General features: G+C 52.6%; 50 protein-coding genes and 2 pseudogenes (1 of these 52 running past the window's edge). 14 read left to right on the top strand and 38 right to left on the bottom strand.

The genetic code is table 11. The annotated features are described in order from the left end of the window. The 3 genes and pseudogenes from ACERY3_RS19880 to ACERY3_RS19870 form a co-directional block, all read left to right on the top strand. Positions 1 to 5829: pseudogene (locus ACERY3_RS19880) on the top strand (hemagglutinin repeat-containing protein); the annotation flags it as partial. A gap of 179 nt (positions 5830 to 6008) precedes the next feature. Further along, positions 6009 to 6692 (top strand): hypothetical protein, encoded by a 684-nt coding sequence (locus tag ACERY3_RS19875; protein WP_340673984.1) that lies wholly within the window; start codon positions 6009 to 6011, stop codon positions 6690 to 6692. After that, positions 6692 to 7192: a contact-dependent growth inhibition system immunity protein gene (locus ACERY3_RS19870; RefSeq protein WP_112778236.1), complete on the top strand. Its 501-nt coding sequence runs from the start codon at positions 6692 to 6694 to the stop codon at positions 7190 to 7192. Before ACERY3_RS19875 ends, ACERY3_RS19870 begins: the two co-directional genes overlap by 1 nt. A gap of 193 nt (positions 7193 to 7385) precedes the next feature. Here ACERY3_RS19870 and ACERY3_RS19865 read toward each other — a convergent pair whose 3' ends face one another. From ACERY3_RS19865 to ACERY3_RS19850, 4 genes are all read right to left on the bottom strand, one after another. Then, entirely contained in the window at positions 7386 to 8474 is a 1089-nt protein-coding gene (locus tag ACERY3_RS19865; RefSeq protein ID WP_047059659.1) for an AAA family ATPase, read from the bottom strand. Positions 8475 to 8619: 145 nt separating this feature from the next. Continuing rightward, on the bottom strand, positions 8620 to 9579 hold the full coding sequence (locus ACERY3_RS19860; protein WP_023333995.1) for a DUF523 and DUF1722 domain-containing protein: 960 nt from the start codon (positions 9577 to 9579) through the stop codon (positions 8620 to 8622). Between the two features lie 102 nt (positions 9580 to 9681). After that, entirely contained in the window at positions 9682 to 10092 is a 411-nt protein-coding gene (gene uraH, locus ACERY3_RS19855) for a hydroxyisourate hydrolase (RefSeq protein WP_033147068.1), read from the bottom strand. A gap of 99 nt (positions 10093 to 10191) precedes the next feature. Further along, positions 10192 to 10917 (bottom strand): MerR family transcriptional regulator, encoded by a 726-nt coding sequence (locus tag ACERY3_RS19850; protein WP_029740778.1) that lies wholly within the window; start codon positions 10915 to 10917, stop codon positions 10192 to 10194. 117 nt (positions 10918 to 11034) lie between these two features. On the opposite strand from ACERY3_RS19850, the gene ACERY3_RS19845 reads away from it, so the two are divergent. Beyond that, positions 11035 to 11559, top strand: a complete 525-nt coding sequence (locus tag ACERY3_RS19845) for a lipocalin family protein (protein ID WP_047059663.1) — start codon at positions 11035 to 11037, stop codon at positions 11557 to 11559. Between the two features lie 3 nt (positions 11560 to 11562). Here the strand turns inward: ACERY3_RS19845 and ACERY3_RS19840 are convergent, their stop codons facing one another. From ACERY3_RS19840 to ACERY3_RS19815, 6 genes are read right to left on the bottom strand one after another with little or no spacing between them, the layout of a single operon-like run. Beyond that, positions 11563 to 12573 (bottom strand): fimbrial protein, encoded by a 1011-nt coding sequence (locus tag ACERY3_RS19840; RefSeq protein WP_373226353.1) that lies wholly within the window; start codon positions 12571 to 12573, stop codon positions 11563 to 11565. Further along, positions 12573 to 13091 (bottom strand): fimbrial protein, encoded by a 519-nt coding sequence (locus ACERY3_RS19835; protein ID WP_373226351.1) that lies wholly within the window; start codon positions 13089 to 13091, stop codon positions 12573 to 12575. The genes ACERY3_RS19840 and ACERY3_RS19835 overlap by 1 nt, the downstream gene beginning before the upstream one ends. Next, entirely contained in the window at positions 13082 to 15607 is a 2526-nt protein-coding gene (locus ACERY3_RS19830; RefSeq protein ID WP_048975183.1) for a fimbria/pilus outer membrane usher protein, read from the bottom strand. The genes ACERY3_RS19835 and ACERY3_RS19830 overlap by 10 nt, the downstream gene beginning before the upstream one ends. Before the next feature lie 23 nt (positions 15608 to 15630). Further along, positions 15631 to 16308 carry a fimbria/pilus periplasmic chaperone gene (locus ACERY3_RS19825; protein ID WP_319877021.1) on the bottom strand — a complete coding sequence of 226 codons (678 nt, stop codon included), beginning with the start codon at positions 16306 to 16308 and terminating at the stop codon, positions 15631 to 15633. A 52-nt stretch (positions 16309 to 16360) separates the two neighbouring features. Further along, a complete protein-coding gene (locus ACERY3_RS19820; RefSeq protein ID WP_032661969.1) occupies positions 16361 to 16945 on the bottom strand; it encodes a fimbrial protein in 585 nt (194 codons plus the stop codon). Between the two features lie 53 nt (positions 16946 to 16998). Further along, positions 16999 to 17601 (bottom strand): LuxR C-terminal-related transcriptional regulator, encoded by a 603-nt coding sequence (locus ACERY3_RS19815; protein WP_182931373.1) that lies wholly within the window; start codon positions 17599 to 17601, stop codon positions 16999 to 17001. 706 nt (positions 17602 to 18307) lie between these two features. Here ACERY3_RS19815 and ACERY3_RS19810 point away from each other — a divergent pair. The 5 genes from ACERY3_RS19810 to ACERY3_RS19790 all read left to right on the top strand — a co-directional run bounded on the left by ACERY3_RS19810 (position 18308) and on the right by ACERY3_RS19790 (position 22319). Beyond that, complete coding sequence (locus tag ACERY3_RS19810; RefSeq protein ID WP_373226348.1) at positions 18308 to 19069, top strand: transcriptional regulator; 762 nt, start codon at positions 18308 to 18310, stop codon at positions 19067 to 19069. Between the two features lies 1 nt (position 19070). Next, positions 19071 to 19550, top strand: coding sequence for a hypothetical protein (locus tag ACERY3_RS19805; RefSeq protein ID WP_023309865.1), 480 nt, complete (start codon positions 19071 to 19073; stop codon positions 19548 to 19550). A gap of 189 nt (positions 19551 to 19739) precedes the next feature. Next, on the top strand, positions 19740 to 20678 hold the full coding sequence (locus ACERY3_RS19800; RefSeq protein ID WP_047059676.1) for a GlxA family transcriptional regulator: 939 nt from the start codon (positions 19740 to 19742) through the stop codon (positions 20676 to 20678). Positions 20679 to 20763: 85 nt separating this feature from the next. Then, the gene (locus tag ACERY3_RS19795) at positions 20764 to 21810 is read left to right on the top strand and encodes a class I SAM-dependent methyltransferase (protein WP_319877024.1); all 1047 of its coding nucleotides are present in this window, start codon (positions 20764 to 20766) and stop codon (positions 21808 to 21810) included. A gap of 65 nt (positions 21811 to 21875) precedes the next feature. Continuing rightward, positions 21876 to 22319, top strand: coding sequence for an acetyltransferase (locus tag ACERY3_RS19790; RefSeq protein ID WP_319877025.1), 444 nt, complete (start codon positions 21876 to 21878; stop codon positions 22317 to 22319). A gap of 32 nt (positions 22320 to 22351) precedes the next feature. Here the strand turns inward: ACERY3_RS19790 and ACERY3_RS19785 are convergent, their stop codons facing one another. The 4 genes from ACERY3_RS19785 to ACERY3_RS19770 form a co-directional block, all read right to left on the bottom strand. Beyond that, on the bottom strand, positions 22352 to 22939 hold the full coding sequence (locus ACERY3_RS19785; protein WP_319877026.1) for a hypothetical protein: 588 nt from the start codon (positions 22937 to 22939) through the stop codon (positions 22352 to 22354). Then, entirely contained in the window at positions 22936 to 23301 is a 366-nt protein-coding gene (locus tag ACERY3_RS19780; protein WP_072051083.1) for a tlde1 domain-containing protein, read from the bottom strand. The genes ACERY3_RS19785 and ACERY3_RS19780 overlap by 4 nt, the downstream gene beginning before the upstream one ends. Before the next feature lie 9 nt (positions 23302 to 23310). Then, positions 23311 to 23796, bottom strand: coding sequence for a type VI secretion system tube protein TssD (locus ACERY3_RS19775; protein ID WP_319877027.1), 486 nt, complete (start codon positions 23794 to 23796; stop codon positions 23311 to 23313). 371 nt (positions 23797 to 24167) lie between these two features. Next, positions 24168 to 24464: a SymE family type I addiction module toxin gene (locus tag ACERY3_RS19770; protein ID WP_032660962.1), complete on the bottom strand. Its 297-nt coding sequence runs from the start codon at positions 24462 to 24464 to the stop codon at positions 24168 to 24170. 128 nt (positions 24465 to 24592) lie between these two features. On the opposite strand from ACERY3_RS19770, the gene ACERY3_RS19765 reads away from it, so the two are divergent. After that, a complete protein-coding gene (locus tag ACERY3_RS19765; protein WP_319877028.1) occupies positions 24593 to 24772 on the top strand; it encodes a YlcI/YnfO family protein in 180 nt (59 codons plus the stop codon). A gap of 29 nt (positions 24773 to 24801) precedes the next feature. Here the strand turns inward: ACERY3_RS19765 and ACERY3_RS19760 are convergent, their stop codons facing one another. Together ACERY3_RS19760 and ACERY3_RS19755 are read right to left on the bottom strand one after the other, a co-directional pair. Next, positions 24802 to 26094 (bottom strand): hypothetical protein, encoded by a 1293-nt coding sequence (locus ACERY3_RS19760; protein ID WP_319877029.1) that lies wholly within the window; start codon positions 26092 to 26094, stop codon positions 24802 to 24804. A gap of 218 nt (positions 26095 to 26312) precedes the next feature. Continuing rightward, on the bottom strand, positions 26313 to 27161 hold the full coding sequence (locus tag ACERY3_RS19755; RefSeq protein ID WP_373226344.1) for a DUF4942 domain-containing protein: 849 nt from the start codon (positions 27159 to 27161) through the stop codon (positions 26313 to 26315). 464 nt (positions 27162 to 27625) lie between these two features. Between ACERY3_RS19755 and ACERY3_RS19750 the strand changes: the two genes are divergently transcribed. Further along, the gene (locus ACERY3_RS19750; protein WP_115181120.1) at positions 27626 to 28597 is read left to right on the top strand and encodes a glycosyltransferase; all 972 of its coding nucleotides are present in this window, start codon (positions 27626 to 27628) and stop codon (positions 28595 to 28597) included. 119 nt (positions 28598 to 28716) lie between these two features. Here the strand turns inward: ACERY3_RS19750 and ACERY3_RS19745 are convergent, their stop codons facing one another. From ACERY3_RS19745 to ACERY3_RS19675, 15 genes are all read right to left on the bottom strand, one after another. Next, a complete protein-coding gene (locus ACERY3_RS19745; RefSeq protein ID WP_115181121.1) occupies positions 28717 to 28863 on the bottom strand; it encodes a DUF957 domain-containing protein in 147 nt (48 codons plus the stop codon). Positions 28864 to 28892: 29 nt separating this feature from the next. Next, on the bottom strand, positions 28893 to 29384 hold the full coding sequence (locus tag ACERY3_RS19740) for a DUF5983 family protein (protein WP_115181122.1): 492 nt from the start codon (positions 29382 to 29384) through the stop codon (positions 28893 to 28895). Next, positions 29381 to 29758: a TA system toxin CbtA family protein gene (locus ACERY3_RS19735; protein ID WP_115181123.1), complete on the bottom strand. Its 378-nt coding sequence runs from the start codon at positions 29756 to 29758 to the stop codon at positions 29381 to 29383. The genes ACERY3_RS19740 and ACERY3_RS19735 overlap by 4 nt, the downstream gene beginning before the upstream one ends. 96 nt (positions 29759 to 29854) lie before the next feature. After that, on the bottom strand, positions 29855 to 30229 hold the full coding sequence (locus ACERY3_RS19730; RefSeq protein ID WP_115181124.1) for a TA system toxin CbtA family protein: 375 nt from the start codon (positions 30227 to 30229) through the stop codon (positions 29855 to 29857). 51 nt (positions 30230 to 30280) lie between these two features. Further along, positions 30281 to 30640 (bottom strand): type IV toxin-antitoxin system YeeU family antitoxin, encoded by a 360-nt coding sequence (locus ACERY3_RS19725; protein WP_373226341.1) that lies wholly within the window; start codon positions 30638 to 30640, stop codon positions 30281 to 30283. Between the two features lie 23 nt (positions 30641 to 30663). Further along, on the bottom strand, positions 30664 to 30885 hold the full coding sequence (locus tag ACERY3_RS19720) for a DUF987 domain-containing protein (RefSeq protein ID WP_109845370.1): 222 nt from the start codon (positions 30883 to 30885) through the stop codon (positions 30664 to 30666). Positions 30886 to 30898: 13 nt separating this feature from the next. Further along, a complete protein-coding gene (gene radC / locus ACERY3_RS19715; RefSeq protein ID WP_373226339.1) occupies positions 30899 to 31378 on the bottom strand; it encodes a DNA repair protein RadC in 480 nt (159 codons plus the stop codon). Positions 31379 to 31389: 11 nt separating this feature from the next. Continuing rightward, positions 31390 to 31866, bottom strand: a complete 477-nt coding sequence (locus ACERY3_RS19710; protein ID WP_373226337.1) for an antirestriction protein — start codon at positions 31864 to 31866, stop codon at positions 31390 to 31392. A gap of 65 nt (positions 31867 to 31931) precedes the next feature. Next, positions 31932 to 32753 carry a DUF932 domain-containing protein gene (locus ACERY3_RS19705; protein WP_373226336.1) on the bottom strand — a complete coding sequence of 274 codons (822 nt, stop codon included), beginning with the start codon at positions 32751 to 32753 and terminating at the stop codon, positions 31932 to 31934. Between the two features lie 110 nt (positions 32754 to 32863). Then, the gene (locus ACERY3_RS19700) at positions 32864 to 33097 is read right to left on the bottom strand and encodes a DUF905 domain-containing protein (protein ID WP_373226335.1); all 234 of its coding nucleotides are present in this window, start codon (positions 33095 to 33097) and stop codon (positions 32864 to 32866) included. Positions 33098 to 33152: 55 nt separating this feature from the next. After that, positions 33153 to 33374 carry a hypothetical protein gene (locus ACERY3_RS19695; protein WP_009652443.1) on the bottom strand — a complete coding sequence of 74 codons (222 nt, stop codon included), beginning with the start codon at positions 33372 to 33374 and terminating at the stop codon, positions 33153 to 33155. Positions 33375 to 33456: 82 nt separating this feature from the next. Continuing rightward, positions 33457 to 33969 (bottom strand): DUF4234 domain-containing protein, encoded by a 513-nt coding sequence (locus ACERY3_RS19690; RefSeq protein ID WP_373226333.1) that lies wholly within the window; start codon positions 33967 to 33969, stop codon positions 33457 to 33459. Positions 33970 to 34042: 73 nt separating this feature from the next. Then, entirely contained in the window at positions 34043 to 34510 is a 468-nt protein-coding gene (locus tag ACERY3_RS19685; RefSeq protein ID WP_373226331.1) for a hypothetical protein, read from the bottom strand. A gap of 259 nt (positions 34511 to 34769) precedes the next feature. Further along, positions 34770 to 35657, bottom strand: coding sequence for a GTPase family protein (locus ACERY3_RS19680; RefSeq protein ID WP_373226330.1), 888 nt, complete (start codon positions 35655 to 35657; stop codon positions 34770 to 34772). A gap of 114 nt (positions 35658 to 35771) precedes the next feature. Continuing rightward, positions 35772 to 36716 (bottom strand): hypothetical protein, encoded by a 945-nt coding sequence (locus ACERY3_RS19675; RefSeq protein WP_373226328.1) that lies wholly within the window; start codon positions 36714 to 36716, stop codon positions 35772 to 35774. Positions 36717 to 38005: 1289 nt separating this feature from the next. On the opposite strand from ACERY3_RS19675, the gene ACERY3_RS19670 reads away from it, so the two are divergent. Next, a complete protein-coding gene (locus ACERY3_RS19670; protein ID WP_373226327.1) occupies positions 38006 to 38623 on the top strand; it encodes an inovirus Gp2 family protein in 618 nt (205 codons plus the stop codon). Positions 38624 to 38744: 121 nt separating this feature from the next. Beyond that, positions 38745 to 38960 carry an AlpA family transcriptional regulator gene (locus tag ACERY3_RS19665; RefSeq protein ID WP_239044556.1) on the top strand — a complete coding sequence of 72 codons (216 nt, stop codon included), beginning with the start codon at positions 38745 to 38747 and terminating at the stop codon, positions 38958 to 38960. Positions 38961 to 39588: 628 nt separating this feature from the next. Here ACERY3_RS19665 and ACERY3_RS19660 read toward each other — a convergent pair. The 7 genes and pseudogenes from ACERY3_RS19660 to ACERY3_RS19630 form a co-directional block, all read right to left on the bottom strand. Continuing rightward, positions 39589 to 41178, bottom strand: coding sequence for a YfjI family protein (locus ACERY3_RS19660; RefSeq protein WP_373226326.1), 1590 nt, complete (start codon positions 41176 to 41178; stop codon positions 39589 to 39591). Positions 41179 to 41644: 466 nt separating this feature from the next. Next, entirely contained in the window at positions 41645 to 42502 is an 858-nt protein-coding gene (locus tag ACERY3_RS19655) for a hypothetical protein (protein ID WP_149330511.1), read from the bottom strand. Then, positions 42499 to 44247, bottom strand: a complete 1749-nt coding sequence (locus ACERY3_RS19650; protein WP_373226325.1) for an AAA family ATPase — start codon at positions 44245 to 44247, stop codon at positions 42499 to 42501. The genes ACERY3_RS19655 and ACERY3_RS19650 overlap by 4 nt, the downstream gene beginning before the upstream one ends. A gap of 1 nt (position 44248) precedes the next feature. Then, complete coding sequence (locus tag ACERY3_RS19645; protein ID WP_373226324.1) at positions 44249 to 46213, bottom strand: restriction endonuclease subunit S; 1965 nt, start codon at positions 46211 to 46213, stop codon at positions 44249 to 44251. Further along, on the bottom strand, positions 46213 to 47994 hold the full coding sequence (locus tag ACERY3_RS19640; RefSeq protein ID WP_373226323.1) for an N-6 DNA methylase: 1782 nt from the start codon (positions 47992 to 47994) through the stop codon (positions 46213 to 46215). The genes ACERY3_RS19645 and ACERY3_RS19640 overlap by 1 nt, the downstream gene beginning before the upstream one ends. Before the next feature lie 32 nt (positions 47995 to 48026). After that, the gene (hsdR, locus tag ACERY3_RS19635; RefSeq protein WP_373226322.1) at positions 48027 to 50432 is read right to left on the bottom strand and encodes an EcoAI/FtnUII family type I restriction enzme subunit R; all 2406 of its coding nucleotides are present in this window, start codon (positions 50430 to 50432) and stop codon (positions 48027 to 48029) included. Positions 50433 to 50757: 325 nt separating this feature from the next. Next, a pseudogene (locus ACERY3_RS19630) lies at positions 50758 to 50907 on the bottom strand (integrase); the annotation flags it as partial. 232 nt (positions 50908 to 51139) lie between these two features. Between ACERY3_RS19630 and ACERY3_RS19625 the strand changes: the two are divergent. Further along, on the top strand, positions 51140 to 51293 hold the beginning of the coding sequence (locus tag ACERY3_RS19625) for a DUF2913 family protein (RefSeq protein ID WP_373226321.1). The gene runs 476 nt beyond the window's last position; only the first 154 of its 630 coding nucleotides appear in the window; its start codon is at positions 51140 to 51142; its stop codon lies beyond the right edge, outside the window.

Genomic DNA, 51293 nt, shown 5'->3' with positions numbered 1-51293 from the left:
TGGCCGACCGGGCCACGCTGACCGGCACCACCTTTGCCAGCCAGGGCACCACCCAGGCGGGACAGCTGACGGTTAACTACGGCCAGCTGAACAACAGCGGCACGCTGCTCGGCAACGCGCAGCTGAATATTGGCGCGGACCAGGTGACCCAGAGCGCGGGCGGCAGGCTGCTGAGCGGCGGCAACCTGTGGCTGCAGAGCCGGGGGCTGGACCTGACCGGCCAGCTGGTCTCCCTGGGGGACTTAACGCTGCAGCTGACGAACGCGTTTACCAGCCGGACCGCCGTGGCGGCAGGCCGGACCCTGACCATCAGCAGCGGCGGCGACATCGATAACCGCAGCGTGCTGCAGGGGCAGGCGGTTAACCTCAGCGCGGGCGGGCAGCTCAGCAACAACGGACAAATCACCACCGGCGGCGGCACCAGCACGCTCTCCGGCAGCAGCGTGGCGCTCAATGCCGCGGGCGCGGTGCAGGGCGGGGGCGACATCACCGTAGCCAGCCGGAGCAACATTACCGTCGACGGCTTCACCGGCACGCGCGGCTCGCTGACCCTGAGCGCGCCGGGGTCCATCGTCAACACCGCGCTGCTGTACGCGGCGAATAACCTGGCGCTGTTTGCCGACAGCATCACCAACCGGCGCGGCGACATCATGGCGGGAAATAACCTGTGGATGCAGCGGGATGCGGCGGGGAATGCGAACAGCCAGGTGGTGAACACGTCGGGGAATATTGAGACGCAGAATGGGGATATTGGGATCAGAACGGGGCATTTGCTGAATACCCGTGATGGACTTTCGGTAAATAGCTGGACCGAGACTTCGCAACTGGCTGAAAACGTCGGTGATGCAACGATTGAACTTCTTGTCCTGAGTCTCCCTTCGACGTCTTACAGCATTAGTAATACGAAAAGCAAAGGGTATCGCAACTGTACATGTGCAATTGAATACGATATTTACAGTTCATCATTTGTTCCTACCGCAGAGAGCAGCCAAATGCGCTTTGCTGGCTCAGTGGTGCATCTTGATGTGAGTGCGAGCGGTGGCGCGGGACGCATCGCTTCGGGACGCGATTTGGTTATCAATGCTGGTGCTCTGGAAAATAAATCAAGTCAAATACTGAGTGAACGTAACGCATCTCTTTCAGGCTCACAGCTGAACAATGAGAGTTATCAATCAGGAACAACGGGGACTTTTTATAATTATAAATATCTCAGGTCTACAGGGGGATCATCTTCGGAAACGGGATATCCTGGACCAAAAGCTAACTCGACCTTTATTTATGAGTTACAAGGTCTGACGAATGAATCGGTGGAGGGCGAAACCTTACGCGCCGTCATCCAGGCGGGCGGTAACGTCACCGCAAACTTCACCAGCAACATCAGCAACACTAATACCACCGCTAACGCGGGCGGCGTCAGCAACGTTATCTCCACCCCGTCGCTGAACACCCTCAGCAACCAGACTGTCGGCAGCGGTGTGCAAAAACAGGGCCTGAACGCTACCGGCACCGTGGCGGTGAACTCGCCGCAGTGGAACGATCGGCTCCAGGGTGCGCTGCAGCAGCTTAACGGCGGCGGCGCGCTGGAAAACGGCGGCGTGTCCGGCACGTCTCTCAGCAACATTGCCACCACGCAGAAAGGCAACGCGAACCTCGGCCAGCTGGGCGCACTGGCGAACGCCGGGGTCACCACCGCCGATCTCCGCACCGCGCAGGGCGGTACCGTCGGGCACTATCAGGGCCAGCGCGTCGACACCAGCGCTTACCCGCTGCCGTCGGGCAACAACGGCTATTTTGTCTTCTCCGACAACCCGAAAAGCCCGTACCTGATCGGCATCAACCCGAAACTGAACGGTCTCGGACAGCTTGATCCCGCCCTGTTTGCCGATCTGAACGCGATGCTCGGGATCAAACCGTCGTCCACGGCGCCGCAGGAGACGCGGCTGGCGTTTACCGACGAGAAGCAGTTCCTCGGCTCGTCCTATATGCTTGGCCGCCTCAACCTGAACCCGGACTACGACTACCGCTTCCTCGGCGATGCGGCGTTCGATACCCGCTATGTCTCCAACGTGGTGCTCAACCAGACCGGTAACCGCTACCTGAACGGCATCGGCTCCGATCTGGATCAGATGCGCTATCTGATGGACAACGCCGCGGCGGCGCAGCAGTCGCTGGGCCTGCAGTTTGGCGTCTCGCTGACCGCCGATCAGATTGCCGCGCTCGACCACAGCCTGCTGTGGTGGGAGAAAGCCACCGTCAACGGCGAAACGGTGATGGTGCCGAAGCTTTACCTGTCGCCGAAGGACGTCACCGTCAACAACGGCAGCGTGATCGCGGGCAACAACGTCACCCTGAAGGGCGGCAGCATCACCAACGGCGGCAGCTCGCTGCTGGCGAAAAACAGCCTGACGCTCGACAGCCAGAACAGCATCAGCAACCTCAGCAACGGCCTGATGAAAGCGGGCGGCGACCTGAACCTGAGCGCCATCGGCGATATCAATAACATCAGCTCCACCATCAGCGGCAAAACGGTCGCGCTGGAGAGCCTGGACGGCAGCATCAACAACCTGACGCAGGTTGAGCAGATTGATATCAACGCCGGAGGTAAATACGGCAACATCGGCCTGAAGGACACCCTGCTGGGCAACACGGCGTCCATTACCGCGCAGGATGGCCTGTCGCTTGAGGCGGGTAAAAACATCACCGTTACCGGGGCGAACCTGGCCTCCGGCGGCGATATGCTGCTGAACGCGTGGGGCGATATTGCCGTCAACGCGAATCAGATCAACGACGCATTCAGCTCCAGCCGGGCGAAAACCAGCCGTTCGTCCGTCACGTATCAGGGCAGTAACGTCACCGCGGGCGGCAACCTGCTGGTGAACGCCGGGCACAACCTTGACGTGACCGCCAGCGACCTGAAGGCGGGCGGCAGCGCGGGGCTGAGCGCGGGCAACGATCTGAACCTGAACGCGGAGCAAACCAGTGAAAGCAGCCGGAAAGGGAAAAGCGAGTCCCACAGCACCGGGCTCGACCGCACCGCGATTTCCGCAGGCGATAACCTGGTCCTGAAGGCCGGGCAGGATATCAACGCCCGGGCCGCCGCGCTGGCAGCGGAGAAAAGCGTCGGGCTGCAGGCGGGTCGCGACGTGAATCTGGCTGCGGAAGAGACCACGCAGGGCGACAGCTATAGGTCAGGCAAGAAAACCGTTATTAACGAATCGGTACGTCAGCAGGGAACCGAGATCGCCAGCGGGGAGAATACTCAAATCCTCGCCGGACGCGATGTGACCACCGAAGCCGCGCAGGTGACGGCGAAGGGCGATATCGGCGTGGCGGCAGGCCGCGACGTCAGCCTCAATACCGCAACCGAAAGCGATTATCACTACAAAGAGCAGACCAAAACCAAAAAAGGTTTCCTCAGCAAGAAAACCACCCACACCATCGAGGAGGACAGCGCGACGCGTGAATCCGGCTCCTTGCTGAGCGGCGATAACGTGCAGGTGGTGGCGGGCAATAACCTGCGGGTGTTCGGCTCCGCCGTGGCGGGCGATGGCGACGTGCAGCTTAAGGCGGGCAACAACGTCGATATCGTGGCGGCCACCAACAGCGACACCTCCTGGCGCTTCAAGGAAGAGAAAAAATCCGGCCTGATGGGATCGGGCGGGATTGGCTTTACCATCGGCAGCAGCAAAAGCACGCACGATCTTCGTGAGAAGGGTACCACCCAGAGCCAGAGCTTCAGTACGGTGGGCTCGACGGGCGGTAACGTCGCGATTTCTGCCGGAAACCAGGCCCACGTCGGCGGGGCGGATCTTATCGCCGGAAAGGATTTAAGCCTCAGCGGCGACAGCGTCATCATCGAGCCGGGGCACGACAGGCGCACCCGGGATGAAACCTTTGAGCAGAAGAAAAGCGGGCTCACCGTGGCGCTCTCCGGCACCGTCGGTAGCGCTATTAACAATGCCGTGAGCGCGGCGCAGGAGACCAAAGAGCAAAGTGATGGCCGTCTGAAAGCCCTTCAGGCCACCAAAACGGTGCTGTCCGGCGTGCAGGCCGGGCAGGCAGCGGATATGGCGGCAACCACCGGCGACCCGAACGCAATGGGTGTGAGCCTCTCGCTGACGACCCAGAAGTCGAAATCACAGCAGCATGCTGAGAGTGATGCGGTGGCAGGCAGCACGCTGAACGCAGGCAACAATCTCTCCATCACCGCGAACGGCAAAAACAAAGGTGCAAACAGCGGCGACATCGTGATTGCGGGCAGCCAGCTGAAAGCCGGGGGCGACACCACGCTGGATGCACAGAACGATATTCTGCTGTCCGGTACGGCGAATACCCAAAAAACCAGCGGCAAGAACAGCAGCAGCGGTGGCGGTATTGGGGTAAGCATCGGTGCCGGAGGCAACGGCGCGGGTATCAGCGTGTTTGCCAACGTTAACGCCGCGCACGGCAAGGATAAAGGTAACGGTACCGACTGGACCGAAACCACAATCGACAGCGGCAAAAACGTCACCCTAAAAAGCGGGCACGACACCGTGCTTGATGGCGCCCAGGTTAACGGCAATAAAATCGTGGCAGACGTTGGTCACGACCTGCTGATGCGCAGCCAGCAGAACAACAGCGACTACGACAGCAAGCAGACCAGCGTTGCGGCCGGGGGCAGCTTCACCTTCGGCACCATGTCCGGTTCAGGCTATATCAACGCCAGCCAGGACAAGATGAAGAGCCGCTTTGATTCGGTGGCCGAACAGACCGGGCTGTATGCCGGGGACGGGGGCTTCGACATCACCGTGGGGCATCACACCCAGCTTGATGGCGCGGTTATCGCCTCCACCGCCACGCCGGACAAAAACAGTCTCGATACCGGAACGCTGGGCTTCAGCGATATCCACAACGAAGCGGACTTTAAAACCTCGCACTCCGGTATCAGCCTGAGCGGCGGCGGCAGCTTCGGGGATAAATTCCAGGGCAACCTGCCGGGCGGCATGATCTCCGCTGCGGGTAACAAAGGTCATAAGGAAGGCACCACGCAGGCCGCCGTGGCAGAGGGCTCCCTCACTATCCGCGACAAGGCAAACCAGAAGCAGGACGTGGCCGAACTGAGCCGCGACACCGAACATGCCAACGACAGCATCAGCCCGATCTTCGACAAGGAGAAAGAGCAGAACCGCCTGAACGCGGTTGGGATGATCAGCGACATTGGCAGCCAGGTGGCGGATATTGCCAGGACGCAGGGTGACCTGAACGGGCTGAAGGCGGCCCAGAAAGAAACCGGCGCAACACTCCCCGCAAACGCGACAGAGAAACAGCGCCAGGATTATCTGGCGAAACTGCGAGATACCCAGGCATACAAAAACGTGATGGTGACGTACGGAACCGGCAGCGATATGCAGCGCGGCATCCAGGCGGCCACGGCAGCGCTGCAGGGACTGGCGGGCGGCAATATCGGAGGGGCGCTGGCGGGCGCGTCGGCACCGGAGCTGGCGAACATCATCGGCCATCATGCAGGCATTGATGACAACACGGCGGCAAAAGCGATTGCCCATGCCATCCTCGGCGGCGTAACTGCAGCCCTTCAGGGAAACAGTGCCGCAGCGGGCGCTGTGGGGGCCGCATCCGGCGAACTGATTGCGACAGCAATCGCCAGACAGTTCTATCCGGACACAGACCCGTCGAAGCTGACGGAAGAGCAGAAGCAGACCGTGAGTACGCTGGCATCTGTTTCAGCGGGCATAGCCGGCGGGATTGCTGGGGGAAATACGGCTGGTGCGGCGGCCGGGGCCAGTGCCGGGAAGAATAGTGTTGAGAATAACTATCTGAGCAGTACGCAGGCAGTAGCATTCGATAAGGAACTTTCTGAGTGTCGAAAATCTGGTGGTGACTGTCAGGCGATTATCGATAAATGGAAAAAAGTCAGTGATGAGCAAAGTGCTACAGTTGATGAGCTATTGAAGGATGATCCCCTAACGGCTGTTGGATGGAATAAGGAAGTTGCTGAGGGTGGCTACGATATGACGGAGCGCCCCGGCTGGTTGGGAAATATCGGCGCTGATGTTATGACCAGTGACGAAGCCAAGACCTACGTTCAACAGTGGAATGGTCAGGATCTGGCGAAAATAGACCAAAACAGTCCGGAGTGGATGAAGTATGCGGTATTCGCGTCCGATCCGGAAAATCAGGCCATGCTTGTCAGCGGTGGGCTGCTTGTAAAAGACATAACCAAAGCGGCGCTATCGTTCATGAGCCGCAATACTGCAACGGCTACTGTCAAAGCCTCTGAACTCGGAATGCAATGGGGCCAGGGTAATATTAAACAAGGTATGCCTTGGGAGGATTATGTTGGTTCATCCTTACCCTCCAGTGCCAGATTGCCCCAGAATTTTAAAACGTTTGACTATTATGATGTATCTACTAAAACAGCTGTGAGCGCTAAATCATTGGATACACAGACAATGGCGAAGCTGGCAAACCCTAATCAGATTTACAGTTCGATCAAAGGAAATATTGATGCAGCTGCAAAATTTGATACATACACACTCTCTCGAAAGACAATTGATTCTTCTATGATTGCTAATAGAGAGGTCCAGCTTGCTGTTCCTGCTACTACAACAAAAACGCAGTGGACAGAAATAAACCGAGCCATTGAATATGGCAAGAGTCAGGGTGTGACAGTTAAAGTGACACAGGTGAAATGATGAAATTTAATAAAAGTCAGGATTACAGGGCTAGTTGTTACTATAACTCTGAATTATTGCTTGTTGAGACTCAATCAGGGCTGGGGATGGTCGCTGCTGATCCCCTCTTTCCTCCCCACTTATTGCACCCCGATGCCGATAATCAAAGTATCGGTGAAGTTGTTTTACAAGCGTTGTCAGATAGCCGGACATTGACGGTTGAAGAGTGTGATACGTTCTTTGATGTTGAGAAAGGCAAAGCACAATATGCTGCCTGGATAGCAATGTTGATGAAAAAATACGGCTATAAAACCAAACGTGCTTTATTCAAAGATATGAAGAACTGTGGTGTACATTGTATCAATGGTTTTATCACTTTTTCACCAACTCGCCATGAGAAACTAGAAGGTTGGGGAAGAACTAAAGGTGATGGCATAGAGAATGTCGTTCTCTCTGTAGATAGCACTCCAGCCGAAATTGGCGCGGGTCTGCGACTTGCCCTCAGTCGTTGCAAAGGTTGATTCAAAATCCCGCCAAATGTCGGCGGGATTTTTGGATTTGCCCTTTTTCACTTCCAGATAAGACGTATTTGGCCGTATCGTCTTCCGGTCAATTCTGATTCTCCAATAACTACTCTTGCCGTTGGAGGAATATTGCGCATTATTTCAAAAGAAAAGAAGCGCTCTGAAGATCTACCCGAATGAGGGTATAGAACTACCCCAGCCTCTCCACCCGCGTCTCCCCCTCCACCATTGACAGCTGATACAGCGAAAACGATCGCTGTTTCTCAATCAACTTCGCCAGCTCCGGCGAGTGGCTGGTGAGCCAGATTTGCGAGTAGCGGCTGGCCTCGGCGATTAAGCTCGCCAGCGCGGGCAGCATCTGTGGGTGCAGGCTGTTTTCCGGTTCGTTCAACGCGATAAACGCCGGTGGGCGCGGGCTTAACAGCGCTACCGCCAGGCACAGAAAGCGCAGGGTACCGTCGGAGAACTCCGCCGGTTCCAGCGGCCTGCTAAGACCTTCGCGCTGCATCATCATGCGAAAACGTCCGCCAGTGTTGTCGCTGTAAAACACGCAGCCGGGGAAGGCCTGGTCAAGGATGCGCATCAGCAGCAGCTCGTCGCCGATCTCGACGATAGTCTGAAACGCGGCCGCCAGGTTGGCACCGTCGCTGGCCAGCACCGGGGAGCGGAAACCGACCTGCGGAGCCCGCATCGCCGAGCCGATTGATACAGAAAACTCATGATAAAAGCGCCAGTTACGCAGGGACTCGCGCATCTGCGACACTTCCGGGTAAAGATGCGGTTCGCCGAGCTGCCCGAACACCGATTCGTTCTCGTACAGCGTGCCGCTGTGGGTCACTTTCTCGTGATGCACGTTGTTCAGAAACACTGCCTGGTTCTTACGCTTCATCAGCTGTGACGAAGGCCGACGGTGCTGGCCGCTCAGCCAGATGGACTCCTCTTTGATCACCGGGTCGAGCTGAAACTGCGAGGGATAGGGCAGCTTCTCCACAAACCCGACCTGCAGCTCGTATTCGTAGGTCTCTGTTTCCACCGCCAGATTCATCCGCCGCAGCTGGTCGCTGCGGGTTTTGCCTGCCCAGAACACCTTCAGAATGCCGCCCTCGTTCGCCAGTGCCTGGGAAAACTGCCCCTGGGCGGCGCTGTGCATCAGGTGTATCGCCTTGTAGATATTGGATTTCCCGGTGCCGTTCGGCCCGAAGACGATGTTGAGCTGCTCCAGCTCCAGCGACATGTCGCGGATGGATCGGTAGTTTTGAATGTGCAGGGTGTTGATCACAGGCAGGCCCCTTTTGCAGAATAAGCCTGTATATAATCACAGTCTTTGAGATGAAATGCAAAAAAGAGACGACAGTGAGGATGTCGTCTAAACGGGGTACTGCTTTGGGCCTCTACGGGTCAATGGGGCCTTCGCATTTTTATGATCACTTGACTGCCAGACGCAGACCCAAATCATCAGGATAGGGATCAAAGTAGTTTTGCGTCATCAGATACCGGTCGGGGTATTCGGCCAGGTAGTGCTTCAGCAGCGTGATCGGGGCGAGAATAGGCAACTGTCCGTTGCGATAGTGCAGGATCACGTCGCGCAGTTCGCCGCGCTGGCGGGTGTTCAGCTGGTTACGGAAATATCCCTGAATATGCATCAGCACGTTGGTGTGATTCTTCCGCGAGGCGGGTTTTTTCAGGATGGTCATCAGCTTTTCCCGGTACGCCACGAAGAAGGCGTCCAGGTCTTCCCACTCGTGCAGCGAGGCAACGAACGGACCGATTTCACGGTAGCCTGCCTGATGGTGCGCCAGCAGCTGCAATTTATAGCGGCTGTGGAAATCCAGCAGCCCACGTCGCGTCAGACCTTTAGCGCGCAGCGTGTTTAGCTCGTGCAGGGCAAATACCCGCTCGATAAAGTTTTCCCGCAGCACCGGGTCGTGTAGCCGACCGTCTTCCTCGACGGGCAGCCACGGGTAGGTTTCAAGAAGGGCGGCGGTGAACAGCCCGACGCCCTCCTTGCGGCCCCGGTTGCCGTTTTCATCGTACAGCCGCACGCGTTCCAGGCCGCAGCTTGGGGATTTTGCACAGACGATAAATCCCGACAGATCGCCGATTTTTGGCAGATAGTCTGCCGTAAAGTCGGCCATTTTCTGCGTGAGGTCATCATGAGGCGGCTTGCTGAAACGGAGCTGCGTTTCGCCGCTGTCCGTCAGCGTCAGGCGTATGGCCGGGCGAGGCGTCGGCAGGCCGATGGCCATTTCAGGGCAGACGGGCCTGAAATTCACCCACTGGGCCAGCTCATCCATGACGAAGCCCATACGCTTGTGTCCGCCGTCAAAGCGAACGGCGGATCCGGTCAAACATCCGCTAATACCGAGCACAGGTTTCGTTGTCATGGTGTAGTCCTCCCGTTCATATAATTAAAACTTACACAACATGACTAATTTGTCCAAGTATTAGCGGAACTATTTTTTTTATTCCTTTAGAATCAATGCGTATTAACTGCCCTTGTAGGTCGAGTAACCGTACTGGCTCAGCAGAAGCGGAATGTGCAGCTTCTCGTTGGTGCGGGTCACGGTAAACAGCACCGGGATCTCCGGGAAGAAGGAGTCCAGCTTTTTGCCGTGGAAGTACTCTGCGGTTTTGAAGGTCACTTTATACACGCCAGGCTGCATGTCCTGATCCTGCGGATAGAGCGATTTGATGCGGCCGTCGTGGTCGGTTTTACCGCTGGCAATCGGGGTCCATTTGTCCTGCTGCTGTTTCTCCAGCGTAACGGTCACGTCCGACGGCGGCATCCCGGTTTGCTGGTCGAGAATGTGGACGCTCAGCGTGCCGGCAGGGGCGCTAAAGGCAGCAGGGGCAAAGGCCATCGAGGCCAGGATCAGCAGAGGGGCAGTTTTTTTCATGGTGTTTTCCTGTTGAGTGATTCGTTACAGGAAAACGTTAGCATCTGCGGCGCGGGAAAATATTCAACTTTTCGTGAAGATTCCCGCAGGAGAAAATTATCAGAGGATAATCACTTCAAGCGATACCTGCTGCTGCCACTGCTCCACCTGTTTTTTCCGCCCGGCGGTGAGTTTGCCGCTGGTGACCAGAAGCCATTTGCGCTCGGGGAAAATTTCCGGTGCCAGCGCGTCAGGCGGAACCGGCAGGATGTCGATTCGGTGGCCCTGCCCGGTACGCGTTAAGGCTTCGAGCCAGATCTCGCACGGGTCGTTGAGGTGCCAGCCGCTGAGCAGAATATTATCGCCCGGCGCTTTTTTATCGCCTTCGAGGCAAAACGAGGTGTAGGCGATGATGATGCCGTCGAGGATCGCGCGCAGGGTCATGGCGGCGGCGACGTTGGCCGAAACCTGGCTGCGCAGCGGGCGCAGCACGTTCGCGACCAGCTCCGGCCTTGGGTATTCGCGTCCGGCGTCGTAAATCATCTGGCGCAGGGACTCGACCTTGCCGTCCTGCAGGCGTTGCAGCATGTTCTGCTGCAGGGTTTGCCAGTTGTTGGTCCGTCCCGGCGTCGGGCGTTCCAGCAGCGGTTTGACCTGGCCGATCGGGACGCCTTTTTTGACCCAGTCGAGAATTTTTAGCGCCTGCTGGACGTCCTCGTCGCTGTACTGGCGGTGGCCGCCTTCCGTGCGCTGTGGCTTGAGTAAACCATAGCGACGCTGCCACGCCCGCAGGGTGGTGGCGGTGATGCCGCTGAGTCTGGCGAATTCGCCGATGGAGTAAGCCATGTCCGTGTCCAGAGTGGAGGAATACTCTCAATATACTACGAATTTTCCCGAACGGGATGAAGCGCCGAAACGGTGCACTACACTTAACGTCCAACCGTGCAAATGAAAGGAATTCTCATGAAGCTATGGCCTGTAGTGACCGGTGTTGCCATTGCGCTGACGCTGGTCGCCTGTAAATCCCCCACGCCGCCGAAGGGCGTGCAGCCGATTTCCGGTTTTGACGCCAGCCGCTATCTTGGCAAATGGTACGAGGTCGCCCGTCTGGAAAACCGCTTTGAACGCGGGCTGGAGCAGGTAACCGCCACCTACGGCAAGCGCAGCGACGGCGGCATCAGCGTGCTCAACCGGGGCTACGATCCGGTGAAGAACAAGTGGAACGAGAGCGAAGGCAAAGCGTACTTTACCGGCGAGCCAACCACCGCCGCGCTGAAGGTGTCCTTCTTCGGCCCGTTCTACGGCGGCTATAACGTGATCAGGCTGGACGATAAGTACCAGTACGCCCTGGTCAGCGGCCCGAACCGCGACTACCTGTGGATCCTGTCGCGCACGCCAACCATTCCGGATGCGGTGAAGCAGGATTACCTGAACACCGCGCGCGGTCTGGGCTTCCGAACCGATCAGCTGGTGTGGGTGAAGCAGTAGCCCCTACTGGTAGGAAAACGTAATGCTGGCCAGCGCGTTGGCCGAGCCGGGGACCAGTTCGCCGGTTCGGATGTACTGCGCCTGGAACGGTAACGTGAGCGTCTGCGCCGCCGTGGTGCTCTGGATGAAGAACTGGCCGGTCGCACCCGCGGCCGAGCTGTCCGGCCCCATCGTCAGCGGCCCGCTGCCGTTGTAGAAAAACTGCACCCCAACGCCGGACGCCGTGGAGTCTCCGGTCAGGGTCACCACCGACGAGGTGTTCGACGGCGTGGTCTGATCGGTCATCACCGCGTGAACCGCCACGTTCGCGTCGCAGGTCAGGCCGACGGTAAACGTCCCCGATGGCGACGTGCTTCCCACCGTGGGCAGGGTGCGAATATCAATGGTGCCCAGCGCCACGCTGGCGTTTTTGCTGCCGATCGCACACCCGCTGGCGGTCACCGTGATGGTGGTCGGGCTGATAATCACCTGCGCCGTTTTCGTCTCGTTGTTATAGGCGGTGAGCACCGCGGCGTTGATGGTCGGGATGTTATAGACGCCGGATTTCAGGGCGGCACCGGTTTTAATAAAGGTGACCTTTGCTGACCAGCCCAGATCCTGGGCATACCCACTGGTGCCCTCTGCCGGGTAGCTTTGCGTGATACCGGTTTGCAGCGGAATATATTGTGTACTCTTAAAATCCTTCAGCCCGATGATATACCCCACGCCCGGTACGCCGGTCTCAAAAATGGTGTAATTCGCGCCGTCGACGGTGACCGTCGCACCGCTTGAGATGGCGCTGCTGCTGGGCTGCAGCGTCCCTTTGTTGCAGGTAAAAATAAGCCCGCACCAGAACACCTGCTGCACGCTGGCTGTCGCGCTCCAGGTCGAGCCGATAATGCTGCCCGGCACCACGGAATCCGCTGGCCCGCTGTAGGTCATCGGCTGAGGGGAGAGCGTAATGTCCGACTTCCAGTCCAGAGCCTGCACGCTGGCGCAGAAAAGTAATCCGCCGAGAAGAAACGCTAAACGCATCATAGATACTCCGTTGTCCAGGTGGCGAGGGCTGACACATCGCCGGCGCTCACCGGCGTAGCGGTGGCAACCAGCTGCGCGTAAAAAGTCATCTGTACGCTGTCATCCCCCGCCGTTCCGTACGCGGTGGTCTTTGTGTTCAGGGGAATGAGTACGCTCTCTTTATCGAGGATCTGCACCGCCACGCCGGTGGCGCCACCGTCGGCAATCTTCAGCAGCTGCGGGTTGGCATCATCCGGCGAACCGCTGAAGCGAATTTTTACGCCAGCAAAGGTTGGCCCGCACGCTTCAAGCCTGAGCGTGAAGGGCGTTTTGATATTGCTGACGGCCCCGGCACGGCTGAACTGTTTAATACCAATGGTGCCCAGCGGCACGTTTTGCTCCCCGGAGTCCTGCGCCACCACGCAGGTGTTGCCGATCAAATTGCCGGTGACGGAGACCAGCACGTCGTAGCCGCGAACGGGGAGCGTGAAAACCAGCAGCAGCGCAAGGCAGCCGATCCGAAGCGTTACTGACATACCACCTCCTGAGAATAAAGACCGGTGCGGGCGTTATAGTTCTGCTTGTTTAAGGCGTAGGTAATGGCGCAGCGCTGGCGGCTGCCGCGGCCCCACACGGCGTTCAGCGTGCCCTTCTCTGACAAACCGGAGAGATACAGGCTGCCGCCATCGCCAACGATGCCGCTGGTTTTGTCATCATCGAGCGAGACCAGCGTGCCGAAGGGGAGCACATCGTTGCCGTGACGCACGATAAACATCGCTTTTGCCCCCTGGTGCGTGGTGAAGGTGGCGCGAACCAGGGCGCCATCGGTAGGCGTTTTGTTGGCGATGGCGTTTTCCAGCTCCACGTCGTTGCCGGCGGTCGTCACGTCCAGCGCGACCTGGTTAACGCGGTACGGCGTGGCGTACGGGATCACCGCGTAGCCACGGCCGTCCGTTTTGATGCCCTTATGGTTAAGCACGGCGACATTGCTGGCCCCCGGCGCTTTCACCAGAATGTTGGTATTTCCGAGCGGCTGGCTCAGCGTCAGGCCATCTTCATGCACTACCGCGCCGCCGCTGATGCCGTAGCTGAGGTTGCGGGAGTCGCTGGCGTAGCTGTAGCCCAGGTTGTAGTCTCCCCACGCGCCTTCGTACTGCAGGGTGGCATCGCCGCCGTAGTGCTGTCGGGAGCTGTAGCGCTGGTTGACGCTATAGAACAGATTCTCCTCACCCGGCAGGTAGCCGCTCACGCCCGTGCTGGTTGTTGTGCCGGTGGAATCCGCATGGGTCGTGGTAAAGCGCGCGCGGGTCGACAGCGTCGGGTTGCCCAGCGGGACCGAAATCGACATCGACAGGATGTTATCTTTCTTGTCGTCATACAGGCTCGAGCTTCGCTGGACGCTGACGCCAAGCGACACGTTGCGAAACGTGGCGTTCCACGCAAACTGCAGGCTTTGCGTGGTATTTGACGTGTTCCAGTAGGTCTGCTGATCCCACGACAGTGACAGCGAGCCGTATTGTCCCATCGGCTGCGACAGCAGCAGCTGGTTTTTTGCCTTACGCGACATGCGCAGGTTGTACACGGTGTCGTATTGGGTGGTGACGGTGCCATCGTCTTCCACCGTCTGCTTTGGCGATCCGCCCGACATGCCTTTGTACGTGGTGTCGCTGAGGGTATAAAACCCTTTCGTGGAGTAGCGCAGCGAGAAGAAATTCACCCGCGTGCCAATGTCGTTCAGCAGCTTGCTGTAGCGCAGGCGCACCGAATCACCGGTATAGTGCCGATCGTCCGCCAGCTGGCTGCGGGCGTGGGTCAGATCGATGGAGTAGGCGCCAAAGCGGCCGAGGTTTTGCCCAAACCCTAGGGCCAGGCCGTTATAGCGATCGGCAAACTGCGCCCCGCCGTAAAACGTCAGGCCGTATCGCCAGCCGTAGAACAGCTCGCCCTGCGCGAAAGAGGGCGCGTCCTGATTGCCCGTCGGACGGTATTTCCCGGCGCCGAGGGCATATTTCACCTGTCCGTTACGCACCAGGTTCGGCACGCTGGCAAAGGGGAGCGTGTATTGCGTTTTGCTGCCGTCGTTCTCCTGAATGGTGACCGCCAGATCGCCTCCCGAGGAGGTCGGGTAGAGATCTTTCAGCACAAACGCCCCCGGCGGGACGGAGGTTTGATAGATGATGTTGCCGTTCTGGCGAACCGTTACGGTCGCGTTGCTGCGCGCGATGCCCCGGACTTCTGGCGCATAGCCGCTGAGGCTGGCGGGCAGCATGTTGTCATCGGTTTTCAGGGCGATACCGCGCAGGCCCACGGAGTCGAACACCTGCGCCGAGGTGTACGTTTCCCCGGCATACACCTGCGCGCGCAGGGCGTGAATATCGCGCTGCAGCCAGGTCTGCACGTGGGTGAGCTCATTGCTGTCTTTGGTCCACGTGGTGAAATCACGCAGCCGCCACGCGCCCAGGTTGACGCCGCTGTTGAGGCTCGCAAAAAGCTGCTGTTCCCGCGTGCGCGTCTCGCCGCGATACTCATTGTTCGAGCCATTGACCACGTAATTCAGCCACGCGGCAGGAATGCCCGCCTCCCAGCTTTCCGGGCTGACGTACCCGCGCGGCAAATTGCGCATCGCACTTTGCGGTACGGTGAAGCTCAGGGTGAGCGTCTTCTGGTCCAGATCAAACTGCGTATCCGCAAACGCCTTCGTTAAGAAGATGCAGCGCTGCGCCAGCGGCAGGTCGCCGCCCTTCGCCTGATGGCTATCGATGCCCAGCGCGGCGAATTGTTCAGGCGTGAGGCAGGGCAGCGCTTCACCCGTGCTGTCTTCAGCAAGGCGGAACGTGACGTTACCCGTGAACGCATAATTCGTATTGATATATACGTTGAGGTTGTAATCACCCGGCGGCAACGCGCTCCCGGCGTTGACCCAGGCGAGATCGGCGCTGTTTGCGCTCTCGCCGTTGAGGAACGCGGGGTTAAATTGCAGCTCGCTTTCAGCAGCCACGGCTTGCCGAATCACCAGGGAGATCACCGTGGCGCACAGGATTTTTATTTTCACGTGGTCACGCCTTACTGTTTTTATTATTGGGATAACGACGCGCGCGTGGCGGGGGTCCATGCCCCGTAATCGTTAATGGTCTGATAGCTCATGCTGCCCGCATGGCTGAAGGTTTCGGCCAGGGTCACGCTGCCTTTCGGGGGCACCATCACCGGCTGCACCGGCATACCGTCAATTTTCACGTTGATGGTGGTGAGGTAGTACGGCGTGGGGTTGCTGAGCGTGACTTTTCCGGCGCGATAGGCACCGGCCAGCTTTTTCCACGCCTCTCCCGGGGTCTCGCTGAGTCCTTCCGGGCGATAAAAGACCTTGATGCGGTTAGCCGAGGCAAACTGCAGCGTATTCCCGGCGCCGCTTTTCGCCTGCTGGGGGATGGCTTTTACCGTCATCCAGTAGAGCGTCTCCCGATCCTCTGGCAGGGCTTTGCCGTTAAACATGATTTTCACCGCGCTTTCGCTGGCCGGCTTCATGACGTACAGCGGCGGCGTGATCATGAAGTCGTTGGTGCGTTCGCCTTTCTCATTCTCCATCCACGACTGGATGAGGAACGTGGCGTCGGGATGGGTGTTTCTCACCTGCATCATGGCCTGGCTGGTGGCGCTGGAGTAGACCATTCGCGTTGCGCCCAGCCCCACGCCGCCGGCATAGACGGCGGAGGAACATAACGCGCCCGCCAGGCAAATCCATGTGTTTACGCGCATAGTGTTTCTCCTGAAAGCTAAGACAGGCCCGGCCGTAGACCGGGCCTGAGGATTACGAATAGGTCACGGTGTAGGTTGCGACGGCGCTGGCATCACCCGCGGTGGCGCCGCCCTTCGGCGAGTAATATTTCGCGCTGAAGTTCAGGGTGTTGGCACCCTTACGCAGAGGGATGGCCGCCGCAGGTTCACCCAGGTTCACCACGTTGCCCTGCTCGTCATAAAGGCGAATAGCCACGTTTTGCGCAGAGTTGGCGCTGCCGTTTGCCCCGACGGACAAGCTATTCACATCGGAAGTGTCCGGCGTGCCGGTGAAGGTGACGGCCACGGTTGTGGCGGCAATCGGGTTCTCATCCGTAGAGGCTGAGGTATCGGCGATTTCGCAATCTTCCAGGGTGATGGCAAACGCTTTTGCCGTGCTGGCAACGCTGCCTGCCGTCTTCAGCGTTGCGGTACGCACTTCACCCATGTCCACGTCAATGTTGGCGCTTCCCGCGCTGATGGCGCAGGCGGAGGTCACCACTTTGCCGCTAAAGTTCACCGTGCCGCCGCTGGTGCCGGCAGCCAGGGCCGTGCCCGCTGGCAGTAATGCCGCAATAGCGATCGCGAGCAGCGTTTTATTATTGAATTGAGCTTTCATTGTCCTGATTCCATTATGGTGTTATGTCGAGATTTGCTCTGAAAGCAGCAGGTCTAACTGGTTAAAAAGACCAGCAAATCTGTCTTGTTCCTGAGCCCGAGTTTTCTTATCGCTGAGCTTTTTAACGCGCTGACACGACGGTAAGAAAGCTGCTCTGTTTCGGCGATGTAACGCATATCCAGACCCTTTCGCAGTTCCTTCAATACCCTCCATTCACCCGGCGTCAGCGATAACGCCGTGGGTTTTTTTAGTGGGCGATAACGGCTATCGACCATTTTTAATACGCTGGCTCGCCAGTGATAAAGCGGGTCCTGCAGCGAGAGATAGGCGTCTATTTCACCGCGTATCCACAGCCAGGAATTTGCCGGTGCGGAATACATGCAAATAAGTACGTCGGGATAAAGTACTTTCATCTTCCTGATATATTTCAGGCAGTCATATCCCGCGTGATATTTCTCCATGCCGGATAAAAAAATCACGTCTACCGGTGCGGCTGCGAGTATCGTTTCGATCTCCGCGTAATTATCGATCGATGCTGTAATCTGCATAGCCGGGACAATATTTTTTAATAACGCGGCGATCCCCTGGCGCGCAAAGTGATCTCCACCCAATAGCGCGACATTTAAATGACGTGTGTTGTTGAGCTTATTCGCCATGTCATTCCCTCGATTTATAATTGTAATGAGACTCGTCTGTCTGGCAGAACGATGCCTGTATTTTCGAAGCAATTAAGCATTGCACGGTGTGAGCCCACTATACTCAGGGCGTAAAAGAGGTAACCTGAATTAATCTTAATTTGTTTTAAGTACGGTTTAGGTGTAGCGTCAATTTCTCCTCGCTGAACCGGCTTTTGCTTATTTGCCTGTAAATAATCATACCGGTAGTTTTTATTGAAAAGTTGGCTTTAATAAATGTTTTGTAAGGAAATAGTCTGGGGACGTCATGCGACGCGGGTTGTTACTGACGGTGGCTAACAGTTTCGCACCGAAATTGTTAATTAAGACGACAGCTTTCGAATTGGTCGTAATTTCGAAACCCGCTGGCAGAGCGCGTCCTCTCTGCTTTTTATTAAAAAAACAAATTAAGCGCGCTGAATAATTCAGACAATGATGGCTAAAGCGTTCAACGGGCGCCTTTGTCGAGTTTTGTCAGTGTCAAGACGGCTTTAAATGGCGGTTAAGAAAACTTCAGACCGGTCAGATAAAGAGAAAGGAAAAATAAGATTTTTCGCCAGGCGCCAGGATATACAGTTGCGCATTAATCCGTCACATTAATCCTTACACAGGCGAGGGATACGCAGGTTAACCGTGAAGGGAATCTACTGGAGCAACAGGCGTTGACCGGAGGTATTTAGCCCATTCTATGCATAAGCATTACATTATTAATGGCCTGGTAGAGTTTCATCCAGCGGCCAGCACATTACGCGATCTCAACAATCCTGACCGGGTGGTGGTATTAAATTCCCCGGCGGGGCGCTGTTTGTTGTTATTAATAGAAAGAGTCGGAAGTATTGTGACTCAACAGGAGTGCATGGATATTGTCTGGCAGCGCCGGGGGATGCTGGTTTCGCCTAATACCTACTACCAGAATATTTCTATTCTGCGTAAGGGGCTGAAGAAAGTGGGGTTTGAAACCGATCCGATTGTCACTATCCCGCGCATTGGACTGACGCTCGCAAGCGATACGCAAATCACCGTTAAAGAGACGCAGCCGCAGGCTGAAGAGGAAGAACGTGCTGCTCCGGATGCCGCCGAAGAAACCGTCGCCCGGACGGTATCGACACGCCGCTTCTGGCTGCCGGGCGCGCTGGTGCTATTGCTGATGCTGGCTGGCGTGAGCGTTATCAGCCATAACCTGCTGCATGACAGCTATTTCGTCGACGGGTATCGCTTCGCGATGAAGATGGGCGAATGCCAGCTCTATTTTTCTCGCGATATTGAAACGCAGCGCGACCGGGATAAAGCCCTGGCCTATGCCGCCCCGTTTAAGGACCAGTGCGCGAACTATCCCTGGGTGTACGTCAGCGGCTACATCCTGCTGCCTCGCGCATCGGTCATTCGCTGTGACAGGCCGATGACGGAACCCAACCGCTGTATGTCCGATTATTTTATAGAGGATCGCTAGTATGGTTCGCTACCGTCAAACGCTTGTTGCGCTCTGCCTGTGCCTGCTGATGGGGGCTGTCGTGGCGGCGTATTACCTCTGGCATCGCCATTACATCCAGCCCTTTTCCTGCCAGGCGAACTTTATTCAGCATCACCGTGATGAAACGCTCTCTCTGTGGCTGAATTACACCGTGGAGGGTAACAGCGGAATACTCAGCATGAATGGCCGGTTGAAAAGCGATCCCACGAAGACCCTGAATCGCAAAGTTTTCTTTCAGATTGAACGCAAAGACAGCGTCTATAATCTAACGTCCATACGCAATATGAAATTTCCGGACGACAACATCAGCGACAGCTGGCTGGAGAAGTACGAGCCCTTATTTTTTATCTATCCGAATAAGAATATTTATATGCGTATTAAGAAACAGCAGAATGAGAATTATTTATTTATTCTGGGGACGCTGCCAACCTATGTGTGCCACACGTCAAAAAACGGATAGCGACAGGGAGAAATGTTTTTAAGTTTTTGCGGGCATCATTTATGCTTGATTTAACAGCCAGGACCTATCTTAGGAAAATATAACAGCAACAATAATGTTGCGATAATGTAATTATTCTTCGGCAAGTTAATGAAAAATATAATTGATGATAGCGTCAGAATGACGCCTGCACGGAATAAATCCCTGCATATGGGTTTACTCCTGTGGCCCCATTTCTCGCTTTTCGCATATTCAGGATTAATAGAGGCGTTACGTATTGCATCCAGCGTCCAGAAGCGTAGCCAGAAAATACGCTTTAAACTCAGCCTGATAAGCACTTATCCCGACTTACCGATAGTGAGCAGCTCAGGGCTCAGCGTGCGGCCTGAGGCCGCCCATGCGCCGCCCGGCGACTTCGACTATATTGCGGCGATCGGCGGAGGTCTGGAGCATCTTCACCAGGGACACCGTGGCGACAGAGCGTTTCTCACGGAGGCTTATCACAACAACGTTCCTCTGATTGGTATTGGTACCGGCAGCTTTATTCTGGCGGAGGAAGGCCTACTGAACGAGCGCCGCGCCTCGATTCATCCTCATCACCATGACGTTTTCACGCAACGCTTTCCGCAGGTTTATGCTGAGCAAGGCCTCGATTTTATCGACGAAGGCGATGTGCTGACCTGCCCGGGCGGGATCTCAACGCTCACCCTGGTAACGGCGCTGATCCGCGCCCACGGGGGAGACGACATTGCGGCCACCACCTCCCGGCGGCTGTCCCTTCCTCCGCATGACGCCGCCACGCCGCGGCCTGCGAATATCGCCATGATCCCTGATTCACGGCTTCGCAGGGCGGTGACGATTGTCGAACAGTATCTGACTCACCCGCTGAACGCCGCCAGGCTCGCGCAGGACGTTAAGCTGAGCGAACGCCAGCTTAACCGCCTGTTTCACGCCGAGTTTGGCAAAACGGCGCGGGAATTTATTCGCAGCGCCAGGCTGCGCTATGCCTGCTGGCTGCTGAAAAACTCTCAGCAAAGCGTGACGGATATTGCGCGGCGGATGCGGTTTAGCGACTGCGCCCACTTTATTCGTCATTTTCAGACCGAGTACGGCTGCACGCCGGGGGTATGGCGCACGTCGCAGAACTGATGCACCTATTTCGTGCTTTCTTCGTAGGGTATTACTGGCTCGCCTGGATAGACTTCCGTTAAAAGCCTAACGGAGGGAAGACGACATGAACTGGCAGCCTTTTCGCGGCGATGCACCGGAAAATATGACGATTTTCAGCGCGTCATTTCCCGACGTCAGCGACCAGTGGCCGATGAAAGACGACGCTGCCCGTGAGATCGCCTCCCTTGACCGCGCCCTGAAAGCCGAGCCAGCGCTCCGGCCTCCGAGGGTGGAATACGACGAAGGGGGGCAGGCCGTGCTTGTCCCGCAGAACCGTTATTCCGAACAGGCCTTCCGCAACCGCCCGGCGCTCACCGCGTGGCGCACCCGGCTGGTGCCCTCCGCGCTGGCGCTGTTTGTGGTGCAAAACCCGCTGGAGGACCGCCTGCCCGACGGCACGAAAATGGACAGCGACAGCCGCCAGTGGTTTATCCACGCTAACGATGCGGTTGGCGTGCGATCCCGCGCCAGGGTGCTGGCCGCGCTGGTGGATAAGTACATTCACAACGAAAGTGAAAATAACTGGGTTAGCCTCGCAAGCGGTGCCGCCATTCCGGTGCTGGAGGCGCTGCGCGAAGCAAAGCTCGACGGCCAGCGTGTATATCTCACGCTGGTGGACAAAGACCCTGTGGCGCTCAGCTGGGCCGAAACCATGGCGGCGCAGGAAGGGATTGTGGTGGGCGAACAGCTGACGCTGCTCAGGCGCAACCTGCTCCATACGCTGGTGCGTAACGAGGACCTGCTGCTGGAGCTGGGCGAGCACCAGGCCGAACTGGTCGACGCGCTGGGGATTTTCGAATACTTCAACGATACCGATGCGGTGATTTTTCTCCAGCGCGCGCTGCGGCTGGTCAAGCCCGGCGGCGCGGTGATTGTGTCGAACATGCTGACCAGCAGCCCGCAAATTGACTTTGTTCTGCGGGGTATCGGCTGGGAGGATATTTACCCGAGGTCGTTACAGCAGCTGCAGGATATTCACCTCGCGGCGGGCGTGCCGGTGGAAAACGTCACCGTGGTGGTGCCGAAGGATGGGGTGTACGCGGTGATGGAGATTAGGGTGGGGGATGACAAACCGCACGGTCAGTTCCCTCTCCCTGAGGGAGAGGGTTAGGGTGAGGGGGAACAGACCGCAAAGCGTGGCTTGAAATAGTTCGGTTTTCCAATCATGATCCCCCCATGAAAATTGAAACCGCACTTCCCACACACTTCGAACGTCTGGTTGCGATCTGGGAATCCTCCGTCCGCGCCACCCATCACTTTTTGCAGGAAAGCGATGTTGCGGCGCTGCGCCCGCTATTGCTTAACGCCTATCTGCCTAACCTCAAGGTCGTGATCGCTCGCGATGACGCAGGCGTTATTCACGGCTTTTTAGGCGTGGATGAAAACCGCATTGAAATGCTGTTTGTTGATGACACGAGCCGCGGGAAGGGCGTCGGGAAATTGCTGCTCCAGCACGCCATCGAAGAGTTTGGTGCGAACGAAGTGGACGTGAATGAGCAGAACCCGCAGGGTGTGGGATTTTATCGCCATATGGGGTTTGAGCAGGTCGGACGCTCGGAACTGGACGGGCAGGGGAATCCGTTTCCGTTGCTGCATATGCGGTTGGGTGGGCAGGTTTAACGCCCTCTCCCTCTGGAGAGGGAGTCTGCAAGCTAGTTACTGGTAATTTGCCCGATGATTACGCCACGCACTTTTTCGCCATCGAAGTAATAAGAGACCGTATTACTCTGGATGAATCCATTCTGTACTGGCGTCTCCTGATAAAAAAGCATCGCTTTCTTTTTGGCGATCTCTTTCTTGCCGAACAATGCGACTAAATTGCCATGCGTCGCATTTAATAATGGAACATTAGCGACTGAGACTCTGACAGGTTCCGTTGTGTTAGCACACTCTTTATGGATGCCATCCCTGGCTATGACTAGCGCAGTTAACAATCCTGCACCCATTTCGTTATCGGAAATGAACCAGTAATTCGTGTCATCGTCGTCATGAAGGCAGACCCAGCGTGCGGAACTGTCTTTGTTAACTGGTGTGCTGGAGATATCTGACAGGTGAGTAATCTCCATTCGTACGGCTTGCTTGCCTATAGTGATGGTTGGGGAAAGGGGCACTGTTGTAGGAATTTCCGTCCGCGATCCGTCTTCATCGTAATACCGGGTCGCGAAGCCGGTCATTTCAGTTGCTGAGACATGCGAACTGACTGCAACGAGTAATGGCAATAAACAAAATAAATGCTTCATTTGACAATCAATACCGTATCGTTGCTTTTCCAGATACTCCTTCTGGCACTCAGAGGAGCAATGATGCAGCCTTCTGAAGAGTCGTCAGGGTGCAAACTGCTTTTACCATGTATTTTAAATGAGTCCCTACCACACATATCATTTGTCGAGTAGGGCGTGAGGCTGAGAGTATATTTCCCAGTGTGGGCTGAATTATGAGGGGACCCAATAGTGTAGGTGCCTCGTGGCAGCGGTCCGCTGTTTTTTACACATTCTTGTGACGGATCGTTTTTGTAACCACTTGCTCCTGCGTAATCTGCATCAAATTGGTAGACACCATCCAGATAAAATTTATGCTCTTTTACATCATATTCCCAGGACATACTTTCTCCTTAAGCGCGCACTTTCCAGGTATCAGAGTGAATGATGTTTCCATCAATGTAGTGCCATGTGATTTTTTCATATGTCAGATCTACATATTCATGGTGTGTATAGTGTTCGTTTTGCGGGTGTTTAATGTCAAACATGATAGGTTCAATTTGAACAACTCTTGCGTTTTCTAAAGTTGTCTTAAAGTAAGCCTCTTCTAGTCCGTTATAGTTGATTCTGTAAAATATGAATTCAGCTTTTTTTAGTGTTTGTCCAGTGCACAAGGCTTTGTATAGATAAGAGGATGATGAATCAATCTCTTTCATGAATGCATAGGTACTATAAATGCGTTTTGCTGTGATTTTTCCGGGGAATTTATCTATAGGCTGTTCTATAGAATGCATAAATTCAATCACTTCTATTGAACCTTCGCGATCTTTTATATCGACAGATCCATTAATCCTCCGGCCTGAATCATCCTCGAGCCATAAGTAAACAGGGATAGCCATCTCAATCTCCTTTTATAGACTGAGGGAAACTACTCTTCATTATGGATTTAAATTGTGACTTTCATTTCAAAATAGAAAATAAAATATGGAAGTGGGACTTAAAATTGCTCTTTGCGACGTATAAGTTTCTCAGATGGGTTTTTAAAGATTATAACGTTGAATTATGATTTCGTTGCCATCGTAAGAGAAATGCTAACTTAAAATAGCATCAGGTATTGAAATGATGAATGTCATCAAATATTGAACTTGTAAGTTAGCATTACATGTTGGGTTCGATTGCTTTTTGGATGTTATGGAAGAAATCTGGCATTCCATAATGTGTTTTATGTTGGCTGCATGCCCAGCAGCCAACTTGATAACAGCGGGAACGGTTATGATAATTGCAGGCTCGCCAGCGTGTTCTCGATCTGGCATAACTTTGCTTTAGTGCGTTTGTAATCGTCCAGAATCCTTTGCTCCTGCTCGTTATACGCCACCAGAACGATGCACCCTTTCATCACCTTTACCGTGACCTGCTGTCCGGTATCAAAACCTGCCGCGCGCAGCCACTTGCCGGAAAGGATGATTTTCGGCGTGGATTTGTCGAAAACATTCGGGCGGTATCCCACAATTAACGAACGCTCGGTTCCTGATTGGTCGGTGTCTGGGGTAGAATGCGAATCAGCCATAATCAACTCCTTGATAGTTGGTGAGGTTAGATGCCCTTTAGTGCACCAACACTGCTGGGCGTTGTTAGAATTCTGAATCCGTGTGGTAGGTACCACAGGCAGATAAACCAACCGAAGTGGTACCTACCATGCAAGAAAAAAAGAAACCAAATTTTGACCGCACAAAGAGCACGATGAAGAACATCCGGTTCGAGGATGAGCTTTTGGAACAGATTGAGAAGGCGGCAGGGAAAGGGAATTTTAGTCGTTGGGTAAAAGATGCATGCAGACTATATTTAGCTAACACGAATAAAAACATTAGGAAATAAAGGCCTAATCAAAAAATAGGCCTTTATAATTATGCACTTTCTTTTTCAGCTATATTTCCATTGCTAGCTGTTTGTGTATTTTTCATGTTTGCGAAAGTTGTAATTGATTCGGATGCGGTGTTTTTTATTTTTTCAACAAATCCTGGAACTGTTTTTAATGCTTCTTTTACAGTTTCAGATGAAAGAAGCTCATGGAACGGGCTTCCATGATTTTCTGCCTCAACGAGGCGAAGAGGTAATTCATCAATCCTGTTTAAAGCGGACTCAAGTAATTTCACTTCTAGTTTTTTATCAATCCTTGAAGCTTCGCTTCGATAACCTTCATAGGCTCTAGATACTGAGGCTTTAAAAGCATAGTCTTCAGATAATTTGAATCTATGTCCGATTTGTTTAGTTGCTAACCAGGAAAACCATACTGGTGCACCGATAGATAGTACTGACAAAATAAAATTTGTGGAAATTAATGTGATAGACGGATCTGGAGCTGATGTTGCTTTTAACAGGTCATGCAAACGATTAGCGCCAAAATAACTTCCTATACCTAAGGAAATGATTAACCCAGAAACCCATACCCACATCGAATTAGAAAGTGATTTAGAGCGCTCAATGAAGGCTGCAGCCAAACCTACTGTAGTTGCTGCAGAGTAAGCTGATTCACAACGCTTTAGGATACTTTCTGCTGTAGTGTTTTTTGTTTCTAAATCATTCTCAATATTAGTGCTTTTATCTAATATAATATTTATTTGCGCATGTTCGGTGGTGGCATTTTGTAGAATATCTTTAATTTTGTTCCGGGCTTCACTAAGCGACTCTAAATCCGTTGGAAGCTGATCTGCTGCGTTGTAAGCTTCTTCTATTCGTGTAACCATCGTTCTTAAACTATCAGTTCTAGGCTCAAGGTCTTTTATTCTTGCTTCTAATGTTCTAACCTTTTTTAATAAATCTCTCATAGCAGCGCTATGATTTTTATTTAATGCTGTTGTAAGTGCTTTTGCAAGGTAGTTAATAGTAATTTGAAATGCAGGTAAGGCTTGGTTTCCGTTTCCCCAAATATTAGGTATAGTTAGTGTATTTAATCTTTGTAACCTTGGTAAATAGTCTGCCAATAATTCTTCGTAACTTTGATCTATCTCACATTCTTTGTTTGCATCTATGATATCAATGAGTTCTTGGGTTTGATTTATGAGTTCTTGTTTAGAAACACCGGGAAAACTCCAATTATTATGGGCAATATTTAGTGCTTGTGTGCTGGGGATTTTTGAATCAAGTTCTTGTAAGGTTATTTCAAGCTCATTACGAATATTACTTATTATATCATTCATTTTTAATCCTGTAGGTTAGAAAATGTGAATAGTAACAGCAGTAATAAATAAATGGGGTGGGGAAATACAAATCATTTTTGGCGGAGATCACAGGAGTCGTATAAGGTGGTTAACTTATTGATTAAATGTTGATATTTCGTGTTGGATAAATGACTAACCCCCATAAGCACCCCCAAATGGTTTTACTTGGGGGAATGTGGGCTAAATAGCGATTGTAATCAATTCGTGGCGCTAGATTGTGAAGGTAACATTCCAGGATAATGTTTAGCAATGATGTCATTTAGTTTATCGACCAGCTCAGGTCGTTTGAAGCTGATATGGGCTGTTCCCTTCTGAAAGTATCTGATAGCAAACATCTCATCTTCATACCGGGTGCTGTGCCGATTCGCATGGATGTGATCACCTAACCGACGAGTAACGTCAGCGCGGTTGTCAGGGATGGGTTTTCCATCCAGTAGCATCAGCATACGCTCAAGGTCAGCCAGGCGGTCACGCTGCCAGCCCCAGTTAAGCCCAAATCCCCACCGGTCGCATTTGACCAGCCCGCTAACGATAATTTTTGTTCCAAACTTGCAGGGGCTATTCGTTTTGAAATCCCAACTCAACCCTTTAAATACATTAATGACGCCGCGCTCAAACACCTCACCTTTATTCAGATGCAACTGCTCGAACGTACTCAGAATATTTACTTCACTGATGGCTGGAATGTCGTCCTTTTCCAGGCTGTTATACCACTGGTCACGCGCCTGAGCGTCCATGATGGCAAGCATCCCTGATCGCTTCATCAAATCCCGCCATATACCGCGATCGAGATTGCGGGTAATTGCTTTCATCGCCGCTTCTCTTTTTTCCATCAGCCAGCAGCCGCAGCGGAAATCCTGCTTCATGGCCCAGTCCAGCGCGCTTTTGCCGCCGATGCTGCGGGTCAGCGTCGAGACATCGTCAAGTTGTTGCATGAGCACTTCAATCTGCATCAGCGCGGCATTACGCCCGGTGACGATACGCTCAATGCTGGTAGAGCAAATCACGTCGGTATGGTCGGTTAATACTTCGGTTTCAGTCTGCATAGTAAATCTCCATAAATAGAAAAGGCCCGCAACGAGTGCAGGCCAAGTGTTGTGGGTCCATCAGGAGCACAGGAGGCAGGTAAAACAGTGGGGCGCAACCATCGATCGATGTAACCGATCGATTTTCGAAAATTGATCTGCAAAATGAATTATTCAGCCTGGTTATCCCTGTGCCACAATCCCGAAAACGAATTTAACTGATTGTTTATCAATTCATTTCCTGTCTTGACGAGGAGCGACCGCCTTTTGCCCTGAAAACACGGCAGTGAAATAACGTAACGGATGATGTGATGAAAAGATGCGCACGCTGTAATAAGAAAAGGTGTGTTCTGGACCGGATTTTCGGACTCGATACAGAATTTTGTGACGAGTGCTTATTTGATACCGAGCAGGAAATCAGGGAAAAACACATTCTCCCCGTCAGGCATCAGAAAGATGACAGCCAGGGGAAAGCGTAGCCCGGTATGAAGCCTGAAATTGATGTCAGCGTCATTATCCCGGCCTTCAATGCGCAGGCCACCATCAGCCACCTGGTGCATAAGCTCCTTAGCGAGCAGACGCTCAGCATGGAGGTGATAGTCGTGGATGATGGCTCCACCGACGAAACGTGGACCATACTCGGCGGCATCACCGATGAGCGGCTGATGCTTATTCATCAGGAAAATCAGGGCGTGTATGCCGCACGTAACGCCGCGCTGGCGGTGCACGGCGGCGAGTGGGTGGTGTTCCTGGATGCCGATGACCGGATTGCCGACGGCTTTTTGCGGGAACGACTACGAACTGCTCATGAAGCTCAGGCCGATGTTGCCGTGTTCAATGGCTGGCGGGCCGACAGTACCGGTTATCAGCGCTCCCCCGTACACCTGAAACAGTCATACGGGCAGATGCTCACTGGCCGGGAGTGGATACGCCATTGCGTCAGGCAGCAGGAATGGCCGCATTACCTGTGGCTGCAGCTCACCCGTTCGGCGTATATCCGCGAGCATAACCTGCGGTTCCAGGAAGGGAAAAGCCACAAAGACATTCTCTGGACCCTCCATCTTGCCGCCGGAAACGGTCGGTTTTATTTCTCCGACCGCCAGGACTACACCTACATCAGCAATCCTGCGTCCATTACCCACCGCCCGGATTATTACGATATCCGCGCGGCCAGCTATATTGACGTCATAACCGATATTCTCGCCCTGAGCGAACAACAGCTACAGCGCGCTACCCGACGCGCACTGGTCAGACATGCCCTGGTGGAGTGCCGCCATTTTCTCGGATTGTACCGTCGCAAAGTCAGTCACCAGCCAGCGCTGCGTGTCAGTTTTTGCACACGGATATCCTTTCGCCAGCTACTGCCCGGTATAAGCAGCCTGAGCGATGTTTTCTTCCTTCTGAAGCTGGTTCGTAAAATTTACTTCTCCGCCGTTGTGTCGAAGGCGCAAGGTTAACCGGTGGATCTCGCGAATTCTGCACCGCAGCAGACGACGCACCCTAATCGCCATACCGGGCACCCACTGACGCTGTTGCGCGACATCGCTAAAAAACGCCAGCCGGTGAGGGCTGGCACTCATACGCGAGTGACGAGTACCGTTCGGTGGCTAATCCGTTCTGGTTTGTTGCAGAAGTCGCAGATGAGCATCGTGCCGCAGTCGATGTTGTTTTGCAGCCAGTCGCTCAGGATCTGCAATGCAGTTTCAGTGGTTAATTCCGACATGTGTTCTCCTTGTGGCAATTGAGGTTGAGCTACCAGTCAAACGTAGCGAAGTCCGGCAGCACTTCGCCAAAGGCATCCAGATGAACAATGCCAGCGGCGTAGCGACGCATAAGCGTCACCACTAACCGACGGCAGGCTTTCGACAGGCCGAGACGTTTGAGCCGTAAGACCGGAAATGACCACGCGCCCAGGTAGAGCAGATAACCCGATCCGGTGTACGAAATCCATTCCTGGTCGCCAAAGTCTTCATACTGGTGCGAAAGGGTAAACAACAGAGTGTTGTCTTCCGCCGTGATATGCGCGGTGCTGCACTGGATGCAGTTTACGTGGGCGACGGGCGGCAGTGGATCTTCCACTACCAGCTTGCCTGGCTCGTCAGCAACGCGAAGTGAATACCCGTTGTCACAGACCACATCGATCAGCGCAGACAGTTCAATGCCGTCAATATCGACGGCGATCCGGCCCGTATTCAGGGCCAGAACGTTGATGGCGTCGGCTTCTACCGTCAGGGATAACTTCATTGCTGCACCTCGCGGTATTTGCCTGTGGTGATATCGGTAACGGCCCTGTAGCCGTTGCGGGTCATCAGCCCGGTGGCTTTGCGGGCGCGGAGAATATCGATACGGGTGAGAAACGGCGTCTGTGTTTCTGCGCTGAAACCGCAACGATCGGTGCGTACCAGGTCGTATTTCTCCACAATAAAATTCACGGCGTTGCACAGTGAAATACCGGCGTCGATATGCTCCTGGATCACGCCATCGTTGCCGAAAGGTGTGTCGTTGAGCGCCAGACCGTAGTGACGATCCAGCAGGTGGCTCAGGAGACGCTGCCAGACATCCACGGGAGACGGGCGTGTCGGTGCCTCCCGCGTTTGAGATTGTGGTTGGGTTTGCATTGGTTTTACTCCGTAAACAGAGAAACGCCAGCCGTTACGACAACGGATACTGGCGCGGCGGATCGCCTCTATAAGACGGCGGTGTGACGGGGGGCGTTAGCTGCCGAATGACGACTGACCGCTGATAATGAGGGTGGCGCTGTTACCGGCCAGACCCACCGCGTTCTGGGCGCTCAGGATATCTGTGGGTGTGAGCAGCGACGAGCTGAACAGAAGTGATTTTCCCCGATTATCAGTGCGTTCCAGGTCGCAGTCTTCAGCCATCTCATTCAGGGCGTCAACCAGCGAATCACCGGCGTCAATGCATTCCTGAATTGCGCTGTCATCGCCAAACGGCGTATCGTTAAGTGTCAGACCGTAGTGACGTTCCAGCAGATATGTCAGGAGGCGCTGCCACACGGCAATCGGTGATACATGCGATAACCGCCCAATCTCAGCGGCCCGTTTTGCGGAAACAGGATAAATTCTCATTGTTGGATCTCTTTGTTGATGGGTAAGAACGAGGGTAAGTAGTAAGAAGGTTTATGCGGTTGTGGCTGGTGTCGGATAAATTGCGATATAGACGTATCCATGCGAGCCGAGGGTGTCGGCTTCGCATACCAGTCCTTTTGCATACAGGGTGACGCAGTGCTGATGACGGGGATTAAGCTCACCGGAAAGCAGCATCAGCTCCAGTTGTTTGAGCAGTACCGGAAATGCCTGATCGAGATGGCGTAAATCCGCGTCGGTGAAGGTGCCGGTGATGCTGGCGCGGTCGTTCAGGTAATGCAGACGGTTGCCCTCCTGCACCAGGCGTGCGCCAAAACAGGGTGTGATATCGCGTTTAAGCCCCCACCAGGGTTCGACGATATCGTGGTTTACAGGCGGTATTTTATTCGACATTTTTAGCCTTCCTTAAATTTGAGTTAATTCAGGGTCACGCTGCGTAATACGACATACGGGCCGTTGCGGTCCTGACGGCGTTCAGCGAAGACGGCGAGCACACCGCGGATATCCTGCACCTCCCGCCCTGCGTAGTGGCAGACGCTGCCGGACCACTGATAACGCCCGGAACAGAAGCGAAACAGCCGGGACTGCGGGTGCTGGCGGTATAGCGCCATCGCCTGGCGTTTACTGATAATCTTCATCGATATTTTCTCCTTAAAGCCAGCCCCTCTCTGCAAACGAGACGATCTCCATGCCACCGACAACCAGATGGTCCAGCAGGCGGATATCAACCAGCTCCAGCGCCTGCTGGATACGCATAGTGACCTGACGATCTGCATTGCTGGGTTCGGCAAGCCCTGACGGGTGGCAATGAGCCACAATGACAGCGGCGCAGTTATGCTTCAGACCGGCCTTAACCACCTCGCGTGGATGGACCTGCGTATGATTGATGGTGCCGGTGAAGAGCGTTTCGTAAGCAATGAGGCGATGCTGGTTATCCAGAAAGAGCACGGTAAACTCTTCGCGCTCCAGTGAGGCAAGCTGCAGACGCAGCCAGTCGCGGACGGCATGGCTGGAGGTAAATGACGCGCCGGGTTCGCGTAACTGGCGCTCCAGAAGGGTCAGGGCTTCCCGGATGGTGTGTTGTGCCGACGGCGGGAGTCCGACAGCAAACAACGGTAGCTGTTGTTTCATCGCGTCTGGCCTCAGTCGATGATATGCATAATGGCGTTACATTCCGCGTGGTTTAGCGCGTAGTCCCGCAGACGGTAATAGTGCTCCGTCATGGCATCGCATTCGGTGCGCATGGCGTGGTGGCTGTATGTCATCAGACAGACGGCGATCCCGGCGGCTTCAGCGCTGAGCTCACCGCCGTTACCGTTCAGGGTGTTGAACAGCGACCATTGTTCATCAGTATCCTCATTCGCTTCCGGGGCCATAAACGCGCCGCCGTTGCTGAGCGTGTAAAACTGCCAGATGCCGCCGCTATAGTCCGCACAGAAGCGGTCCATCCACGCGAAGACAGTCGGCTCGAGGATTATCCACCGCGGTATGCTGCCGAAGTGCTGCGGCCAGAAACTGACGCGGTTCTCATCGGTGACCTGTGTAGCGGCAATCTGCTGTTTAGTCGCTACAGGAACGGTTGCTTCCGGGGTGAACAGCGGTAGTGTCTTGTCGTTCATTTGCGTTTTTCCTTATACCTGAATATGTTGAATGGGGATTGATTGCGGTGACGTGGTGCAGGTGGTTATTTGCTGAGTAAATCCATCATGTTCTCGGCCATCACCCAGAGCGCCCTGTTGAGTTTCACGTCGCCATCAATACCGTTAACCGCGCGGGTGTGAGTACGTTTTCCCTGTGCGGTGCGTCCGCTCAGCCCGCCTTTCAACAACGATTCCTGAATGCGGTTATAAATGGTCCACAGGTCGTCCTGACGATCCTCATAGCGGCGTGGCGTCAGTATTTGCGTGGTGGTGATCGGCTGGTGTTCTTCACCAAAACGGTAGGTCAGTGCGGCGTTCGCCAGGGCGTGTTGTGCGGGTGGTGGTAACAGCAGCGACTGCATGGCGTCGCGTTTCTCTTCCACCCGATCAAAGACGCTGAGCACCTCGTAAGCGCCCTCAATCACTTTCCCTGCCACATCGCCACGATGCGGTACACGAATTTCACCGAACGACTGTCCGCAGACGAGTCCGTTGGTGCAGATGGCTCTGAACAGCCCTGGTAGCATCTGATATGAGCTGGAGCCATCGTGCGAGTTAAGCAGAATGATTTCGGGAACCTGCTGGCCGGTTATCTGACCGGTACGACGCAGCCGGAGTAGGTGTTTGGTGTGCTCCCGGCGGTCAGGGTCACGAACACGTGACTGACAGGCGAAGAAGGGCTGGAATCCTTCACGCTGCAGGTTCTCCAGCAGAGTAATGGTGGGGATATACGTGTAGGTCGGGCTGCGGGATTCGTGCTTGTCTTCCCCGAAGACGCTGGGTACGTACTGCATCAGTTCTTCACGGGTTAAGGGACGGTCTCGGCGGATCTGGTTTGTCCGCCCAAAGCGGCTGGCTAGTCTCATTGTTAATTTCCTGCGTTGGTTGACTGAACGGCATAAACAAAAAAGCCATGCTCCCCGAAGGGAACATGGCCTGATGGTGTTGCTGGTATCCGGGCGAGGCCTGTGGTGTGTCAGTCCCGGGGGATACCGTGGCTGAGCAGATAGCGGTTGAACCCTTCCCCGGCACTGGCTTCAAAATTCCACGCCCGCCAGGTTAACGTCCCCTCGCTGTCGCGAATAACCAGCCGAAAGTGCGTACCCTGGTCGTCTTCAATAGTGACATTGTGGTAAAGCGCGACCACGGCTTCAGCCTGTCGGCGGGTGAATGGCCCTGGTGGTAACGACGTATCGTCAGTGGCTTGCATATTCAGTTCCTGATGAATGACATAAAACAAAATGCCCCGCTCAGTGAGCAGGGCATCAGTGGGTTAAGTGTGTGGCAATAAGCTGCAGTATCTGTTCCATGAGCGCTGTGATTAAGGCACCTGCGAGCAGGGTTGCCGCCTGTCTGGCGATGTAAATACTGTCTTCGTCATAGCCTTCTTCGCGGAAGTGGTCTTCCACAAACTGCTGTGCCCTGCTGCTGGCGCACCATGTCAGCACCTGACGCAGGGTGTTGAGCACGATTTTCAGTAATGTCATTGGGTCAAATCTCAGAGGGGGGATCCGGATGAATCTGGGGCACACAGGAATGCCCCGGCCGGATAATAAGAGGAGAGCAGCGTTACTGCGGTGACGGAGATTCTGGCGGCACAGGGGCCTGACCATGAATAATGCGGTGCTTCGCCAGTGCCTGCGGCATATCGTTGATGCAGTATGTAATGTAGAAGACGTTGAAAATTACGGTATAAAACGCATTCATCTTCAGGTCAAACCGGAAGGTGTTCAGCGCATAGTGTCGCAGTGCTGCTCTGGCCTTAAAGGCCCAGACGATGTACATCACGCCGCAGGCGAGCGACAGAATGCCGCTTAAGGCCAGCAGTGTATCGCTGCCCGTGTCGTAGCCCGCCAGGTCCGGTGAGGCCATCACGCCGAACTGTCGTCCGAGCCCAAAACAGACGGCGAGCCAGATGATAAACAGGTTGCCGCAAACCGGATATCCGGTGGTGTCGCTGATAATATCCTGCTTTTTATACAGCCACAGTAACGGCCAGATGCCGCAGGTGGCGACGGTGAGCAGAACAAAATGCAGGGTTGGCGTCGCCAGTCGCTGGCTGAGTGTCGAAATGTCGGTCATTGGGATTTTCCTTGTTATACCGTGGGTTGATAAAAATGAGTGGGGTGGATATGGGGAAGCGTTCGCAGCGGCATTATGGTACGTCAAACTTCGCCACGCAGCCGCTGTCACCGAACGCGGGGATAACGCCGGCAGCGCCGTTCAGCGTGAACATCGCGGGTTTTGCATCTGAGCCTGAGACGACCACGTGCTTACCGGTACGCAAATGGTTCCACGCCCACATCAGGTTGTTTTCCCCCACGTGAGAGTCGCTCTCACTGATGTCGGCTACGTCAGCGTTATCGATTTTCATGGTCAGGGTCTGGCTGCTGTCCATGCTGACCTGATGGCCTCTCACGTCGGTGAAGATAATCGTGGCCGCCTGTGAGCCTGAGCTGTCGCAGGCGAGATACAGCTGAGATTGCCCCTTGCCGCGGATGGTGTATTCCGCCGTACCCTGTGCGAAGCCGCTGGTCCAGGCATCGTGATTGCCAAAGGCCTGAGATACAGTGGGTGTCAGCGCACTCAGCATGAACGCCGGTATCAGAATATGTTTTTTCATCGATTGTCCTTACCGTGTTGATTCAGGGATATGCCTTGCTGGCCGCGTGAAAATGGGGCGAGTGACCTCCTTAAAGCGTGGCAAAGCCTGCGATTCATCGCATTGATTTTTAATGAATAAATAACGTAATGACATAAATCCCCGTGGATTATGTAACCGTGGGATTCATCAGGTACAACGATAAATGTCGATCTGTTCGATCGACGAAATTGATCGTCGTTAAGCAAAAAGGCTTATCGACAGCGATGAAGGCTTTTATTTAACCGAAGAAAAATCCCCACAGGGAGCGTGCCGCACGGGCGACGGTGTGGGTGACTGCATGCAGCGCCGAACGGGCCACCTGCGGCAGCGGGGCGAAGTCAATGACCTTATCGATGACGTCCACCACGGCATCGCCAAAGCTGCTGCTGGCGGTGCTGATAACGGCTTCGGTGCGATACCCGGTCTGCAGGTGCGGCACCAGCGGACTGCGGGCCTGCTTTGGGAGCCGGGTAATCATGGCCTCCACCAGACGTGAGAGGCGGTAGCGCCCCCGTACCGAGACCGGCAGGATATCAATTTCGGCGATACCTAACTGACGGGCCACGGCCTGCTGCTTTTGCGCAATACGCTCCGCCTGCAACGCCGAAGGCTGAGCCGACAGCCAGTGCCATTGTTCGGCGGGTTCGGTTTTGTCCACCTGGTTGAGTACCCACAATACCGGCGGTTGTGGTCCGCTGAACTGCGCGAAGACGTCCTGATAAAACTGCTCTTCCACCGCATAAGCGCGGTCATCGGCCTTGAGCACCCACAGCACCATATCGAGCTGTGGCATGAGGTCACGGTACAGCTCACGGTATTCCCCGTCACGAGCCTGGCTTTCGCCCACGCCGGGTAAATCGACCAGCGTCAGATAATGGCTGCCAAAACGCAGCCGCATACGCTGAGGCTGGCGGGTACAGGCTTCCACCGCATTGACCGCACAGACTTCGCTGCGAAACAGTGCATTACACAAACTGCTCTTCCCGACACCGGTTTTGCCCATAATGCCAATGACGGGTTCGTACGTGACGAGTTGATTGAGCTCCTTCAGCAAATGCTGACGCAGCGCGTGTGGATAACGCCGCAGATGGCGGCGAATAAGGGCATAGCCTGAGGGATGTTTCATACTGGCCTCTGAATGAAAAAAGGGCCATCCGGAGGGGATGGCCTGTTGCAGATAAACGGGAGGGAATTCACTGAGGTGATATATATCTGTGATTTTTTTAAAACGACATCGACATTACTGTACGGGCTTTCTGAGCGTGCCATAATGTCGGCGGGTCCAATGCGTAATCAGTTTATGCAGACTGATCCCCCTTATTTCTGAGATTTCATCCAGCATGTCTTTGACTTCGGGGTCAAGCAACAGCGTGACCATCAGTTTCTCTTTATTTTTTTCCTGATATTTCTTAACGGAATAAATGCGGCTCAGTCTTTTGATGACGTCACGGTCACGGCGATCACAAAAATGATACATACAGGGAACAGCCAGCCGCAGTGATTCCGGGTTGACGCTGTTCAGACCAAATGACGGAAGCCCCTCATCAACAGCATATTCCATGACTTGTTTAATGGCTTCCGGAATGACCACGTTATCTTTAAATAAAAACCGAAAACGTTTCCTGAGTTTTGGCGCAACGAATGCCCATTCCTGGTGTAATTCGGTGATGATCCTTATTTTTGTTTTACAGGGGGAAGGGGATGTGTCAAAAATATTCTGGATGGCAAGCAGCCTTTCTTCCGGCGTATCCGGATGAACAATATTGACATCATCCGCTCTTGTCCAGTCATTCAGATCCAGTTTGTCTTTTTCATTACCTGTAATATTCAGGTACCCGTCATTCTGCAGTAATTCCAGAAAATGGAACCAGACAAACATGCCTGCCAGCTCATCCTCAGCAATCCAGGCGAAATATTTATTGTCGATGGCCGCTCTGGCCCATTCGTCTTTCCTGACCATCAGAAGATAAGGAACATGCTCCGGCTGCAGCGCGTAATCAACCCCTTTCAGCGCATCCGCCTCTTTACCATGGAGCACGGTCTCATAGAAGAAGTGGTGGATCTTTTCATTGAGCTCCGTGAGGTTGTATCCGCTGACGGCGACATGCTCACGATGCTCGTGCAGATAAAAGAGGGCTTCACGAACACTGCGTGCGTGCAGTTTTGGCAGGGTAATCTGCTCCATTTTTACCAATCCAGAATTTCATTAACGTGATTTTATGCAGAAATTTACTGTAATCCTGGAGTGATATCAAAAGATTCAAAGGTGAATCTTTGTGATGGAAGCAGGATATTTAAATTATAAATCATGATGATAAGTGTATTTTTTTATTGTTTTTAAGATGTACGAGAAACTGTACTTTTCAGCGCATGCTTCGCCCGGTAGTACAACGGAGAAAAGTGAATGATGACTCAGACGATGCTGGCTGCGGTTATGGCACGTGATTAACGGGTGGGAAAATACGCGTCAGGACATGCTATCGCCAGTGAAGCAGGAGGATGGATAGAACCACGCGTTGTGCGGACCCGGTCATCACCGGCAAGTCCCCCGGCTGTGGCGCCAATGACCCCGCCTGTCTTTATATCCACATGGCACAGTTGTATGTTTTGTGAAACCGCAATTCGGACAATGCATTTCGTTCTCCCTTATTACTGGCAATAACCACCCGTCTGAATGCACAGGTGGGCCGTGTCCCGGAGCAGGGAATAGGGTCGAGCTGGAGCGGGGGAAACATGCACGCGGGTATTTTACAGGACAGTTCACCGGGGAGACGGAACAAGGGTAGCGGCAGGGCATCAGAACCCCGTTTTTTCTTATCAGACACATTAACCTCCGTGAGCGAAATAACAAAACGGCAGCATTTCTGCTGCCGTTCGCACACTGGTAATATAGGTCTGAAATTTCTTTGAATGTGAATATTCAATACTGCTAGAGGGATGTAGGAACAGCAGAATTGAAGAATTATTTTAGGTTGTTTTGGTGTGTTTAATTATATGTAAATCCAATGCTAACTTGAGAGTAAAAAACAATGGTTACTTAATAAAATAATTGACGATTTTATAGTTTTCTTCTTCTATTGCATTTTAGTAGTTAAAGAGGGGGGCTGATGTCGGTTTGGTAATATAACTATATAGAAGAGTATCTTAAAACGTATTAGAGGAGTGTCAATGGGAGGCATTAAATCAGTGTTATTATAAGTCATTGGTGTAACGTTATTTCAATGGTGTCGCTACACAAAATTAGAAACAAGTAACTGGAATGGCATTGCAACCACTGAAGATCTCAGTATGACCCTATACCAGGGGGAGTAATTACCGTTATAAATAATCCGTACGATTACTATAGCATATTTGTAGAACTCATATCTGTAAATCCATTACCCCGACACCTTTCCCATCCCCCGGTACTTCATCAAAGTAATTTATTACTCCAACCTTGTATCTTATTGAACAACTAACGTAAGGACATTACTCATGAGTTTCAATACACACAGCCATTGCCCACTGAACAAAACCTATGTTAAACGTATCCAGGATACACTGAATAAATCGATTAATGAATATTCCCGTACGCTGGTATTGCGAGTGGATTTACGCCTGCCTGAGTTCGGTACAGACTCGTATAATTCAGACTCATCGTTAATCACCCGGTTCATTGTCTCCCTGAAAGCACAGATTGAAGCTGATTTACTGAAGAGAACGAATGCCGGTAAACGCATCCATCCGTGTCGTGTTCGTTATGTCTGGGCGCGTGAATTCAGTCGCACCGGCAAGAAACATTACCACGTGGTGTTACTCCTCAATCGTGAGGCTTATCCGTATCCGGGAAATTACCGGTCAGTGAACGGTGAGTATTCTCATAATCTGGCGTTCATGATTATGGAGGCCTGGGTACGTACGCTGGGGCTTAACGATGATCAGTATTACTCACTGGTGGAGTTTCCTGCTAACTGTTATTACCACCTGAGTAAAAACAGCGTTGATTTTAACACGCAGTACGCAAGTGTCACTGGTCGTATTAATTATCTGGCAAAAGAATACAGTAAAGACTATTCAGACGGTCAGCGTAATTTCGGGTGTAGCCAGTACTGATTAACCCGAGCAGTATTTTTTTACTGTCAGGGGATATGTTATGACAGAGTGCCTGGATAAGGATAAATCAGTATATCCCGGCGCCTCTGTTTTCCATTCCCTTAAGACAGAGAGAAACGTCATGACAATGCCGAATAATACTACAGGCCTGCTGAGTGATAAAATGGTCGATATGGTCTTCATCACTGAATTCACCGGGCTGAGTGATAAATGGTTTTATAAACTGATTTCACTGGGTGAGTTTCCTAAACCGATTAAACTGGGGCGTAGCTCCCGCTGGTTACAGAGTGAGGTGGAAGCCTGGGTTCAGAAACGCATTGCTGAATCCCGTGCGTAATAAATCCTGTTGCATGAATAATATTATGCCATTAAACCTCCTGTAAGCCTCCCTGCGGCGTTTAAATCTTCAAATAGCCCTGTCGGTTATCCTCGAAATTAAAAATGCGCAGAAACGCATACATTCATTATTCTGGTGCTTTAATTTGTAATGAGAGCCTGCGTGGGTGTTTTATATGTACTACACAGGTCTCTCACTGACACCGTTTGAATAATAAACGCTGGTGCGGATAATACGCGACGAAGAATGTCAGTCCTGAATGGATAGTGAGTTAAATAATCAAATGTGCAATAATGCAGACAAACAGCGCTGAGTCAGTAAGTGATTTTTTAGTGGGTTTTCATAACAATAATTTAACATTATGGTGTGGCGTCACGGCCGCTGGAGCCAGAACCAGCCGGGAGCTTCACGGTTTACAACTGGATTAAATTTGCACTATTTTCGCATGGATTTTTTCACGGCATACAGCTAAAGGTGCTAAAGAAGTAAATTTTAGCAGCTTTAGCGTGTGTCAGAGAGAAGTCTGGTCTGTTTTGAGACTAACTTCTGACGGTAAGTGATGCCGCGTCTGCCGGATTGACCGCACAGACTGTCCTTATGGCATTATGTGACATAACCGCAACAATCATTACCATTGCAGTCTGGTGGGATCATAACCACTCAGCGGGGGTGTGGCATTATTTTTGTAGTTAACAACGTTAAACGTCGGGAAGAAAGGGTTGAGGGGAGTGATATAATTGTACACGCCTGTCTGTGCTACTGCGATATAAAGCGCACGTTGTGGTGGATAACACAGGGTGACAATCAGTCCCAACTGAATAAGCTGATTCAGTACTGGCGTTAAACGTTCAACTTTTCGCAGCCTGGCCGGGCCGTGAGTCTCCAGTTCATTTTTCGAAAAAGGCTGCCACGGATTAAGGCCCACATCCTGAATGCCACCAAACTGATTGACGACACCTTTCATTTTTCCTTTGGGGTTATTAAATTTGTTTTTTATCCAGTCAAATAACTCATACACATCCTGCTGTAACTGATACTGTTCGCTCAGCACGTAAAAATACCTGTCGGCCTGGTTAAGATGCCATTCAGTAAGAGCAAAGGCATCCTGCAGTGTACTTTCAGAGATACCTTCTTTTGAACTGAAGCTAAATAACGCAGCAATGCGTATTGCATGACTGCCTGCTTTAGAAACAAATTCCGCGATATGCTCCAGGGGGTGATTCTCACCAATCAGTGACTGATAGTGACTTATCTTATCTTCAAATAACCTCTTAGCATTGTCTGACAGTGCTAACGTCTTTTTAGTATCTGAACCGTCATAAAAGCGTTTCTTTTGTTCCTGAAGGATACGGTTAAAGCCTCTGTGAAGGGACTCAAAGGCACTTTTCGATTTCTCCTGATGTAAATTTATTTTTCGTTGCCCGATAGTACTCGCCGTATGCGTAAAAAGAAACCGGGCCAGAAATCCACTGGAAACAGCCCGCCTGCCATGCTTCTCTAAATATTCGTCAAATATCTCAGGCTGCACCATGAGTAAAAAGGTCAGGTATGCATTGAGTCGGATATTACCGTCTTTTTTCCGGGATAGCGAAAGGGGTTCATTTTTCCAGATTTTGTTAAGCAGGCCCAGGTTGTTTTTCAGGTGGCCGGTAAAAAAGGTAATCGCTTCATCAGCGAATACCCCGGCGTAAGGGTATTCTTTTAACCCCTGAATTATTCCCTCGGGTGTGGCATCTTCATAGAACATGTCAAATGCCCTGGGTTTTGTTGGCTCTGCGGCCTGGTGTTCGCGAAGCAATAATTCCTCAATGTCACTGTCTCCACCATGTTTAGCGGCTTTCTGAAAACTACGGTTGAGTGCTTTTTCTTTTGAAGACCAGATAGCATAGTCTTTTTTATAAACATCAAACAGGGCTTCATATTCAGCATGCATTTCTGCCGCGAAATTCTCGAAGGGCTCCATGATGCATTCACGGACGGGGCTCTTTCCTTCACCCGATTTTGCCAGTACCAGAAAATACAGGGAGCAGGGCTCCGGTTTTTTATTTCCGAAAGGAGAGGCAACGTTAATCAAAGGCTGCAGGGCCAGAGCAAAAGCCGCCAGAACGGTACTGCCGATCATCTCGACAGGAATTTGTGTGTCTTCATGAAACGCGGTGATTGCATCACGTAAAAAAGGCGGAAAAGTCTCAACAGGGTAATTATTGGCGTTATTCATTGTTATCGCTCACATGACTGATTTGAATTTTATGTTCAGCAGGATAAGCAAACCGACCACCAAAAGCGAGTGAGCGAGCATTTAGCTTATTGTGATGGCTCTGGCGCGAATCAAGTTCCTGCCTTGCCATACCCAATCATTTTAATCTTCTGTACCGCTGCAAATCACTCCCCCTTGCTGGCACAACGTTGAGAGTACGTTAATGAATCTTTACCCGCACGCAACATCTGGGCAGCGAAAAAAAAACGCGAGGGCAAAACCAAATATCATCGCATCGACCAAACCAAACGTGAAATCAGCACCGGTAAAGATCCATATAAATCGCCTGATAATGTTGGAACGTCAGATGTACGGACGTGACGGATTCAAGTTACTGAGGCAGTAGGTGGCTGTACAGCCACCTACTGTCGCATAAAGTAAAAATTCACCAAGCTTAGTGAGACTAGAGGTTGATCATGTCTTCGTCTCACCCAACCAACCTAGAAAGCTGTGGATCGTTGCGTACCAGCAAACACCAACGAGCAACAGCCGATAGTTCAGCTGTTGTGGTGGTCATTGCGCGCACTCGAGCTCGAACTTCGATCAACTTCGCTTTGGCTGCTGGATTATTGCCTGTCGTGCAACGGGATTTGGCTTGTGTAAAATCATCAATTAGCCTGTCAACTTGCTGCCAGACTTTGCGACGAGCTTCTGCCAGGGGAGGATGTTCATTGAGTTTGAGCCGCTTTACCGTCTCGTTGACCCGCTCCTGCTCCCAAGCAGAGGAACCTGGCATAGGAATGACCTTCCCTTCTTCGTCGAAGGCGATAAGCGCAACGTCATCATCATCAATCGGATCGAGTAGATAACGCGTTTCAGATTCCTCACAGGGCTCGGAGTAGGTTGAACAAAGTGAGCCGTCCTTGAGTGGAAACCATCCACCTTTTTTACGGTTACCAACATTGCCGCACACGCGAAAATTCATGTAGTCAAATGCCAGCCACCAGTAGCCATCACGCAGACTTGTATCCAATGCCTTAGCTTCTTTCTTGGGTCGAAAATGCTCCACATCATAATGTGAGTACAGCTCGCGCACCTCTGAAAACCAACATTTCCCCCCAGACAACGCCAGTAACCAAGGTTTTAATTTTCCCCAATGGCTGCTGTGTTTATCTATCAACTCATTGCGCTCTTTAATTGTTCCCGCAGCATCGAGTTTGGCAAGTTCGCCTACCAGGCGATCAGACTCTTTCAACCAAGCGTCCCAATCGGCTGGTGACCAGCGAATCTCAGCGGGAAGGTCTGCATCAATTGGGAGCTTATTTTCAAGATCGATAAAAATCACTCACCATCCTCCTCTCGCAAAATCTCATCAATGATCGAATCGGCAATGGCATCCTGCTCGGCCTGTTCCTCGGGTGTGAGCACGGGTTTGCGGAAACGGCGGTGTTGCGCCATCTTGCGCACAAACATTGCGTAATCGGGGTCACGGAAGTCAGCGGTCGAAAAGCCCAGGTCAGCCAGCTCTGCTGACAAGCGGCTCAGTTCCTCATCCTCTTCGGGGGAGCGAGGTGACAGGACGAACAGTTCATTGCGCCGGAAGAGGCGTCGCTCGGTTTCGATATCCAGCGTGGATGACAAACCAAACAATTCGCTCTTGAGTAGCCCAGTGACGCCCATCCCTTGCGGGTGCTCATCCGGGATCTCGACCAACGTACGGTTACCATCACGACGCAGGATATATACTTGCTCGCGCTTCAAGCTGCCCACCATCATGGGGTCATGAGTGGTGATGATTATTTGCGACTCGCTTTTAACCATCGTTGCATCATCGGAACTCAGCACGCCTTCAATATCGTCGAAGTAGCGCAATTTCCAGATCGGGTTGAGATGGGTATCAGGTTCATCAAGCAGGAACAGGCACTGGTCTTCACGGGTGATGCGCATCAGGCCCAACACGGTGAGCATTTGCAGCTCTCCTTCTGACAAATGTGTGAAGCTTACCTTGCCGCCGTGTTCATCACGCTTCTTCACCGTGATGCGCACTTCGTCTATCAGATCACCAATGTAAGCCCCCTCGGCGTAGCGGAAGAAGCTGTCGGTACTGCCGATCAGTTCGCCAAGTAGCTTAAGCTTCTCCTGACTTGGCACAAAAAGGTACAGCTGTTTTTGTTTTTCGTTTCGGCCACGGAAGTCGATCTGTTTGGTCGCCTCTTGCTCAATTGGAGCCCAAGCCACTTGCCAGAGTTTGTCGAGGAATTCGCTCACCACATTTCCGCGCGCATACCAGAATCGCGGATCGCCCTCGTTCAGTTCTTGCTCGTCAAATTTGCCGCTACGCCGCTTTTCACGCAATCGGTACGGTTCCTTCAACACAAACAGTGCGGATTCCAGCGACTCTATGTGTAGGTTCTTTAGCACCTTCTTAAACACTGGGTCATCTGATAGTAGACAAGCCAGCAGCACCAGTTGGCTATGGCCACCGCGACAATAGAACAGGCGGCGCAAGCGGTCGTCTCCCGCTTGCTTCAACCGCGACTCGTGACGACGTTTGGCTTCTTCGACAGCGCGAATATCTGACTCGGAGCCGGTAAAGTTCTCCAGCAGTTGCTCAGACAGCACTTCATCTGTAGTGATTTCCTGGCGCTGGTTAAAGCGGCGCTGGTGCTCTTGAAACAAAACTTCGATGCGCTCGTTGCGGCCCGAGTAATAGGCAAAAATATGCGCAGGCAACAGCTCACGGTTTTTCAGCAAATAGCCCTGTGATTCGACTTTACCGTCCACCCAAACATAGGGGCGCTTCTGCTTGAAGGTATCGGCCTCAATGCGCACAACATGGCCGCGAATACTATATTCCAGCGTGAAATCGAAGGCGGCGTCACGGTCGAGATCAACATCACGGAAGATGGTGATCAATGCTTCGATCAAATTGGACTTGCCGGTGCCGTTCTGGCCAATCAGAGCATGGCTACGGATGGGTTTGGGTGGTGCATCTGTTGCGCTTGTAGTTGGCTGCGAGTGCGTTGCGAAAGCGATGTCGAGATCGCGCAGGTTTCGAAAGGTTGGGATGAGAATGCGCAGCAGTTGCATATCAGGCGCTCACCGTATCGGATGGTTTTTCACGCACTTCGGCGGGGGCCGGTTCCAGAATCCAGCCGCGTAATACTTCTATTTTCAGTTGCGCGTAAAAGGCATCGATCTCTCCGCCGAAGCGCTGCCATAAATCCTTGGCGCTCATTTCGCCGTGGTGGCGGGCCAGAATGGTGGCCAGCGGAGCTTGGGCTTTGATATCGGGTACTGTACCCAAGCGTAGTGGGGCGATCAGCTCGGTTTGTGGGGCTTTCATGGGTTCCTCTTCTTGTTCGATGGCGATGCCGGTGATGCTTGCCACAGATGCAACAGCCAATTTCTCAGCCACCTGCAGCGATCGCTTCAGTTGCCGCTCCATTACGTCACAGAAACGCATTAACTCCTTCACTAGAGCAACAATTCGGTGCTGCTCTGCAATAGGAGGTAATGGAATTTCAAATTGCTCTAATACTTTCTTGCTCAAGCCTTCACGAGCCATCCCGACTTGACGCTCCCAAATCATAGATTGGGTGTAAGGCGACAAAATGCAAATATGAAGATACTCGCACAGTTGGGGATCAGTCAGGCGAATAATCGTAACATGCTGACTGACGTTTGCTTCGCCAAATTCTGAGGGGACCAGTGTACAGCGCCCCAATGAAGCGCCCGTAATATTCAGCAGTACATCGTTACCCAATACTGCAGTCCCAGACATACGCTCGTGCTCTTCCGTGGTAATGCAAGCTATATCGTCCAGATGCAGACCATCGTTCCAAACGTTCTGTGATCGCAAGAATGGAATGCCCTTTTTAACGTAAACGTCTCTGCCCCCTTTAGGGGTGCTGCCTGAGCCGATCTTATTCGTGATCTGGCCAAGTCGCACAAACGCCCATCCCTTTGGAAGAGAAAAGGGGTGTTCATTTTCGGAAAGTGCTGTCATTGCGGTCTGTTTAGCGATGAGTTTTTGCTTTGCCAAGGCTGCTTTTGTAGCAGTGACATCCGCCAACCAATTGTTAATTGGTTCATCGGCTTCCGACTGTTCAACCAGAAGTCCATGAACGGCCAAATCAAGAATCAGATCGCGTAATTGCCCTACATCCTCCGGGGCATGAAACAGTCGCCCAAAGTTTTCAGCTAAGCGCGTCCATGTGGATTGCAGTTCGCGCGGACTGGTGGTTTTGGCGACGGCTTGTAAAGTGGACTGGCGGAGGGCATTTTGCAGTATGCGGCGGGCTTGCTGCTGCGCCTCCAACTTGTCGCACAAAGCCATCAGCTCCTCGACTTTGGCGACAATGCGGGACTGTTCTTCGATAGGTAACACAGGATAAGCCGCCAACTCAAGGTCATCTCTTGAAAAACCTGGAATCATGCTCTTGGACTTTTCGACCAGTTGACTAACAAAGCCATCAAGCCAGATTTTCAGAAAACCTGTGTCTAGTTTTTTCGAGAAATTCCTTATTGCCATGATTTGGCGAGCAATATGAACTTCGCCAAGGGTATTGAATACTGTTTTTCCAATAGTACCCTTACATGTTATTAACAAGTCACCAGTGCTTGAAATCACAACAGGGTCTGGGGTCCATCGGTTAACTACAATGATCCCGTTCACAATATTGCTAGCACCTGTTATATACGGAATTCCATTTTTTGAATCGTTGTACTTACTAGGCACCAGATCGCGACCAGATAAAAGTTGCCAGAGCTCACCAAAACGAGCCCACTCCCAATGCGATGGAGCATCAACGGCGATTTCTCTCCTCAACACTTCTGGATACGGCTTCTGACGCGGGAGCTTTTTACAGGAAACCAGCTCCGCTTTAATCGCACGAACTTCGTCCAGCAAAACACGTGACGACACATCAGATTCTGTGTAAACGATTAGTTTTCCTTGCACCGCAAGTTCCAGGATCAACTCCCGCAGTTTCCCAATCCCCCCCGGCGCATTGGCAATATGTCCAAACTCAGCCAAAAATTGTTTCGCGTCCATCAGGCATCCTCATCAACAAAATGATGTGCCAGCACGGCTGCCAACTCACTTTTGAGCTGGTTCTCAGTTTCTTCAATTTCTCCCAGCAGCTTTTTGTATTTCTCTAGAAGTACGTCTGGGTCGTGGGTTTCTTCTTCTGCCGTATTGGGGTTTTTGATGTCAAGATTAAAAATCGGCCAGTAGATACGGTCACCAGCTGCTTGTGCGTCTCGGGCTTGCAAGCGTAGCGGTTCAGCTTGAGCGCGCAACGCTGCGATCTGTGCGTCGATCTTTTCGCGATAGGCAGCATCAGTGGTACCGACCAGGCTCCTGCGCAAGTCACTCGCTTCACTTTCGAGCGCAGCGGCCTGGTTATTCAGCTCTTCAGCGCGTTGCCAGTATGGTTGCACAGCGGCTTCAGCCTGTTCGCGCTTAGTTTTGAAATCCACCTTCCAGGCGAATTCGTTTTCTACGCGATCGGCAAAATCGTTATCCTCCGAGCCCCACCAGTTTCGCTCGGCTTCGAATTCTTCTAGCCGGATAGGCTTGGTTTTGGAGTAGCTCTTGTAGCCCGCTGGATAGGGGTGTTCGTAATACCAGATGGTGTCGGTGTGGAAGTATTCAGTGCCATCGTCCACCGTGCCACCCTTGGTGAAGAACAGCAGGTTGGTCTTGATGGTGGTATATGGAGCAAAAACGCCTTTAGGTAAGCGGATAATGGTGTGCAATTTGCAGTCGCGCAGCAGCAGTTTTTTAAGCGTGCCTTTGATGCCCTCGCCAAACAGAAAACCATCAGGTAACACCACGGCGGCGCGCCCTTTTTCCTTCAATAATTTTTTGATGATGAGCGCCATAAACATGTCAGCTGTTTCGCGGGTGCGCAGATCAGCAGGATAGTCACTGCCCACGCCATCATCTTCATAGCCTCCAAATGGGGGGTTGGTGATAATGCAGTCAACCTTGTCGCTGGCCTTCCACTCGTTCCATCCGATGCCTAGGGTATTTTTATGCTCGATCTGGCTGGGAACGTCAATTCCATGCAGTAGCATGTTTGTGGTGCAGAGCAGGTGCGGCAACTGCTTCTTTTCGATGCCGAGGATCAGCGCTTCAATGGCGCGCTTGTCTTCAGGGCGTGGTGATTTCATTGTCGCGAGTTGGTTGCGGAAATGCTCTATGGCAGCGGTCAAAAAACCGCCTGTTCCACAGGCAGGGTCCATTACTGTCTCACGCTTATCTAAACGCGGGTTGATCCTATCAACCATAAAAGCGGTGATGGCGCGCGGAGTGTAAAATTCCCCTGCGTTACCTGCACCGCGCAAATCGTTGAGTAATTGCTCGTACACATCGCCAATATTTGCACGGATGGTAAAATCGTGGAAATTGATAGCATCTTCAAGCTTTTCGATCACTGCCAGCATCTGCGGGCCGGATTTCATGTAGTTATTCGCATCTTCAAAGACACTGCGGATGACTTTGTGCCGAGGGCTTTTGTTAGCATCAATCTCTTTGAGTGTTGGGAATAACTCGTTGTTGACGAAGCTAATCAATTCGCTACCGGCAATTTGTGGCTTCTTTTTGCCATCAGCCCCCGCTATATAAGCTGCCCAGTTACGCCAACGGTACTCTTTGGGCAAGGGAGATATATACGCCGGATTATCATCCGCCCATTCCTCCTCGCGCTGGTCAAACACTTTGAGGAACAACATCCATGTGAGCTGGCCGAGACGCTGTGCATCACCGTCGACGCCGTCATCTTTGCGCATGATGTCTTGAATGGATTTAATGGTACTGCTGAGATTCATCTTTTTATTCGCTGTTGAGGGCTGCTGTTTAATCAAGCCTGTTTTTGTTCGGATATGTCGTATAGAGCCAGTTCCAGCTCCTTCACGGCTTGGGTGTACTGCTCTACGCCACCAAAAATACCCCGACGGATTTGTGTTTTGCTGCCAAATAGGTCAAATGGAGGTAATTCCAGCACATTGGCATCTTCTATGTCTTGTACACCATGATCGGCAAATTTTTCGAGTAAAGCTTCCAGTACGGCCTTGGCTTGCTCACTGTATTTGCCAAACACATCACGCTTTTTCACGTTGTTAGCCCGTTCACGCCGGGTGAGTGGCTTCTGGTCAAAGGCGACGTGGGTTACCAGATCAAAAGCATCCAGTTCGCTGCCGTTAGCGACAGCCTGTTGCAGGAGCTCGAATGGTACGCCATGTTCAGTTAATTCCTCTATCACAGCTTGTTTGCGTTCGGCGCTACTCCAGCGCCGTAGAAAGTTGGTTAGGTTACCAAATTTAGCCTGCAAGGTGCTTTTAATGTCACTTTTGAGCAGGACTCGGTAGTCCTCAGTGATGAGCTTGCCCTCGACATCAAGGTATTGCGAACGTTCAACCGCTAAACACACATTGACGTCATCAATCACATACTTTACTCGGCTTACGCCGCCTCCTGCCTTATCTGTGAGACTAGAGTCATAGGCTAGAGGTTCTGGTTCTTCTATACTGGGAAGCGTGACGACATCTGGCGGTACCACAGGATCTTCTGGGTCAGGTTCGTAGATCGCCACGGGTTCGCCGTCAAAATCGGGATCAGCAAACAGCCGCGTAGCGCCTTTAAAGTCCATGATGGTGAAGTAGAGTTTTTGGTAGTCCTCGCGCAGGCGGGTGCCGCGGCCAATGATCTGTTTGAACTCCGTCATCGAGTTGATGCTCTGGTCCAGGACAATCAGCTTGCAGGTTTTAGCATCTACGCCCGTGGTAAGTAGCTTTGAGGTGGTGGCAATAACCGGGTAAGGCTCATCGTTGTCGATAAAGTAAGAGAGCTGTGCTTTCCCTTCGTTATCGTCTCCGGTAATTCGCATGACGTAACGGCGATTGTTTGCAGCGGCAGGGATGAGCTTTACCAGCTCCTGGCGCATCCGCTCCGCATGATCCTGGTCGTCACAAAAAACAATCGTCTTGGCCATCGGATCGGTTGCCTGGAGGTATTCCCATACCTTGTTGGCAACAAGAGATGTGCGTTTCTTCAGAACTAGAGTGCGATCAAAGTCTTTTGTGTTGTACTGCCGTTGCTCAATGACCTGGCCTAGTTTATCGATTTTGCCCTTCTCTGGTATGAAGCCGACTGCATCAACATCGGTTGCAATGCGTATCACCTTGTAGGGGGCAAGAAAACCGTCCTCAATGCCCTGCTTGAGCGAATAGGTATAAATAGGGTATCCGAAATAGCTGGTATTGCTTGTTTCATTGGTTTCTTTCGGTGTGGCTGTTAGGCCAATGTGGGTGGCTGTAGTGAAATAATCCAGGATGTCGCGCCATGCTGAGTCTTCCGCGGCGCTGCCACGATGACATTCATCAATCACGACTAAGTCGAAGAAATCCCCTGGAAACTGGCGATAGATTTGTTTCCATTCTTCCTTCCCCGTTACCGCTTGGTAGAGAGCAAGGTAGATCTCATAGTTCTTTTTGACTTCGCGGTTAGTGACCTTATGCATCACCTCACCGAAAGGGGCGAAATCCTGCTGCATGGTCTGGTCGACGAGGATATTACGGTCGGCCAAAAGCAGAATGCGTTTCTTGGATTTTGCTTTCCATAAGCGCCAGATAATCTGAAAAGCTGTATACGTTTTCCCTGTACCGGTGGCCATGACCAGCAATATTCGTGCTTGCCTTCTGGCTACAGCTTCAATGGCACGGTTGATTGCCACACGTTGATAGTAACGTGGTTCACGACCACTGCCATCGGTATAAAACGGCTGTTCAATCAGCGTTACAGCTTCAGGTGCAACTAATCCTTTCCATTGTTGATATACCGTCCACAAATCGGCCAGGGTCGGGAATTGGGTAAGCTGAAGCTCGCGTTCGACAGGCAGGGATAGGCCAGTTCGGTCATGCAGGAGAAAACCATCACCATTACTACTAATGGCAAACGGCGCGTCTAGCATTTCGGCATAGGCTAGAGCTTGTTGCATACCGTGCCCAATGGAGAACTTCGCCTGTTTGGCCTCTAAAACTGCGATAGGCACGTTTGGTCTTGCATAAAGTACATAATCGGCACGTTTAGGACCTCCTTTAGCTTCAGGGTTTTTGACTCGAGAGGCCATCTTACCGCGTACCATGACACGGCCATCGGTGAGGTTGACTTCCTCTCGAAACTGATGCTGCTGCCAGCCAGCTTGTTGAATAGCGGGTGTAATGAATTTTGTGCAGATATCACGCTCGCTGAGCTGATATTTATCCATGACAGTAAGCTCCTTCAACGTTCCGGTGTATATGCCTCAGACACTATGAAAATGTGCATTAATTAGACTCAGACCTAAATCCGGCCGATAAAATACGCTCCAAAAATTCAAGTCTCATGATACAACACATCTTTTTCATCGGCTCGCTGATCTTCTTGTAGGCTCATAGCCAAGAGCCAGTGCATACAATCTATATCCCTGTGAGTTGTGCTTCTTCCATAGCCTTTTCAGAAGCTTACTCTCTGAGGCTAATATAATAACGTTGTTTTACTTTCTCCATTCCCCGCCGCGCTCTGGTTGTCAATATAGTATAATAGTTGGCATATCACGGTAGCATCTCGCGTCGTCCATCCAGGTATCTAGCGTGGTTGTAAGTGCAACGGAGACTGTTCTTATCCACGTAGGCAAGCTGCGTCTAAATCCACGCCGAGTTATAGCTTTGTTCGTGATGAATAGTACTCATCGTGTGTCTAAACTATGCCACGATACCGTCTTTGCTGGCGTAACTACTATCACGCCGCTCGTTATCAGTCGCACAGGTCGGGATGCTTTCACTGCGCCATTTAACCAGCTTACCGCGCAGAGGCGTTATTTGCGCCTGAGCGTGCAGTCTGACGATGAGGAAAGATGTCACTCTTCGGCGCTGATGTTATCCCTCCGGCCTTCATCCCTTTTCCGCGCTACGTGCTGCCGATATAATCCCCGTCATGAATAAAAAGAATCTCACTGCATTACCTCCCGAAGAATCACTGGCTGACCTGGCGCATTTTGCCTGGTGCGCGCTGGTGGGGTTACGACTGGCTCAGCAGGACGGTCAGGCTCTGTCACCGCTGACCATTCACACCTTTTTAGTTCGCTGGC

This window comes from Enterobacter cloacae complex sp. ESBL7, assembly GCF_041679625.1.
GTDB classification, from domain to species: domain Bacteria; phylum Pseudomonadota; class Gammaproteobacteria; order Enterobacterales; family Enterobacteriaceae; genus Enterobacter; species Enterobacter asburiae_B.
This window is presented reverse-complemented; position numbering and strand designations above follow the sequence as displayed.

Coding starts and splice junctions, on each gene's coding strand:
- ACERY3_RS19770 (WP_032660962.1), bottom strand. CDS start 24,464: ATGGCTGATTCGCATTCTACCCCAGACACCGACCAATCAGGAACCGAG.
- ACERY3_RS19745 (WP_115181121.1), bottom strand. CDS start 28,863: ATGTCGGAATTAACCACTGAAACTGCATTGCAGATCCTGAGCGACTGG.
- ACERY3_RS19690 (WP_373226333.1), bottom strand. CDS start 33,969: ATGACCGACATTTCGACACTCAGCCAGCGACTGGCGACGCCAACCCTG.
- ACERY3_RS19810 (WP_373226348.1), top strand. CDS start 18,308: ATGCATAAGCATTACATTATTAATGGCCTGGTAGAGTTTCATCCAGCG.
- ACERY3_RS19755 (WP_373226344.1), bottom strand. CDS start 27,161: ATGCAGACTGAAACCGAAGTATTAACCGACCATACCGACGTGATTTGC.
- ACERY3_RS19735 (WP_115181123.1), bottom strand. CDS start 29,758: ATGCAAACCCAACCACAATCTCAAACGCGGGAGGCACCGACACGCCCG.
- ACERY3_RS19785 (WP_319877026.1), bottom strand. CDS start 22,939: ATGAAGCATTTATTTTGTTTATTGCCATTACTCGTTGCAGTCAGTTCG.
- ACERY3_RS19800 (WP_047059676.1), top strand. CDS start 19,740: ATGGGTTTACTCCTGTGGCCCCATTTCTCGCTTTTCGCATATTCAGGA.
- ACERY3_RS19695 (WP_009652443.1), bottom strand. CDS start 33,374: ATGACATTACTGAAAATCGTGCTCAACACCCTGCGTCAGGTGCTGACA.
- ACERY3_RS19825 (WP_319877021.1), bottom strand. CDS start 16,308: ATGCGCGTAAACACATGGATTTGCCTGGCGGGCGCGTTATGTTCCTCC.
- ACERY3_RS19875 (WP_340673984.1), top strand. CDS start 6,009: ATGACGGAGCGCCCCGGCTGGTTGGGAAATATCGGCGCTGATGTTATG.
- ACERY3_RS19705 (WP_373226336.1), bottom strand. CDS start 32,753: ATGAGACTAGCCAGCCGCTTTGGGCGGACAAACCAGATCCGCCGAGAC.
- ACERY3_RS19860 (WP_023333995.1), bottom strand. CDS start 9,579: ATGACAACGAAACCTGTGCTCGGTATTAGCGGATGTTTGACCGGATCC.
- ACERY3_RS19750 (WP_115181120.1), top strand. CDS start 27,626: ATGAAGCCTGAAATTGATGTCAGCGTCATTATCCCGGCCTTCAATGCG.
- ACERY3_RS19700 (WP_373226335.1), bottom strand. CDS start 33,097: ATGCAAGCCACTGACGATACGTCGTTACCACCAGGGCCATTCACCCGC.
- ACERY3_RS19640 (WP_373226323.1), bottom strand. CDS start 47,994: ATGAATCTCAGCAGTACCATTAAATCCATTCAAGACATCATGCGCAAA.
- ACERY3_RS19670 (WP_373226327.1), top strand. CDS start 38,006: ATGAGTTTCAATACACACAGCCATTGCCCACTGAACAAAACCTATGTT.
- ACERY3_RS19840 (WP_373226353.1), bottom strand. CDS start 12,573: ATGCGTTTAGCGTTTCTTCTCGGCGGATTACTTTTCTGCGCCAGCGTG.
- ACERY3_RS19775 (WP_319877027.1), bottom strand. CDS start 23,796: ATGGCTATCCCTGTTTACTTATGGCTCGAGGATGATTCAGGCCGGAGG.
- ACERY3_RS19795 (WP_319877024.1), top strand. CDS start 20,764: ATGAACTGGCAGCCTTTTCGCGGCGATGCACCGGAAAATATGACGATT.
- ACERY3_RS19870 (WP_112778236.1), top strand. CDS start 6,692: ATGAAATTTAATAAAAGTCAGGATTACAGGGCTAGTTGTTACTATAAC.
- ACERY3_RS19710 (WP_373226337.1), bottom strand. CDS start 31,866: ATGAACGACAAGACACTACCGCTGTTCACCCCGGAAGCAACCGTTCCT.
- ACERY3_RS19685 (WP_373226331.1), bottom strand. CDS start 34,510: ATGAAAAAACATATTCTGATACCGGCGTTCATGCTGAGTGCGCTGACA.
- ACERY3_RS19805 (WP_023309865.1), top strand. CDS start 19,071: ATGGTTCGCTACCGTCAAACGCTTGTTGCGCTCTGCCTGTGCCTGCTG.
- ACERY3_RS19790 (WP_319877025.1), top strand. CDS start 21,876: ATGAAAATTGAAACCGCACTTCCCACACACTTCGAACGTCTGGTTGCG.
- ACERY3_RS19780 (WP_072051083.1), bottom strand. CDS start 23,301: ATGTCCTGGGAATATGATGTAAAAGAGCATAAATTTTATCTGGATGGT.
- ACERY3_RS19760 (WP_319877029.1), bottom strand. CDS start 26,094: ATGAATGATATAATAAGTAATATTCGTAATGAGCTTGAAATAACCTTA.
- ACERY3_RS19740 (WP_115181122.1), bottom strand. CDS start 29,384: ATGAAGTTATCCCTGACGGTAGAAGCCGACGCCATCAACGTTCTGGCC.
- ACERY3_RS19845 (WP_047059663.1), top strand. CDS start 11,035: ATGAAGCTATGGCCTGTAGTGACCGGTGTTGCCATTGCGCTGACGCTG.
- ACERY3_RS19850 (WP_029740778.1), bottom strand. CDS start 10,917: ATGGCTTACTCCATCGGCGAATTCGCCAGACTCAGCGGCATCACCGCC.
- ACERY3_RS19820 (WP_032661969.1), bottom strand. CDS start 16,945: ATGAAAGCTCAATTCAATAATAAAACGCTGCTCGCGATCGCTATTGCG.
- ACERY3_RS19665 (WP_239044556.1), top strand. CDS start 38,745: ATGACAATGCCGAATAATACTACAGGCCTGCTGAGTGATAAAATGGTC.
- radC (WP_373226339.1), bottom strand. CDS start 31,378: ATGAAACAACAGCTACCGTTGTTTGCTGTCGGACTCCCGCCGTCGGCA.
- ACERY3_RS19815 (WP_182931373.1), bottom strand. CDS start 17,601: ATGGCGAATAAGCTCAACAACACACGTCATTTAAATGTCGCGCTATTG.
- ACERY3_RS19720 (WP_109845370.1), bottom strand. CDS start 30,885: ATGAAGATTATCAGTAAACGCCAGGCGATGGCGCTATACCGCCAGCAC.
- ACERY3_RS19725 (WP_373226341.1), bottom strand. CDS start 30,640: ATGTCGAATAAAATACCGCCTGTAAACCACGATATCGTCGAACCCTGG.
- ACERY3_RS19660 (WP_373226326.1), bottom strand. CDS start 41,178: ATGAATAACGCCAATAATTACCCTGTTGAGACTTTTCCGCCTTTTTTA.
- ACERY3_RS19675 (WP_373226328.1), bottom strand. CDS start 36,716: ATGGAGCAGATTACCCTGCCAAAACTGCACGCACGCAGTGTTCGTGAA.
- ACERY3_RS19835 (WP_373226351.1), bottom strand. CDS start 13,091: ATGTCAGTAACGCTTCGGATCGGCTGCCTTGCGCTGCTGCTGGTTTTC.
- ACERY3_RS19645 (WP_373226324.1), bottom strand. CDS start 46,213: ATGGACGCGAAACAATTTTTGGCTGAGTTTGGACATATTGCCAATGCG.
- uraH (WP_033147068.1), bottom strand. CDS start 10,092: ATGAAAAAAACTGCCCCTCTGCTGATCCTGGCCTCGATGGCCTTTGCC.
- ACERY3_RS19730 (WP_115181124.1), bottom strand. CDS start 30,229: ATGAGAATTTATCCTGTTTCCGCAAAACGGGCCGCTGAGATTGGGCGG.
- ACERY3_RS19680 (WP_373226330.1), bottom strand. CDS start 35,657: ATGAAACATCCCTCAGGCTATGCCCTTATTCGCCGCCATCTGCGGCGT.
- hsdR (WP_373226322.1), bottom strand. CDS start 50,432: ATGGATAAATATCAGCTCAGCGAGCGTGATATCTGCACAAAATTCATT.
- ACERY3_RS19765 (WP_319877028.1), top strand. CDS start 24,593: ATGCAAGAAAAAAAGAAACCAAATTTTGACCGCACAAAGAGCACGATG.
- ACERY3_RS19650 (WP_373226325.1), bottom strand. CDS start 44,247: ATGCAACTGCTGCGCATTCTCATCCCAACCTTTCGAAACCTGCGCGAT.